This is a genomic window from Acinetobacter portensis, from assembly GCF_009372215.1.
Classification (GTDB): domain Bacteria; phylum Pseudomonadota; class Gammaproteobacteria; order Pseudomonadales; family Moraxellaceae; genus Acinetobacter; species Acinetobacter portensis.
The window spans coordinates 1-57,175 of record NZ_LWRV01000108.1 but is presented as its reverse complement, the minus strand read 5'-3'; the positions used below and the strand labels follow the sequence as shown (position 1 = coordinate 57,175).

58 protein-coding genes are annotated in these 57,175 nt (G+C 35.2%); 30 read left to right on the top strand and 28 right to left on the bottom strand.

The window, feature by feature from the left end; all coding sequences use genetic code 11:
- Positions 1 to 90 precede the first annotated feature (90 nt).
- Positions 91 to 765, top strand: coding sequence for a hypothetical protein (locus A6M14_RS13205; RefSeq protein ID WP_152875683.1), 675 nt, complete (start codon positions 91 to 93; stop codon positions 763 to 765).
- Positions 766 to 805: 40 nt separating this feature from the next.
- On the opposite strand, the gene argF is transcribed toward A6M14_RS13205, so the two are convergent.
- Together argF and A6M14_RS13195 are read right to left on the bottom strand one after the other, a co-directional pair.
- Positions 806 to 1,726: an ornithine carbamoyltransferase gene (gene argF, locus A6M14_RS13200; protein WP_152875681.1), complete on the bottom strand. Its 921-nt coding sequence runs from the start codon at positions 1,724 to 1,726 to the stop codon at positions 806 to 808.
- 110 nt (positions 1,727 to 1,836) lie between these two features.
- A complete protein-coding gene (locus A6M14_RS13195) occupies positions 1,837 to 2,487 on the bottom strand; it encodes a TetR/AcrR family transcriptional regulator (RefSeq protein WP_152875679.1) in 651 nt (216 codons plus the stop codon).
- Between the two features lie 217 nt (positions 2,488 to 2,704).
- Between A6M14_RS13195 and prpB the strand changes: the two genes are divergently transcribed.
- The 3 genes from prpB to A6M14_RS13180 all read left to right on the top strand — a co-directional run bounded on the left by prpB (position 2,705) and on the right by A6M14_RS13180 (position 5,254).
- Positions 2,705 to 3,589 carry a methylisocitrate lyase gene (prpB, locus tag A6M14_RS13190; RefSeq protein ID WP_152875678.1) on the top strand — a complete coding sequence of 295 codons (885 nt, stop codon included), beginning with the start codon at positions 2,705 to 2,707 and terminating at the stop codon, positions 3,587 to 3,589.
- Positions 3,590 to 3,593: 4 nt separating this feature from the next.
- Complete coding sequence (prpC, locus tag A6M14_RS13185; RefSeq protein ID WP_152875676.1) at positions 3,594 to 4,721, top strand: bifunctional 2-methylcitrate synthase/citrate synthase; 1,128 nt, start codon at positions 3,594 to 3,596, stop codon at positions 4,719 to 4,721.
- Positions 4,722 to 5,020: 299 nt separating this feature from the next.
- Positions 5,021 to 5,254 (top strand): hypothetical protein, encoded by a 234-nt coding sequence (locus tag A6M14_RS13180; RefSeq protein WP_152875674.1) that lies wholly within the window; start codon positions 5,021 to 5,023, stop codon positions 5,252 to 5,254.
- Positions 5,255 to 5,329: 75 nt separating this feature from the next.
- On the opposite strand, the gene A6M14_RS13175 is transcribed toward A6M14_RS13180, so the two are convergent.
- The 3 genes from A6M14_RS13175 to A6M14_RS13170 form a co-directional block, all read right to left on the bottom strand.
- Positions 5,330 to 5,518: a hypothetical protein gene (locus tag A6M14_RS13175; protein ID WP_152875672.1), complete on the bottom strand. Its 189-nt coding sequence runs from the start codon at positions 5,516 to 5,518 to the stop codon at positions 5,330 to 5,332.
- A 357-nt stretch (positions 5,519 to 5,875) separates the two neighbouring features.
- Entirely contained in the window at positions 5,876 to 6,031 is a 156-nt protein-coding gene (locus A6M14_RS14140; RefSeq protein WP_171500293.1) for a hypothetical protein, read from the bottom strand.
- Between the two features lie 244 nt (positions 6,032 to 6,275).
- Positions 6,276 to 7,181, bottom strand: coding sequence for a LysR family transcriptional regulator (locus tag A6M14_RS13170; RefSeq protein WP_152875670.1), 906 nt, complete (start codon positions 7,179 to 7,181; stop codon positions 6,276 to 6,278).
- A gap of 127 nt (positions 7,182 to 7,308) precedes the next feature.
- Between A6M14_RS13170 and A6M14_RS13165 the strand changes: the two genes are divergently transcribed.
- The 3 genes from A6M14_RS13165 to A6M14_RS13155 all read left to right on the top strand — a co-directional run bounded on the left by A6M14_RS13165 (position 7,309) and on the right by A6M14_RS13155 (position 9,943).
- A complete protein-coding gene (locus A6M14_RS13165; protein WP_152875668.1) occupies positions 7,309 to 7,719 on the top strand; it encodes a GlcG/HbpS family heme-binding protein in 411 nt (136 codons plus the stop codon).
- Position 7,720: 1 nt separating this feature from the next.
- The gene (locus tag A6M14_RS13160; protein ID WP_152875667.1) at positions 7,721 to 8,500 is read left to right on the top strand and encodes an SDR family oxidoreductase; all 780 of its coding nucleotides are present in this window, start codon (positions 7,721 to 7,723) and stop codon (positions 8,498 to 8,500) included.
- A gap of 285 nt (positions 8,501 to 8,785) precedes the next feature.
- Positions 8,786 to 9,943 (top strand): MFS transporter, encoded by a 1,158-nt coding sequence (locus A6M14_RS13155; protein ID WP_152875665.1) that lies wholly within the window; start codon positions 8,786 to 8,788, stop codon positions 9,941 to 9,943.
- A gap of 39 nt (positions 9,944 to 9,982) precedes the next feature.
- Here the strand turns inward: A6M14_RS13155 and A6M14_RS13150 are convergent, their stop codons facing one another.
- Positions 9,983 to 11,227: a GGDEF domain-containing protein gene (locus A6M14_RS13150; protein ID WP_206669625.1), complete on the bottom strand. Its 1,245-nt coding sequence runs from the start codon at positions 11,225 to 11,227 to the stop codon at positions 9,983 to 9,985.
- A 406-nt stretch (positions 11,228 to 11,633) separates the two neighbouring features.
- On the opposite strand from A6M14_RS13150, the gene A6M14_RS13145 reads away from it, so the two are divergent.
- Positions 11,634 to 12,122 carry a hypothetical protein gene (locus A6M14_RS13145; protein WP_152875661.1) on the top strand — a complete coding sequence of 163 codons (489 nt, stop codon included), beginning with the start codon at positions 11,634 to 11,636 and terminating at the stop codon, positions 12,120 to 12,122.
- A gap of 69 nt (positions 12,123 to 12,191) precedes the next feature.
- Here A6M14_RS13145 and accC read toward each other — a convergent pair whose 3' ends face one another.
- From accC to A6M14_RS13115, 6 genes are all read right to left on the bottom strand, one after another.
- Positions 12,192 to 13,550 carry an acetyl-CoA carboxylase biotin carboxylase subunit gene (gene accC, locus A6M14_RS13140; protein ID WP_152875659.1) on the bottom strand — a complete coding sequence of 453 codons (1,359 nt, stop codon included), beginning with the start codon at positions 13,548 to 13,550 and terminating at the stop codon, positions 12,192 to 12,194.
- Between the two features lie 17 nt (positions 13,551 to 13,567).
- Positions 13,568 to 13,987, bottom strand: a complete 420-nt coding sequence (gene accB, locus A6M14_RS13135) for an acetyl-CoA carboxylase biotin carboxyl carrier protein (protein ID WP_152875657.1) — start codon at positions 13,985 to 13,987, stop codon at positions 13,568 to 13,570.
- 17 nt (positions 13,988 to 14,004) lie between these two features.
- Positions 14,005 to 14,460 carry a type II 3-dehydroquinate dehydratase gene (gene aroQ, locus A6M14_RS13130; RefSeq protein WP_152875655.1) on the bottom strand — a complete coding sequence of 152 codons (456 nt, stop codon included), beginning with the start codon at positions 14,458 to 14,460 and terminating at the stop codon, positions 14,005 to 14,007.
- A gap of 809 nt (positions 14,461 to 15,269) precedes the next feature.
- On the bottom strand, positions 15,270 to 16,100 hold the full coding sequence (thiM, locus tag A6M14_RS13125) for a hydroxyethylthiazole kinase (RefSeq protein ID WP_152875654.1): 831 nt from the start codon (positions 16,098 to 16,100) through the stop codon (positions 15,270 to 15,272).
- Positions 16,101 to 16,142: 42 nt separating this feature from the next.
- Positions 16,143 to 17,306: a hypothetical protein gene (locus tag A6M14_RS13120; protein WP_171522173.1), complete on the bottom strand. Its 1,164-nt coding sequence runs from the start codon at positions 17,304 to 17,306 to the stop codon at positions 16,143 to 16,145.
- Between the two features lie 155 nt (positions 17,307 to 17,461).
- On the bottom strand, positions 17,462 to 17,719 hold the full coding sequence (locus A6M14_RS13115; protein WP_152875650.1) for a hypothetical protein: 258 nt from the start codon (positions 17,717 to 17,719) through the stop codon (positions 17,462 to 17,464).
- Positions 17,720 to 18,058: 339 nt separating this feature from the next.
- Here A6M14_RS13115 and pepN point away from each other — a divergent pair, with 339 nt between their 5' ends.
- Complete coding sequence (gene pepN, locus A6M14_RS13110) at positions 18,059 to 20,668, top strand: aminopeptidase N (protein ID WP_152875648.1); 2,610 nt, start codon at positions 18,059 to 18,061, stop codon at positions 20,666 to 20,668.
- 218 nt (positions 20,669 to 20,886) lie between these two features.
- A complete protein-coding gene (locus A6M14_RS13105) occupies positions 20,887 to 21,111 on the top strand; it encodes a hypothetical protein (protein ID WP_152875646.1) in 225 nt (74 codons plus the stop codon).
- A 65-nt stretch (positions 21,112 to 21,176) separates the two neighbouring features.
- Here A6M14_RS13105 and A6M14_RS13100 read toward each other — a convergent pair whose 3' ends face one another.
- Together A6M14_RS13100 and A6M14_RS13095 are read right to left on the bottom strand one after the other, a co-directional pair.
- Complete coding sequence (locus A6M14_RS13100) at positions 21,177 to 21,623, bottom strand: universal stress protein (protein WP_152875644.1); 447 nt, start codon at positions 21,621 to 21,623, stop codon at positions 21,177 to 21,179.
- 123 nt (positions 21,624 to 21,746) lie between these two features.
- The gene (locus A6M14_RS13095; protein ID WP_152875643.1) at positions 21,747 to 22,190 is read right to left on the bottom strand and encodes a universal stress protein; all 444 of its coding nucleotides are present in this window, start codon (positions 22,188 to 22,190) and stop codon (positions 21,747 to 21,749) included.
- Positions 22,191 to 22,476: 286 nt separating this feature from the next.
- Here A6M14_RS13095 and A6M14_RS13090 point away from each other — a divergent pair, with 286 nt between their 5' ends.
- The 3 genes from A6M14_RS13090 (at position 22,477) to A6M14_RS13080 (ending at position 24,440) form a co-directional block, all read left to right on the top strand.
- Positions 22,477 to 23,445 carry an alpha/beta hydrolase gene (locus A6M14_RS13090; RefSeq protein ID WP_152875685.1) on the top strand — a complete coding sequence of 323 codons (969 nt, stop codon included), beginning with the start codon at positions 22,477 to 22,479 and terminating at the stop codon, positions 23,443 to 23,445.
- A 93-nt stretch (positions 23,446 to 23,538) separates the two neighbouring features.
- Complete coding sequence (locus tag A6M14_RS13085) at positions 23,539 to 23,871, top strand: SMR family transporter (protein ID WP_378226900.1); 333 nt, start codon at positions 23,539 to 23,541, stop codon at positions 23,869 to 23,871.
- 11 nt (positions 23,872 to 23,882) lie between these two features.
- Entirely contained in the window at positions 23,883 to 24,440 is a 558-nt protein-coding gene (locus A6M14_RS13080) for a TetR/AcrR family transcriptional regulator (RefSeq protein WP_152875639.1), read from the top strand.
- 66 nt (positions 24,441 to 24,506) lie between these two features.
- Here A6M14_RS13080 and A6M14_RS13075 read toward each other — a convergent pair whose 3' ends face one another.
- The 4 genes from A6M14_RS13075 to aceR all read right to left on the bottom strand — a co-directional run bounded on the left by A6M14_RS13075 (position 24,507) and on the right by aceR (position 28,482).
- Positions 24,507 to 25,682: a benzoate/H(+) symporter BenE family transporter gene (locus tag A6M14_RS13075; protein WP_152875637.1), complete on the bottom strand. Its 1,176-nt coding sequence runs from the start codon at positions 25,680 to 25,682 to the stop codon at positions 24,507 to 24,509.
- 111 nt (positions 25,683 to 25,793) lie between these two features.
- Complete coding sequence (leuE, locus tag A6M14_RS13070) at positions 25,794 to 26,441, bottom strand: leucine efflux protein LeuE (protein WP_163124091.1); 648 nt, start codon at positions 26,439 to 26,441, stop codon at positions 25,794 to 25,796.
- Between the two features lie 72 nt (positions 26,442 to 26,513).
- On the bottom strand, positions 26,514 to 27,503 hold the full coding sequence (tal, locus tag A6M14_RS13065; protein ID WP_152875636.1) for a transaldolase: 990 nt from the start codon (positions 27,501 to 27,503) through the stop codon (positions 26,514 to 26,516).
- An 88-nt stretch (positions 27,504 to 27,591) separates the two neighbouring features.
- Positions 27,592 to 28,482: an HTH-type transcriptional regulator AceR gene (gene aceR, locus A6M14_RS13060; RefSeq protein WP_152875634.1), complete on the bottom strand. Its 891-nt coding sequence runs from the start codon at positions 28,480 to 28,482 to the stop codon at positions 27,592 to 27,594.
- 112 nt (positions 28,483 to 28,594) lie between these two features.
- On the opposite strand from aceR, the gene aceI reads away from it, so the two are divergent.
- Positions 28,595 to 29,026 (top strand): chlorhexidine efflux PACE transporter AceI, encoded by a 432-nt coding sequence (gene aceI / locus A6M14_RS13055; protein WP_152875633.1) that lies wholly within the window; start codon positions 28,595 to 28,597, stop codon positions 29,024 to 29,026.
- A 107-nt stretch (positions 29,027 to 29,133) separates the two neighbouring features.
- On the top strand, positions 29,134 to 29,856 hold the full coding sequence (locus A6M14_RS13050; protein WP_152875632.1) for a CPBP family intramembrane glutamic endopeptidase: 723 nt from the start codon (positions 29,134 to 29,136) through the stop codon (positions 29,854 to 29,856).
- A 70-nt stretch (positions 29,857 to 29,926) separates the two neighbouring features.
- Here A6M14_RS13050 and A6M14_RS13045 read toward each other — a convergent pair whose 3' ends face one another.
- On the bottom strand, positions 29,927 to 31,456 hold the full coding sequence (locus A6M14_RS13045) for an acetyl-CoA C-acetyltransferase (RefSeq protein ID WP_152875630.1): 1,530 nt from the start codon (positions 31,454 to 31,456) through the stop codon (positions 29,927 to 29,929).
- Positions 31,457 to 31,697: 241 nt separating this feature from the next.
- Here A6M14_RS13045 and A6M14_RS13040 point away from each other — a divergent pair, with 241 nt between their 5' ends.
- From A6M14_RS13040 to A6M14_RS13025, 4 genes are all read left to right on the top strand, one after another.
- Positions 31,698 to 33,089, top strand: a complete 1,392-nt coding sequence (locus A6M14_RS13040; protein ID WP_152875629.1) for a 3-oxoacyl-ACP reductase — start codon at positions 31,698 to 31,700, stop codon at positions 33,087 to 33,089.
- A 143-nt stretch (positions 33,090 to 33,232) separates the two neighbouring features.
- Positions 33,233 to 34,087, top strand: a complete 855-nt coding sequence (locus A6M14_RS13035; RefSeq protein WP_152875627.1) for a MaoC family dehydratase — start codon at positions 33,233 to 33,235, stop codon at positions 34,085 to 34,087.
- Between the two features lie 69 nt (positions 34,088 to 34,156).
- The gene (locus A6M14_RS13030; RefSeq protein WP_152875625.1) at positions 34,157 to 35,413 is read left to right on the top strand and encodes a serine hydrolase domain-containing protein; all 1,257 of its coding nucleotides are present in this window, start codon (positions 34,157 to 34,159) and stop codon (positions 35,411 to 35,413) included.
- A gap of 99 nt (positions 35,414 to 35,512) precedes the next feature.
- Positions 35,513 to 35,977 carry a copper resistance protein NlpE N-terminal domain-containing protein gene (locus tag A6M14_RS13025; protein WP_152875623.1) on the top strand — a complete coding sequence of 155 codons (465 nt, stop codon included), beginning with the start codon at positions 35,513 to 35,515 and terminating at the stop codon, positions 35,975 to 35,977.
- Positions 35,978 to 36,042: 65 nt separating this feature from the next.
- Here the strand turns inward: A6M14_RS13025 and A6M14_RS13020 are convergent, their stop codons facing one another.
- Positions 36,043 to 36,765, bottom strand: a complete 723-nt coding sequence (locus tag A6M14_RS13020; RefSeq protein WP_152875621.1) for a hypothetical protein — start codon at positions 36,763 to 36,765, stop codon at positions 36,043 to 36,045.
- A gap of 241 nt (positions 36,766 to 37,006) precedes the next feature.
- Between A6M14_RS13020 and dnaX the strand changes: the two genes are divergently transcribed.
- Positions 37,007 to 39,067 carry a DNA polymerase III subunit gamma/tau gene (gene dnaX, locus A6M14_RS13015; RefSeq protein ID WP_152875619.1) on the top strand — a complete coding sequence of 687 codons (2,061 nt, stop codon included), beginning with the start codon at positions 37,007 to 37,009 and terminating at the stop codon, positions 39,065 to 39,067.
- A gap of 76 nt (positions 39,068 to 39,143) precedes the next feature.
- Here dnaX and A6M14_RS13010 read toward each other — a convergent pair whose 3' ends face one another.
- Entirely contained in the window at positions 39,144 to 39,893 is a 750-nt protein-coding gene (locus A6M14_RS13010; RefSeq protein WP_152875618.1) for an OmpW/AlkL family protein, read from the bottom strand.
- Between the two features lie 587 nt (positions 39,894 to 40,480).
- On the opposite strand from A6M14_RS13010, the gene A6M14_RS13005 reads away from it, so the two are divergent.
- Genes A6M14_RS13005 through A6M14_RS12990 form a run of 4 tightly spaced genes read left to right on the top strand, consistent with a single transcriptional unit; the run spans position 40,481 to position 44,225 of the window.
- Positions 40,481 to 40,990: a low molecular weight protein-tyrosine-phosphatase gene (locus A6M14_RS13005; RefSeq protein ID WP_152875616.1), complete on the top strand. Its 510-nt coding sequence runs from the start codon at positions 40,481 to 40,483 to the stop codon at positions 40,988 to 40,990.
- Positions 40,991 to 41,001: 11 nt separating this feature from the next.
- Complete coding sequence (gene murB, locus A6M14_RS13000) at positions 41,002 to 42,054, top strand: UDP-N-acetylmuramate dehydrogenase (protein ID WP_152875614.1); 1,053 nt, start codon at positions 41,002 to 41,004, stop codon at positions 42,052 to 42,054.
- A gap of 3 nt (positions 42,055 to 42,057) precedes the next feature.
- Entirely contained in the window at positions 42,058 to 43,182 is a 1,125-nt protein-coding gene (locus A6M14_RS12995; protein WP_152875612.1) for a YdcF family protein, read from the top strand.
- Positions 43,182 to 44,225 carry an alpha/beta hydrolase gene (locus A6M14_RS12990; RefSeq protein WP_152875610.1) on the top strand — a complete coding sequence of 348 codons (1,044 nt, stop codon included), beginning with the start codon at positions 43,182 to 43,184 and terminating at the stop codon, positions 44,223 to 44,225. The genes A6M14_RS12995 and A6M14_RS12990 overlap by 1 nt, the downstream gene beginning before the upstream one ends.
- 78 nt (positions 44,226 to 44,303) lie before the next feature.
- Here the strand turns inward: A6M14_RS12990 and A6M14_RS12985 are convergent, their stop codons facing one another.
- The 3 genes from A6M14_RS12985 to A6M14_RS12975 form a co-directional block, all read right to left on the bottom strand.
- The gene (locus tag A6M14_RS12985) at positions 44,304 to 44,735 is read right to left on the bottom strand and encodes a VOC family protein (RefSeq protein ID WP_152875609.1); all 432 of its coding nucleotides are present in this window, start codon (positions 44,733 to 44,735) and stop codon (positions 44,304 to 44,306) included.
- Between the two features lie 134 nt (positions 44,736 to 44,869).
- Complete coding sequence (locus tag A6M14_RS12980; RefSeq protein ID WP_163124050.1) at positions 44,870 to 46,540, bottom strand: FMN-binding glutamate synthase family protein; 1,671 nt, start codon at positions 46,538 to 46,540, stop codon at positions 44,870 to 44,872.
- Positions 46,541 to 46,704: 164 nt separating this feature from the next.
- Complete coding sequence (locus A6M14_RS12975) at positions 46,705 to 47,865, bottom strand: ribosomal protein uL16 3-hydroxylase (protein WP_152875607.1); 1,161 nt, start codon at positions 47,863 to 47,865, stop codon at positions 46,705 to 46,707.
- Between the two features lie 278 nt (positions 47,866 to 48,143).
- On the opposite strand from A6M14_RS12975, the gene A6M14_RS12970 reads away from it, so the two are divergent.
- Positions 48,144 to 50,249, top strand: coding sequence for a TonB-dependent receptor family protein (locus A6M14_RS12970; protein WP_152875605.1), 2,106 nt, complete (start codon positions 48,144 to 48,146; stop codon positions 50,247 to 50,249).
- Positions 50,250 to 50,359: 110 nt separating this feature from the next.
- Here A6M14_RS12970 and A6M14_RS12965 read toward each other — a convergent pair whose 3' ends face one another.
- Positions 50,360 to 50,953 carry a Maf family protein gene (locus A6M14_RS12965; protein WP_152875603.1) on the bottom strand — a complete coding sequence of 198 codons (594 nt, stop codon included), beginning with the start codon at positions 50,951 to 50,953 and terminating at the stop codon, positions 50,360 to 50,362.
- Complete coding sequence (locus A6M14_RS12960) at positions 50,953 to 51,336, bottom strand: DUF2237 family protein (protein ID WP_152875602.1); 384 nt, start codon at positions 51,334 to 51,336, stop codon at positions 50,953 to 50,955. Before A6M14_RS12960 ends, A6M14_RS12965 begins: the two co-directional genes overlap by 1 nt.
- A gap of 140 nt (positions 51,337 to 51,476) precedes the next feature.
- Between A6M14_RS12960 and A6M14_RS12955 the strand changes: the two genes are divergently transcribed.
- The 4 genes from A6M14_RS12955 (at position 51,477) to A6M14_RS12940 (ending at position 55,186) form a co-directional block, all read left to right on the top strand.
- Positions 51,477 to 52,664 (top strand): phosphoglycerate kinase, encoded by a 1,188-nt coding sequence (locus tag A6M14_RS12955; RefSeq protein ID WP_152875600.1) that lies wholly within the window; start codon positions 51,477 to 51,479, stop codon positions 52,662 to 52,664.
- 132 nt (positions 52,665 to 52,796) lie between these two features.
- Positions 52,797 to 53,051, top strand: coding sequence for a hypothetical protein (locus A6M14_RS12950; protein ID WP_152875598.1), 255 nt, complete (start codon positions 52,797 to 52,799; stop codon positions 53,049 to 53,051).
- Between the two features lie 147 nt (positions 53,052 to 53,198).
- Entirely contained in the window at positions 53,199 to 54,236 is a 1,038-nt protein-coding gene (gene fba / locus A6M14_RS12945; protein WP_152875597.1) for a class II fructose-bisphosphate aldolase, read from the top strand.
- Positions 54,237 to 54,334: 98 nt separating this feature from the next.
- Entirely contained in the window at positions 54,335 to 55,186 is an 852-nt protein-coding gene (locus tag A6M14_RS12940) for a DMT family transporter (RefSeq protein ID WP_152875595.1), read from the top strand.
- Here A6M14_RS12940 and A6M14_RS12935 read toward each other — a convergent pair.
- Entirely contained in the window at positions 55,149 to 55,373 is a 225-nt protein-coding gene (locus A6M14_RS12935; protein ID WP_152875593.1) for a hypothetical protein, read from the bottom strand. The two genes, A6M14_RS12940 and A6M14_RS12935, sit on opposite strands and share 38 nt — an antisense overlap.
- Positions 55,374 to 55,471: 98 nt before the next feature.
- A complete protein-coding gene (nfsB, locus tag A6M14_RS12930; RefSeq protein ID WP_152875592.1) occupies positions 55,472 to 56,125 on the bottom strand; it encodes an oxygen-insensitive NAD(P)H nitroreductase in 654 nt (217 codons plus the stop codon).
- 870 nt (positions 56,126 to 56,995) lie between these two features.
- Between nfsB and A6M14_RS14185 the strand changes: the two genes are divergently transcribed.
- Positions 56,996 to 57,175, top strand: a 180-nt coding sequence (locus tag A6M14_RS14185) for a hypothetical protein (RefSeq protein WP_206669624.1), incomplete at its 3' end; no start/stop codon positions are given.

Here is a 57,175-nt window from a genome sequence, read left to right as displayed (position 1 = left end):
TAGGTTTGTGCAACAAAGCCCCAGCCATGTAGTGTATTTCCTATCTGCTTTGTTTATAATTGTGATTTATTTGCTTAATATGTATTAAATATGACATTTATCACAGCAATACAACTAAAAGATAGTGCTATTGTTGTTGCAGACAACAAATTTATTTCATTTGAAAAAGATAATCCAAAATCATTTAAAGAATATTTAGATAGTAAAATTTATAGTTGGAATAAAGGTATTCTTACAGGTGTGGGGGAGCATAGATTTTTAGATAAAGCTATAAAACTATTTGTACATAGTGCAGATTCTGATACAAGTAAGCTACCGAAATGTCTTAATATATCAAGACAAATTAGAGAACTAGAAATAGGGCAACATCCTCAAGTTTTAATCAGCCAATTACTTTATAGCGAACATGGGCGACTTTATAGCGTAAGCCCAAAGGATAAAACAGATCAATATGAAAGTGTGGCATTGAAGAATAATGAAATAGTTTTGTGGTTTTTTAATCCAGATGTAAGCCAAATTATGGATGATTTGAATGTTTTATATGCAACGCTAAAAACTAGAGATAGCTTTGACACAGATGAAGAATGGACGACCCATTATATTGAACAATTCAAAACTATTTATAAAAAACATAGTGTAATAGATCCATGTGTAAGTCCAAGTTTTAATATTTATTTTCAAACAGCAAACGATGAATTGGATTATTTTATTAGAAACACGAATAATCATATGGAAAACTATGTCAACATCAAAACTAACACTTAATAAAAAAGCCCCGAGTTCGGAGCTTTTTTAAATCAAAATATTAATCTTTCTTTAAATTTTCATTTAATAAAAATTCAACTAAAGATTTTTGAGCATGTAAGCGGTTTTCAGCTTCATCCCAGACGACAGCATTTTTATGCTCTAGCATATTTTCAGAAATTTCTTCACCACGGTGCGCAGGCAAGCAGTGCATGAATAAACAATCTGGGTGAGCCAAATCCATCAATTTTTCATTCACTTGGAAATCAGCAAATGCCTTTTCACGAATTTTTTGCTCTTCTTCTTGTCCCATGCTCGCCCAAACATCAGTGACGATTAGGTCTGCATTCACAGCAGCATCTTCCGCAGAATCTACAAGCTCTACACAATGCGCAAATTCAGCCAAAAATTTATCTTGAGGCTCATAACCCTTAGGCGCAGCAATTTTTAACTTAAAGCCCCACATGTGCGCAGCTTCAATATAAGAATTACACATGTTGTTGCCATCACCAATCCAAGCAACCGTTTTACCTTCAATCGAACCACGATGTTCAACATAAGTTTGAACGTCTGCAAGTAATTGGCAAGGGTGATGATCATCCGTTAAGGCATTAATGACTGGAACTTTTGAATAAGAAGCAAAACGTTCAACAATGTCATGACCAAAAGTACGAATCATTACAATATCAAGCATGCTTGAAATGACACGAGCAGAATCTTCAACAGGCTCACCACGACCCAATTGAGAATCACGTGAAGAAAGGAAAATTGCGCTACCGCCAAATTGGCTCATACCTGCTTCAAAAGATACACGTGTACGAGTACTCGATTTTTCAAAAATCATGCCCATGACTTTACCAACAAAAGGTTGGAAAACTTCATTGTTATGCTGCTTTCGCTTGAGCTCAATACCACGCTGGATAATTTGGTTAAGTTCTAGAGTAGATAAGTCGCGTAAAGTAAGAAAGTGACGTAGAGCCATGGTTACTCCACAATAATTGCTGAATAGAAACAACAATTAGTTGTTGGTTGGTTGATGAAAAAAGGAGAATCGAACACTCTATACCATAAGCATACAAAAATGCAAAAAAACTAGCGCTTTTGATGACCGTCTAAGAAGCGATCTACAGCATAATTCACGTAGTTGAGTACTTCCTGATCATTTTGATCGAGTGGAACGCCAATAATAATACGCCATTCTAAATTACGTAAAATTCCAAAATACAATTGCGCTGAATAAATTGGGTTTTCACAAAACAATAGACCATTTTCATGCGCTTGTTTTAAGCTGTCTGCAACCACTTGTTGAATTTTAAGTGGACCATTTTCATGAATATGCCGTGCAATATCTGGGTTACGCTGACCTTGTTCCATAATCAGTTTCATGAAGGATGCATTTTCTGGTTTTTGGATGTGCTCATAAAAGTTGAGTAATGTAGTAATTAAATTGGTGCGCAAATCCATGGAATTTTGATCGCAAGTTCGACTAATATCTTTAAAAAATTGGATACGTCGATAATCACAAATCGCTTTAAACAAACCATCTTTATTGCCAAAAAATTTATAAATAGATGCTTTTGAACCACCCGCATGATTCACAATGTCGTCTAAAGAAACGGCGTCGTAGCCACGACTTAAAAACAATTCAGTTGCGCTTTCAAGAAGTGCGACACAACGTTCATGACCACGTTTTGTTTGTGGAACATCATGAACAGATTGTTGAAACTGAAAAGTATTGAGCATTAGCATCATCATTTAGCGAGTCTAAATAGAATTATACCAAATATTATATAAAGCATGGCTTTTCATATGGGGTATATATCGACAATATATTTGCATGAATATTCATCTATCTTGTGACTAAAGTTTTAGAGTATTTATTCCATAGTGGGATAGATCAAAAATTATTTATAGATATACTCAAGACTCGATAAATAATATTGATACTGTGGAAAGGACAATGACACAACAAAAATCTGCAGGTTTAGCATTTAGACAAGCATTGGATGCAGAAAAACCATTACAAATTATGGGTACGGTAAATGCTTATGCTGCAATGATGGCAAAGCAAGTCGGATATAAAGCAATCTATTTATCGGGTGCGGGAGTTGCAAACTACTCTTACGGTCTACCAGATTTAGGCATGACTAGTTTAGACAATGTTTTAGAAGATGTTCGCCGTATTACAGAACGTGTAGATACACCATTATTGGTTGATATTGATACAGGATGGGGCGGTGCATTTAATATTGCACGTACTGTGAAGCAAATGATTGCTGCGGGTGCTGCTGCTGTTCATATTGAAGATCAAGTCGCACAAAAACGCTGTGGACATCGACCAAATAAAGAAATCGTGACGCAACAAGAAATGGTAGATCGGGTTAAAGCCGCGGTAGATGCCAAAACTGATTCAAATTTTGTGATTATGGCACGTACAGATGCTTTGCAAAAAGAAGGCTTAAATGCCGTGATTGACCGCGCTTGTGCCTGTGTAGAAGCGGGTGCAGATGCTATTTTTGCCGAAGCTATGACAGATATCACCATGTATAGAACGGTTTGTGATGCGGTGGGTGTTCCTGTATTGGCAAATATCACAGAATTTGGTGATACGCCGTATTACACGGTAGATGAACTTGCAGAACAAGGTTTACGCATGGTGCTGTACCCACTTTCTGCAACACGTGCAATGCAAAAAGCAGCTTTAGAAGTGATGCATGCAGTTCGTGACCAAGGAACACAGGTCAACGTATTAGACAAAATGCAACAACGAAAAGAACTCTATGAATTTTTAGATTATCACACCTTTGAAAATACCTTAGATAAACTGTTTAAACAGGAGAATTAAAAAAATGGCTGAAGGAAAAGTACTTACAGGCGCAGGGTTGCGTGGTCAAGTTGCAGGAAAAACGGCTTTATCTACCGTGGGTAAAAGCGGTGCGGGTTTAACCTACCGTGGTTACGATGTACAAGATCTTGCCGAAAACTGCCAATTTGAAGAAGTAGCCTATTTAATTTTCTTTGGTGAATTACCAAATAAAAAAGAACTAGAAGCTTATAAAGCAAAGTTAAAATCTTTACGTTCATTGCCACAAGCATTAAAAGAAGTTTTGGAGCGAATTCCTGCCAATTCACACCCAATGGATGTGATGCGCACAGGTGTTTCAATGCTAGGTAACTTGGAAACAGAAGCTTCTTTTGCAGATCAGCAAGATGTTGCAGATCGTATTTTAGCGACTTTGCCTGCCATTATTTGTTATTGGTATCGTTATAGCCACGATGGTGTTCGTGTAAATGAAAATACAGATGATGATTCAATTGGTGCACAATTTCTGCATTTATTACGTGGTGAAAAACCAAATGCATTACATGAACAAGTGATGAATGTTTCACTTATTCTGTATGCAGAACATGAATTTAATGCATCAACATTTACGGCACGTGTTTGTGCATCAACATTATCGGACATGCATTCATGTATTACAGGTGCAATTGGTTCGCTTCGTGGACCTTTACATGGTGGTGCGAACGAAGCTGCTATGGAAATGATTGAAAATTGGACATCTGCCGATGAAGCTGAACGTGAAATGTTAGGGAAGCTTGAACGTAAAGAAAAAATCATGGGCTTTGGTCATGCCATTTATAAAGACAATGATCCACGTAATGGCATCATTAAAATTTGGTCTGAAAAATTAGCCAAAGATGTAGGTGATACGGTTTTATATCCTGTTTCTGTGCGCTGTGAAGAAGTGATGTGGCGCGAGAAGAAATTATTCTGTAATGCAGATTTCTTCCATGCTTCTGCTTATCACTTTATGGATATCGCAACGAAACTGTTTACGCCAATATTTGTAATGTCGCGCGTAACAGGTTGGGCGGCTCATGTCATGGAACAACGTGCAGATAACCGTATTATTCGTCCAAGTGCAGATTATACAGGACCAGAACTTCGCAAAGTTCCACCTATTGATGCACGATAATGTACTGAATCATTAACATCATAAAAGCTCCATAGGGAGCTTTTATTTATTCGGGATTTATACATTAGTTTGATTGGATAATTTTCTTCAATAAAATAATCACTTAAAAATGCTATTGTGTTTTAAGAACTATCTTTAAGATTAATGGGTAGACTTAGCAAGGCACTTTAACTCATATAAAAAGTAAATAGATCTCTATTTGATTATTGATTAAGCTATTTTTAAAATTAAAGGTTTCTTCATGGGCTAAACAGTGGTAAAAATAAAAATAAAGTGTTCAGTGAAAGTAGGTACATCTTATGAAAACCACAGTGAAGTATGTTGTATTAAAAAGTATGGATTACCAATTGGGAACACCATTATTTCAAGAAGAAATAGATGCCGATGCTCAGTATTTCGATCAAATTCCTGCAGTAATATCCTTTCAAAATCATCAATTCAAAGTAAAGTCGAAAGAGCAAAAACGCGTCTATCTAGCGGAAGAGCAGGAAGACACGCAGACAATTATTGTTAGAGTGATTTCACAGGCTTAATTTTTGATTATTCAGATTTTATAAATTTAAAATAAAAAAGCTCGCAAATTGCGAGCTTTTTTACATGAATGATTATTAGATTGTAACTTCTTCTGTTTTGCTAATCAGCACTGCGGTCAATATGGGTACACCAAAACTAGGAAGCATTAATAAAATCCAAAACTCAACGACATTATGGTCGCTGAAAGCTTTAATAAAAACGGTACCCAATACAAGTACAAGCGCTAAACAACTTGCAAATAAAACAAAGAATTTTTTAAGCATAAAAATTATTCCATAAATATTTTAAGGATTTAAATACTATACACTTAATATAAATAAAATACAGGTCAGGGATGATTGAAAAAAACACATGATTTTAATAAGGGAATCGTTTCTTTATTCTTAATTGCTTCAAATAAGTCAGTTTATTTTAAGGTGGTGAATGAGTGATTAAAGTCATCTCATTTATAGCTGTATCATTTCAGGTAATGATAATTTAAGGCGATGATGTATGATACTTCTAGCCTTATTTAGCATTCATTTGAATAATTTATATGAGATAAAACACAAAATCTCGCTTTCGAGGCGAGATCACGGTTAGTTTAAAATATAAAGTGAACAACTGATTAAAAGAAGGCGTTACTTAGCTGGAGTAGCAACCTTGTCTGGTTGAGTGGGTTTGTCTGTTGTTGTGGTTGCTGGCATCTGACTTGGTTTTGAGTCTGTCTGCTTAACAGGTTGAGTGCTATTACTAAGCTTGGTTGCTTTATTTGCAAAATCATTAAAATTAGACATTTTGAGTATTTCTTCGTTAATTGCTGAATAGTTAATATGCGCCTTTAAAGCATTAACACTGTGGTAGTCCTAAGAGGAATCTGTGGTGATATGTAGGATCTAAATATTTATATCTTATTTATATTTCAAGATTTTTCTTTTCTATGCTTCATGAGTATGATTTAACTCAATATGTGAAAAATATTATAAATATAGTGATTATGACCAGTTACATGATCATCACATAAGTCCAAATAGGCTAAAATTAGTTAGATGATTTAGTTGTTAATTTTTCTTTTATGAGGGTAATTGCTTGCGTTACTTTTGCCGATTGCGAATTTCGTTGTGGCATTACAGCCCAAACATTCATCATACCTATATCCCAATCAGGCAAGATTGAAATAAGTTTACCATCAATAACCGCTTGTTCTGCTTCAAATGTACTTAATGCGCAAACACCAAAAGCTTGTTCACACATTTCACGTAATACACTAATATTATTGATAATATATTTTGGTTTTATTTCCAATGGGTAATAAGTCTGTGATTCTTTATGGGTAAAATATTTTAGTATTGGTAATTTCAAATTCGTTGACTCTAGAAGAAGAATATCAACGTTAGCCAAATCTTTTGGATGATTTATAGGTGGGTGATTCTTAATCCAAAAAGGCGAGGCATAAAGTTTTAAATGCATTTCTGAAATTTTACTTGCAATATAAGATGAGTCAGGCATTTCGCCAACGCGTATAGCTAAGTCTATTCTATTTTCAATTAAATCTATATGTTGATCGAGTACGAGTAGGGTGATGGTTAAATCAGGTAGTCTTTGAGCCCAATCTTTAAGGCTACTTATAAAATAACTTGCCAAACCAACAGGAGCTGAAATTCGAAGCTCTCCAGAAGGTTCTTTAATTTCAGAATCTAAAAATGCTTGGGCGTTTTCTGCAGCATCACAAAGTTGCTTACAGTAGGAATAATATTGCTTTCCAGCTTCGCTTAAAGATAATTTTCTTGTTGAACGATGAATTAACGTGACATTGTTGTCCTCTTCTAAATAACGAATTTGTTGACTTACGGCAGATGGCGACATATCTAATAATTTTGCAGCAGCGCTCATTGAGCCTAGTTCAATCACCTTTGTAAAAATTGCCATCCGTTTTAAATTTTTCATTTTTAACTACAGCTTCAAAATCTTTTATATTAAATCCTACTAGTTCCGAGTAATTCGATCAAATACTATTTAATCACTTTCAAGTACTTATTTATTTTTAATTTGATTTAAACAGGATGGGACGATATTGATTACGCTCTCTGAATCAAAACAGATTGTTGATTTTTCTTTAAAGCTTTGCGCGCAAAAACAATTGAACATTTGTGTCGCTATTTATGATCCCCATGCAAATTTAATTGCTTTTGAACGCATGGATAATTCGATGCTTGGCTCTATAGATTTAGCAATGCGCAAAGCTAAGACTGCCTGTTTATTTAAAGCTGCGACTCATGTTTTGAGAGAGCTTTCTCAACCTAATATGCCAATTTGGTCGATAGAATTGAGTAATGGCAAACTTACAACAATCGCAGGTGGTATCCCAATTTTTATACAGGATGAGCTATATGGTTCTATAGGGATATCAGGCGGAACAGCAGATGAAGATTATGAAATAGCAAAACGATGTGTGAATTTCTTTTTGAATAGTAAGGTTAAATAAAATGAATAAAATATTGGTTACAGGTGCAGGAACGGGTTTAGGAAAATTGATGGCTCTTGCTTTAGCAAACAAAGGTTATCAAGTTATTGCAACAGTTCACTCTTTGGAGCAGGTTGCATTATTAAAACAAACGGCTTTAGAAAATAAAGTTGAACTTACTGTTGAAAAGCTAGATATTTCGGATGTTTTAGATCGCGAGAAAGCTTTTGAATGGAATGTTGATGTATTAATCAACAATGCAGGTATTGCAGAAACAGGTCCATTGGCTGAAATTCCTATGGAATATTTTAGAAAAAATTTCGAGGTTAATGTATTTTCCACATTAGCTATTACTCAGGGCATTGTGCAGCAAATGGTACATCGAGGTATTGCAGGTAAAGTCATTTTTATATCATCTATAGCAGGTATTATCACCAAACCACTGACAGGTCCATATTGTGCGACTAAACATGCGTTAGAAGCGATGGCTGAAGTTATGTCTGAAGAGTTAAAAGATCATAATATTCAAGTTTCTTTGGTTAATCCTGGTCCATATGACACAGGTTTTAATGATGCACAAATGCAAGAAATGAAAAAATGGTATAACCCTCAAAAAAACTTTACTCGTTTAACAGAAGATAGCTTCAAGTTTCCACTGAAACAGTATCAGCCTGATGAGCTCATTGAACGTATTGTCCAAATTGTTTCAGGTGAGGTTCAGTTATTTAGAAATTTATTGCCAGAAAGTTTTGTTGATGTCGTAAAGGACTACCAATCTAGTTTATGGACTAAAAATTCGTAAGCTGATTTAAATATTATTAGAAAGCTCCCTGTGGGGAGTTTTTCTATTTAAAGTTAAGATAAAAGATAGGTATGTAACGAATAAGAAAATGGGGAAAACATGTTTATTCGTCCCTTAGACTATTTCAAAAATGATAACATTAGCGTCCTTATGAAATAGTCTAAAAGTGAAAAGCTCTTGTTAATTTATTTTTAGATTGTTGGATTGAAAACTAGGCAAATTCAATACAAGTTAAGCCAACTTGTTTGTTTTTAAGTTATTGAATTTGTATGGAACTAATATTATATGCAAGCTCTTGCAATTCATCATCGTCTAAGTGGTTTTTACTTCTTCTACTATGCAATAGTTGGTACATTCATGCCATTTTGGAGCCTTTATCTAGAAGAGCAGGGCTTTAATTTTCAAGAAATAGGTCTGTTGTCATCCATAGCGATTATCACGCGCTTTTTTGCACCTTTTATTTGGGGCTGGATAGCGGATAAATCTGGCAAAAGAATGTTGTTAGTACGTATAGCAACATGGATGGAAGCATGTGTATGGTTTTCAATTTTTATTATTCCAAATAACTTTCAATCTGTCGCATTGCTCATGCTTATTTTTAGTTTCTTTCAAAATGCAATTTTGGCACAGTTCGAAGGTGTAACTTTATTTTGGTTAGCAGAGAAACGTACAGAGTTGTACGGGAAGGTACGTAAATGGGGCTCTGTTGGTTTTATTGTTGGTGTATTTGGAATAGGCGCCTTATTGGAAATTATTCCAATTTCTATGTTGCCCATTTTATTATTATGTATAGCATTTTTAGCATTTATTTGGTCATTTACAATTAAAGAGCCAAATAAGGCACCCGCATCACAGAAAAAATTAGAACCTTTATTGCCAATACTCAAAAAACCAGTTGTGTATTCTTTCTTTATTATTGAATTTATTATGCTGTTTTCACATGCGCCGTTTTATAGTTTCTATAGCAATTATTTAAGCCATTCAGGCTTTCAAACATCATCAATCGGTTTTTTATGGTCTGTGGGAGTTGTTGCTGAAATTATCATGTTTGCTTATGCGCATGTATTTTTTAAACACTATTCTTGGCGATTTTTAGTGATACTTTGCTTATTATTTACAGGGCTACGTTGGGGGATTGTTGGGGTGTTTTCAACGAGTTTTGTGGCACAATTTTCAGCACAAATGATCCATGCCTTTAGTTTTGGTTTATTCCATATGATTGCAATGCGAGTAATTTTTCAAAATTTTTCTATGGGACAACAAGGCAGAGGACAGGCAATATATAGCACAATGTGGGGGCTTGGCGTTGCAATAGGTAGTCTTTTAGTAGGGCATTATTGGGTGCAACTCACAGGTTCGGTTATCTTTATAGTTGCAGGTTTATCTACAATTATAGGGCTATTTTTTGTAAAAGGTTTGCCAAATCACATTATAAAAACGTAGTCTGAATTTATAAATAAAATGTGATGAGTATTTAGAATATTAAGCTAAAACGACATTATTTCGCCCATTGTTTTTAGCTTGATAAAGTGCTGTATCGGCTGAATTAATAAGTTGTTGTAAATCTAAAATTGTGGGTAAGTGAGTGTGAGAAATACCCATGCTCACGGTAATATGAATAGGCTGTTGTTGGTGAATATTAATGCTTGTTTGCGCAAGATGTATTCGAATACGTTCAGCAATCATAAAAGCTTCAGCTTTGTCTACATTGGCTAAAAGAACGACAAATTCCTCGCCACCATGTCGACAAAATAAGTCTTCATTTCTTAAGTTTTCTTTTACAAGCTCTGCAAATTTTTTAAGAACGATATCTCCAGCATAATGACCATAGCCATCATTGAGATTTTTGAAGTGATCTATATCTAACATAAGAAAGCATGCTTGTTTATATTTTTTATTGCTTAATAGTCGTTCACTGAGTTTAATAAAACTTCGACGATTCATGGTTTCAGTTAAAGTGTCATGATTTGCGAGATAATAAACCTCTTTAAAAAGTAATTTACGATTTTGACTAATAATACATAGAATAATAGTCGCTAAACCAAGAATGGCTAAACCTATGCGAATAGATGTAATTTCTTTTAAAAATGAATTTGTTGTATCGTAAAAATATAAAAATGAAACACTGTGATATAAAGCTAAACAAACGAAACTATTAATAACTGCAATATTAAAAAGACTATAAACTGAAGCTGCCCATATTAATGTTGCTAATGGATACAGTAATGCACCAGGCCCATAATAAGTATGGGTTAATATCATGGATAGAATAACTGCGAAAAATGGGAATGTATCAAAAACATTTAATGATAATGAACGTTTATCTGTAAAAAAATTCTTAATTTCGATAAATTTCGGAAATGCTAATACCAACGGTAATACGATTACAGCATTTAGAAACTCGCCACTCCACCAATTTATAAAATCAACCATTAATTGTTTTGTTGACATAAATGTATGCGGTACATATGGAATTGTATTTATAGCAAATAGAGCACCTAAAAATGTGCCACAAATGAGTGCAAATATATATGGATAAACAATAACTGGGCCACCACTAAAGGATCTAAGTTTAGATTTTACATACAATAAAATGCTTAATGTAGTCAAGACAGCGATAAAATTTGTGATTGTTAATATGAATGTTAAAGCTAGTTCATTGCCTGTTAATAAGTCTGCTAGCATATATCCAGCAAATGCACCTAATAAGGCACTGCCATTGCGCATTTTAGGAAATCGAATAAGGAGCCCTAAAAATATGGGATTTGCAGGCCAAAAGAATGCAGAGTAAGCAAGTGGGCGTGTAAAAATACCAAGAAGTGCTGCAATAAAAATCGCAAATGTAAAAACAACAAACATGAATGAGAATTGCTGAATTTGTTTGTTGGTCAATTGGACTAATTTAGCTTGCAAATCAGATCTCTCTAGAAACTTATGTTAATTATTAAGTTAAATTTAAAGTATATGTTTATATTTTATATCAAAATTCTTTATATATATATTGATATGTATAAAATACTACAAACAAAATTATTTTTAAATTAGGGATAAAATTGTTTATATTTGTATTTGTAATATATCATTTTTTTTAAATATGATAACTTTATTGTAAATGGAATATCTCTGAAAAGTTATGAAAAGAATAGCATTGTTAATGTTGATTAATTTATATGGTTCTACTATTTATGCTGAAACGACAAAGTCATCTGAAGTGCAACAAAAAACAGGCGCTGCACAAGCGATAAGTGAAAATACAATCCGTATTCAAACAAGACCTGAAATCGTTGGACTTTGGGGAATGGGGATTCAAAATAAAAAAAATAAATGTACTGAATATTATAATTTTAAAAGTAATAGCAATGTTGTAATCAAAAGTGGAGAAGAGTGGTCAACAGGTGTTTATGACTATCAGCCTACTCCTGATCCGGATTCAGATTTATCTGCTTTAACACTTCAAGTTCAATATGATAATAATCAAGTTGATTGTTCAGGAACTCAGGAAGATCAGTCTGGTGAAGTTACACAGTATTTTGTGAAATGGAAAAATGATCGCACATTAAGTTTATGCAGTAGTGAAAATTCTGAACAGTGTTTTGCAACATTACAGCGAGTTTTACCTTAATTAAAAAACCATCCAAGATATAAAAAAACCGCTTACTAGAAGCGGTTTTTTTATTCAATTTAGAAGATATTAATCTTGATGACCTTCTAACTGTTTTAATAAATGCTTTTCTAGATAATGAATATCCATCGCTTTTTCGCAAAAGTTTTTATCTTGCAAGATAAGATCTTTATGCAACGGAATATTGGTTTTAATTCCCGTTAAAATCATTTCATCTAAAGCTTGTTTCATACGTGCAATAGAAGTTTCACGATCTTTACCATGTGCAATAAGTTTAGCAATCATTGAGTCATAGTAAGGAGGGATGCTATAACCTTGATAGATATGAGAATCTAGACGAATACCTGCACCGCCTGGTGTATAAAAATGCTCAATTTTCCCTGGAGATGGTAGGAAAGTTGTTGGATCTTCTGCATTAATACGGCATTCAATTGCATGACCTTTAATTTGAACATCCTTTTGTTGAATGTTTAAACCGAGACCGCCTGCAATTCGAAGTTGTTGCTCAATAATGTCGATACCTGTCACCATTTCAGTCACAGGATGTTCAACTTGAACACGTGTATTCATTTCAATAAAGAAGAATTCATCATCTTCAAACAAGAACTCAAATGTACCAGCGCCACGGTATTGCATAAGTTCACAAGCTTTTACGCAAGCTTCTAAAATATCTGCACGAGCTTTTTCAGGTAAGTTTGGAGCAGGAGCTTCTTCTAATACTTTTTGATGGCGACGTTGTAATGAACAGTCACGGTCATATAAATGAATTGCATGACCATTACCATCTGCAAGAACTTGCACTTCTACATGACGTGGCTTTTGTAAAAAACGTTCCATATAGACAGTATCATCACTGAACCACATTTCAGCATCACGTTGAGCGGCTTGAACAGATTCGAGTAATGTATCTACGCTTTCAACAATACGCATACCACGACCACCACCGCCAGAAGCAGCTTTCACGATCAATGGAAAGCCAATTTCTTTTGCTTCTGCCATTGCATTCGTTGGTGTTACCGCGTGAGCAGAACCAGGAACAGTAGGAACACCTGCTTTACGCATTGCCGTAATTGCCGAAACTTTATTCCCCATTAGGCGAATATGTTCAGGGCGAGGGCCAATGAAAGTAAAACCTGAATTCTCTACAATTTCTGCAAATTCAGCATTTTCAGATAAGAAACCATAACCAGGGTGAATGGCATCAGCACCTGTAATTTCAGCAGCAGTAATAATCGCAGGGATGTTTAAATAGCTTTCACTACTTGCACCTGGACCAATACATACTGCTTCATCACAGAAACGAAGATGCATGAGATCTTTATCGGCATCGGAATAAATACCAACGGTTTTAATTCCTAAAGTTTTGCAAGCGCGTGTAATGCGTAAAGCAATTTCACCACGGTTTGCAATTAAAACTTTTTGCAACATTGTGAATCCCCGAGGTCTTAAGCGCGGTAGCGGAATAATGGTTGACCGAATTGAATCACTTCGCCATTTTTAACTAAAATTTCTTCAATCACGCCACTTTGAGTTGCTTCAATTGGGTTCATGATTTTCATTGCTTCGATAATACCCAAAGTATCACCCGCAGAAACGGTTTGACCTACTTTGATAAATGTTGGCTCACCAGGGCTAGCTGCTGTATAGAAAACACCAACCATAGGCGATGTTTCAACAGCACCGCGAGGTGACTTTTTAACAGGAGCAGCTTCTACAGAAGATGTAGGCATTGCTGGAACTGCTGCCGCGACAACCGGATTTCGACGAGTTAAAGCGATAGATTGATCACCTTCTTTAACTTCGATCGCCTGTAAGTCAGACTCAATCATCAAATCGATGAGTTTCTTGATTTTACGGATATCCATGAGACAGTATTCCTAATTTAAGATTGTGTAGAAGATTGAATTTTTTCGATGGCAAAGTCGAGAGCAGAGGCATAGCCTTTTGCACCTAAGCCACAAATGACGCCAACAGCTTTATCTGATAAATATGAGTGATGTCTGAATGCTTCACGTGCATGTACATTAGATAAATGAACTTCAACAAAAGGTATTGCTACACCCAATAGTGCATCTCTGAGCGCTACCGAGGTGTGTGTAAGTGCTGCTGGATTAATAATTATAAATTGTGTACCGTCTTGTTTCGCTTGATGAATGCGATCCACAATTGCACCTTCCCAATTACTTTGGAAAGTGTCTAAAGAAATAGAGGCTTTTTGTGCTTGGTTTGCGAGCTGTAAGTTGATATCTTCAAGAGTAAGATAACCATAAACTTCAGGTTCGCGCTTTCCCAATAAATTTAAATTCGGTCCATGAATGACCAAAATGGTCGCACTCATTCAGCTTGCTCCAATTATAAGTTGCAAAGTTACTTTGCAAGATGTCTGCAAAGTTTGCTAATTATGGCATAAAATTCTACATTTTTTTTATAATTTCTTTTAAATGACGCAGAAGTGTCGTGCCAAAACATGGCTATATAATGTAAATTTTGCAGATAAATGGCAATGTTAAAAAATGACAAATTATCTATTTGTTACTAATTTTTACATTGTAGGACAATTGGCGAAAATGATGAATTGAAATTATGTAGCCTAAATGTATTCAAATGAAGCAGATTAAAATTCAATGTGATCGTGATTTTGTTTTATTGGATTGCCTAATAATTTTACCCAGATTTACTCGATATATTTAAGAAAAATAAGTCTATTTTTTATCTTTTAACATTTGAAATAAAATTTTAAAATTAAGATTTTATTACATTGTTTTTGTAAATATAATCATAAAAACAATGGTTTATGTGTTTTGTGTTGAGTGTTGGATTAAGTGATATAGCTGTGAATTAAGTGATAAATCAATGGTTCTGTTTCAATGTTGACATTTTATGAATATAAAATGGAGAACAACCAAAATAAGTCTGGGATATATCGATGTTCAAAATGCCATTTTTTGACTTCTTGATTTAAGAAAAAAGAACTGACGATTTATCTCAAATCTTGATTATTTTTAAGCTGAATTCGGATGATTTAATATTGATGGATTGGCAAAAGGTGCATATGTGTGGATTGAAAACTATTGAACTTATGATTGATCTCTCTGTTATATCTAATGATAAAGGCTGAACTTAAATATTCAGCCTTTATAAAATAAGTTATTGTATTATTTCAATATCTGCATAATCTTGAAGTTTTTTTGCATTCATTGTGTAAATTTCATCTATAAAAGCGACGTTAAAACCACCTACAGATTGTGTCTTCTCAAATGCTAGTTTACCTGCAACTGCAAAGTGAATATGCGCTGTAATAGCAGCAATACTCGGTTGCGTGATTGCTGAATAGGCTGCAATTAATGCACCTAAGGCACAACCTGTTGCAGTTACTTTAGGTTGTAAAAAAGAGCCGCCATTAATTTTCACTACAGCTTGAAGGTCTTTTGTAATAATAAAATCTGATTCACCTGAAATGGCAACACATTCTGTTTGAGTGAGTAAACTTTTTGCTTGCGTATAAACATCAGCACTATTTAAGGTGCTATCGACACCTTTAGATTGATTTTGATTACCTGCAAGCGTACTTATTTCAGATGCATTGCCTCGAATAATGCTTGGCTTATATTTAACTAATTCATCCACGGTTTCAGAACGCCAAGCTAAAATTGCGCTATAGCCAACAGGGTCAAGCACCCACGGTTTATTGTTTTCAAAACAGGTTTTTGCCGCAATTTTCATGGCTTCTGTTTGTTCAGATGTGGGCGTGCCTGTATTAATGCTAATTGCACCTGAAATTTTAGCAAAACTTTCAGCCTCAAAAGGGTTGTCAATCATGGCGGGAGATGCGCCTGCTGCCAAAAGAATATTGGCAACGTAATTTGCTGCAACGCTATTGGTAATACAGTGTACTAGTGGTTGTTGAGCTTGTAATTGAGTCCAAGCTTCAATGACTTGATCTAAAATTTGTGCTTTAAGTTGGGCAGAAGCATTCATAACTTATCTATAGCTCGCAATAATTTCTATAAAACTGGGTGCTTAATGAGTGAAATAATGGTCTTGATGTTTACAATTACGGCAATACAAAGAAACGTAATCTTCGGCATCATAATCGACAGTTAATTCATTTGAACCACAGTACATACAACGTTTTAACGAATAGAATTTCAAACGTGGCTCGATTTTTTTCCATGAGCGCCAGAAGGGTTGGAAAAAGATTTTTTCGTCGTAGCCTAAAAATCTATAAAACAGAATTTCACTCATTCTACTCAGTGGAATGTTATGAGGGCGGGGTAATGTAGATGTTTCCCATTTTTCTGTCAGGGCGCGTTCACGATACTGCTGTAAGGTTTTTTTCAATAAATTTGTATTAATGAAATTTTCATTTCGAGGTTGTAATGCTTTTTGTGTATGTAAGTATTCCAAAGCATTTTGAATTAAATAATAAATTTGCCCCACTGCAAGAGATTCCATTAAACGGAAGCAAAAAGCTTGGAAACTTAGATTTCCTGCAATTTGTACGCCCCAAGTTCTGCAATAGAATTGCATAAATTGTACAATTTCTTGGTAAAGTAAAAGGTGTAAAGTATCTTTCACTTCATCGGAAGATTTGAAGGGTACACCTAAAGCCAAATTTTGATAAAACCAATTTCTTAATTGTTGAGTAATACTGAAAAGGCTTGGTTCTGAATATCCATCTAAACGTATATTTATATAATATTGTTGGGCAGAATCACTGAACTCTTTAGCCACTAAAATATTATCTTTCACCAATTGTTTGACAAGGTGGCTTTGAAAAAAATAATTCGGACTGATTGGGCGGTATTTAAGTTGATCCCAATCTATAAACTCTTGATGTCCAGTGTGTTCATCGACTAACTCATCTAATAAACCAAGTAAAAATAACTTATTTAAAAAACTGAGATGGTTAAGGTCGTATTCAACAATATCTTTGCTTTTTTTCTTAATTTTTTGTTGTTCTTGTTGCATGGTTTCTTTCATGAGCTTTTTACGTTGCGATGTGCAGGTGTCGCAATGGCAATTGGTTTTAGCGTCTTGAAAAACTTTATGTGAACAACTGATACATTCGTGATAATAAATTTCTTTATCGAATTCTTCTGCTTCAATCCAATTCATAGATGCACGACACAAAGGACATTGTGAACTTTCATCAAGCTGTTTTTGGAGAATTTGAAGCATAATAATCCATCTAAATAATCGTCTTATTTGATTATACACAGAAGCGATGAAGGATAAATTTGATTTGCGGTATTTAAGATCTATTCATGGGATTAAGATTGAACGGTAGGCAATAAAAATACGGTATAAAACCGTATTTTTATCTGATTCATCTTAAATTACACAGGACATGGAAAGGTATCATCATCTTCACTGAGCTGTTTGGCTTTAAGTAAAGCTTGAACTTTTTTTGAAGGAATTTTTTTGCTACCCAAAGAATCAAAGCTATTTAAAATAGCACTTACCTCGAATTCTTTAAGCGGAATTCCTTCACAGGTCATAAACAGCGCAATGACTTTATGGTTAATATTTGCTGCATCTAATGCATGCAGAGTTTTAATATTTTCTATGCGTACGATATGATCTTTAATATACATTTTATACCCCAGATTTTTTGTTTTAAAGGTTTGAGATGATGTGCATTTGCACTTGATTTTAAATAAGCAAAAATCGTGCACAAAATGATCAATTTTTAAAAATTATTAAAATAATTGGTTTTTGATTTAGGTGTATTTGTATCTAATCTGTTTCAAGGGGCTGTTCAATTTTAGAAATTAGAATTATAAATCGAATAAATTCAATTGTTTTATATTGAAAAATTGCGTCAAAGTCCCATATATAAAGGCAGATGAATTGCAAAGACAGATCTTGGAAGTTGACGTATGATCGTAAATCTTGACAAGAAAGTCTGAGCTAAAACAACAGTAGGATACAACATGAATATTGCGGCAAACCCAATGGTACAGGCAGATCAGACTGTCTATTTAAAAGATTATCAAAAACCATCTTTTCTGGTCGACTCTATTCATTTAGATATTCAAGTTTTTGCCGATCATACCAATGTAAATACAAAATTGGTGATGCAACGCCAAACAGCAGGCGATTTAGTACTTTTAGGTCGTGATCTAGAGTTAAAATCTATTCTGCTTAACGGTAAGCAACTTACGAGTAGTGAGTATAAGCTCGATTCTGAACAGCTTGTGATTGAAAATGCACCAAATGATGCCATTATTGAAACTCAAGTAATTATCCATCCTGAAACAAATACCATGCTTGAAGGATTGTATTTGGCAGGTTCAGATTTATTTGTGACCCAAAATGAACCAGAAGGTTTCCGTAAAATTACTTTCTATCCAGATCGTCCGGATGTTCTTTCATTATTTACCACACGTGTAGAAGCCGATAAAAAATATCCTGTCTTACTTGCCAATGGTAACTTAATTGAAGCAGGTGAAGCGGGTGACGGTCGTCATTATACGATTTGGCAAGATCCAACCAAAAAACCTGCCTATTTATTTGCTTGCGTCATTGGTGACTTGGCGGTACTTAAAGATCGTTACGTGACATCTGAAGGTCGTGATGTTGCCTTGGAAATTTATGCAGAAGAAAAAGATATTCCAAAATGCCATATCGCAATGGAAGCTTTGAAGCATTCTATGCGTTGGGATGAAGAGCATTACGGTCTTCCATACGATTTAGATAACTACATGATTGTGGCAACAAGCGCATTCAACATGGGTGCAATGGAAAATAAAGGTTTAAACATCTTTAATACCTCATGTGTATTGGCTGATGAAGAATACACAACTGATGCAGCAATTATGCAGGTTCAAGCGGTGATTGCGCATGAGTATTTCCATAACTGGACAGGTAACCGTATTACTTGTCGTGATTGGTTCCAATTGTGCTTAAAAGAAGGCTTAACAGTTTTCCGTGATCAGTCGTTCTCAGAAGATTTACAATCTGCTGCGGTACAACGTATTGATGATGTGGCTGTTTTAAAAGGGCATCAGTTCCCTGAAGATTCAGGTCCATTGTCGCATCCGCCACGTCCAGATCACTTTGTGGAAATTAATAACTTCTATACAGCAACAGTTTATGAAAAAGGTGCGGAAATTAACCGCATGATGGCAACACTTTTAGGCAAAGAAAAATTCCGTAAAGGTACAGATGAATATTTCAAACGTCATGATGGTCAAGCCGTAACTGTTGAAGATTGGGTTGCTGCACTTACAGCAGGTTCGGGTGTCGATTTATCGAACTTCTTAACTTGGTATAACCAACCAGGTACGCCAAAATTAGAAGCAAAAGGTGAGTATGATGCGACTACGCAGACATATCGTTTAAGCCTAAAACAAAGCTTAAAAGCACATGCAAAATATCCAAATTTAAAATCAGTTCCAATTCCTGTTGCATTGGCTTTATTTGATGCGCAAACGGGTGAACAGCTTGTACTTGATTCTGAAGCACTATTTGAAAATGGTGTGAAAGATGGTGTGTATTTGTTTGAGCAAGATGAAGCGACGATAGAATTTAAAAATGTAATGACAAAACCAGTAGTGTCATTACTTCGTAATTTCTCTGCGCCTGTAAATCTTGAGTTTAACTATTCAGATGAAGATCTTGCGTTCTTATTGCAATATGAAACCAATGGTTTTAACCAATGGCAAGCAACCCAAACATTGTTAGAGCGTATTTTGTTGAATGGTCATGCATCTGATATTTATATTCAGGCAATGAAAAATACAGTGCCTGAAGTTATGCAAAAAGATCCTTTGCTCGCTTCACGTTTGTTTGATGTGCCAACAGAAGGTTATTTGGGTAGCCGTATTGATGCAAACTATAATCCTGTCGATATTCAAACGAAGCGTAATGATTTACTTGTGACTTTAGCGCAAGCTTTTGCTGACTTTAGCAAAGATGCATATTTAGCATTAGATCCAGATTCACAAAGTGAGTTTTCTCAAGCAATGGGTGTTCGTGCGCTTAAAAATATTCTTTTAGCCATGATTGCTCGTCAGGGTGATGAATCTGCATTTGAGCTTGCAGATGCGCAATATAAATCGACTAAAAATATGTCTGAGCGTTTAGGTGCTTTGCGTGTCTTGGTTTGGAATGATGCACCTCAAGCGGAAGCAGCATTAATCGATTTCTACTTACGTTTTAAAGATGAAGCTTTATCTATGGACCAATGGTTTATGGTGCAAGCGGCACATCCTAAAGCAAATGTGGAAACTATTGAGTATTTAACTTCACATCCTGATTACGATTTAGGAACACCAAACAGAATTCGTTCTGTAACAGGTGGCTTAAACGCTAATCCTGTGAACACTTGGAGCTTTGGTGTTCAGCATTTTATTAATTTAGCGAAGTACTTAGATGAGAAAAACCCAATTGTGGGTTCTCGTTTACTTCAAGCTTTATCGCGTTGGTATACGCTTGCTGAACCACAACGTTCACAAGTGAAAGCTGAACTTGAAGCATTGAAGCCGTTAGTTAAATCTAAAAACGTATCTGAAACTTTAAATAGCATGCTAAATGTTTAAATTAAAAGCCGTTTAAATTTGAACTCTTTACTATTTCGGTAGTAAAGAGTTTTTAATTGGATAAATCAATAAAGTTGTGTTATAATACCTGCACAGACAATAAAAACATTCTATTTCTCCTCTCATTTATCGTTTTAGCGATATTTCTAGATGTCTAATTCTTCTGTTATAAATGTTCCAAAGTGAACGCGTAAATCTAAATTAAATTGGTGTAAATATTGAGTAATAGTAATCAATTGGTTGCGAAAGCAATTAATGGTAGTGAAATTGTAGTATCCCTGGTACCTTCAAAAAAAATGCAAAATACGCGCGAAGGTTTTATTTGGGTAAATGTTGGATTAAATATTTTATTAGAATCTGGTCGTGAAATTGAATTAAATCAAGACCGTCGTAGTTTTTATACAGCTTTAAACCAAATGTACTATCTACCACATCGCGTATAGTTCGTTAATCTATAAAAAGCCCGTTTAGACGGGCTTTTTTGTGTTTTAAGATATTTATTTTTCACTTAAACTTTAATAATGAGTACAGGAATAGGCGATTGGGTTAGTACATTTTGTGCAACGCTGCCCAAAACCATTTTCTTAAAACCTGTATGTCCGTGAGATCCCATAATAATTAAGTCTGCGCTCACTTCATCCGCTATGCCAATAATACCTTCAGAGGCTGAAACGCCACGAATGACTTTAGTATTGACAGAAATTCCATCCCGAATAAAAAGACGTTCAATATCTGTTAAACGTAGCTGAGCATTTTTTTCAGCTTGCATGAAGTAGTCCGTAATTGCAGGTGCAATTTTATAAAAGTCGATGCCAACCAAAGGGTCAATTGCAATTACACTCATGACAGTAACTTCACTATTCAATTCTTTTGCTAAGGATAGCGCTTGCTCAACAGCAGCATAAGAAATAGGAGACTCGTCGACAGGGACTAAAATATGCTTATAAGTTGTCATCATTATTTCCTTAATTTCTAATCAATAAAAATTTAAATTTGGATAATTTTTCACGTAAAAATTCTTGTAGTTTTTTGATGTTTTGAAATTAAGCCCAAGATTAATTGGGCTTAATGGTTTGTTCTAATTTTTTACAATAAGAACAGGAAGCTCAGTTTTATTTAAAACATCTTGAGCAAAACTACCTAACATTAACTTCTTAAAACCTTTACGGCCATGTGATCCCATGACAATGAGATCTACATTTTCATCTTTCGCTGCATTTGAAACACCTTCAGCACTCACTTGTCCTTTAATGATTTTTAATTCAGCTTCAACACCTTCAGCAGTTGCAAACTCACTTGCTTCTTTGAGTGCTGCTTCCGCATTTTGGTAAGCTTGTACAAAATAATCTTTCATAACCGCTGAAGAATAATAGAAGTCTGCATCTGTAAAGGGGTCTTCCGCAACAAGACTAATTAAACTCAGTTTGCCATTGAATGCCTTCGCAATTTGAGCAGCTTTTTTAACGGCTGAAAAAGAAATTTGTGAACCATCTACGGGAACTAAAATATGATTGTATGACATAAAAATGCTCCTGAAAGTTATCGTTATTTACCTTACTAATTCATTGATAACACATTGCTAGATTGGGTTCAAATGTTATGGAGATATAGTTGAAAATGCATTGAATTTTAAGGAATTATTGTTAACTGCTTGACAGAATAATTATATGGAAATAGTCGGGATTATGGTTCTGAAAAAGAAGGAGAATTTACATATTTATATAGGTGAAAGTTTGAATATAAATTACACTCAAAGAAATTTATATATATGAATTAAGGGTGTAGCGGTGCAATTAAAATTTGCTGTCATGAGTTTGGTTTTATCTTTAGCAATAAGTGGTTGTCAAAGTACGCAAAATAATAGCAAGATTATTGCGGGTGCATTCAATGCATCAACCAATATTCAAAAGAAGCTTATAGATCGGCATGCCCCTGAAAATATTATTGTTACTCCTAATATTGAATATATGACAAACCCAAATTTACATTTTGATTTGTATCAGCCTGAAAATATTAAGCAATTGAGTAAACGACCAGTCGTTGTTTGGATTCACGGTGGTGGTTGGATTTCAGGTTCAAAAGAACATGCACGAGGCTATTTTAAACGTTTAGCGGAGCAAGGTTATAACGTGATTTCGGTTGAATATCAATTTGCACCAACAGAAATCTATCCTCAACAATTGCAACAAATAGATAATGCTCTAGATTTTATTACGAAAAATGCGAATAAATATCAAATTGATGCAAATCAAATTTACTTAGCAGGTGATTCTGCAGGCGCAAATATGGTAAGTCATTATGCAGCACTTATGGCGAATCCAAATTTTGCAGATGCATCATCGTTACATCCAAAAATTTCAATACATCAGTTAAAGGGTTTGATTCTTCATTGTGGTATTTATGATTTGGAAAGCTTCGTAAATAAAGGTTCAGATGAAATTAAATTACTTGAATGGGGCATTAATAATTTGGTTCAAGCATATACGGGTGGTAAAAAGGATGATGCTCAATTTTTAGCAAGTATTTCGCCAAATCAACATTTAACCGCAAATTATCCACCTGTATTTATTAGTGGTGGCAATAAAGACTTTTTAACTGAAAGTCAGTCTGTACCATTTGTTCAGGCTTTAAAAGATAAGAATATTCAGGTTACCGAAGTTTTTTATCCAGACTCCAAGGAACTGCTTGTACATGAATATCAGTTCATGATGAGTAAAAAAGCAAGCCAAGAAACATTTGTTAAAACTATAGATTTTTTGAAACAAACTTCACATTAAAAATTACATTCTAAGCTTGCATATTTTTTTGCAAATGCATAACATACCGTTCGGTTGGTATCTTTTATATTGAGGTTTTATATGAGTCCTGTAATGTTTGCTTATGGCTTGCTGGCTTTAGCAATTGTGACTGAGGTTACGGGTTCGACATTTCTAGTTAAGTCAGAAGGTTTTACTAAGCTTTGGCCATCTTTAGCTGTTATTGTTCTATTTAGTATTGCTTTTTATTTGCTATCTCAAGTGATTAAAGTGATTCCATTAGGTATTGCTTATGCAATTTGGGCAGGTGTTGGTATTATTCTTACCGCAGTTGTAGGCTACTTTATTTTTAAACAAAGTTTAGATTTTGCTGCTCTTATCGGTATTGGTTTAATTGTTTCAGGTGTTGTGGTTATTAATATGTTTTCAACATCGGCAGGGCATTAATAGGTAAATGAATGGAAAATCCACATCAACGTAAAAAAGAACCTGAAGTTGTTCGTAAGAAAATTTTAGATACGGCAATTGAGCTTGCATCTCAAAAAGGTGTAATGGGCGTTTCAATTCAAGGTATTGCAGATTTGGTTGGAATCACCAAAGGTGGGGTTTTTCATCATTTTCCAAATAAGCAAAAACTGCTCGATGCGATGCTTGTTGTGTTATTCCAAAAGCTTGATGATGTTTTTGATGTGCATATTAAGAGTGATCCTGTGCAATATGGACAATTTACTCGTGCATATATTTCCATCACGTTAAGTAAAGAAGTTGAAGGCATGGGAAGTTTGTGGGATGCAATATCTATGACCATGCTCACAGATCATACCTTTAATGAACATTGGATTGATTGGTTGGATTCAAGAGTGCAAAGACATCATCATACAGATGGCGATTTAGACTTATCAATTTTACGCTATGCAGCAGATGGACTTTGGTTGACAACATTTACAGATGTGGAAAAGCCAGAAGAGGCAGTGAAACTGAAAGCTGAACTCATTCAGCGTACTTATCCAAAATAGCCTAAGCAATCTTAAGTGATTAAAAAGCAAACCTAGATTTGCTTTTTTTTATACTGATATTTTGATTTAAGATTTTTTCGCTTTAAATTTGAAAATCAGTGATACAGCAAAACCAAACAATAATCCCCAAAATGCAGAACCAATGCCAAAGAATTGAACACCTGAAGCGCTAAATAAGAAAGTGAGCAACGCTGCTTCACGTTCATCTACATTTTGAAATGCGATTGCAATGTTATGTCCAATAGTGCCGAATAGCGCAATACCTGCAAGTGCTGTAATAAATACCAAAGGAAATGCCATTAAAAAACTGGTTAAAGTGGCTGCAAAAATCCCCATGAGAATGTAGAAAAATCCACAGCTCATACCTGCGATATAACGTCTTTTTACATTTGGATGTGCTTGATCATCTAAACTAATGGCAGCGCTAATTGCTGCAATATTTACACTAAAACAGCCAAAAGGCGCAAGTACAGTTTGTGCAAGACCTGTCACACCAATTAATGGATTCACATTAGGTTGATAGCCATAACTACGAATCATTGCCAAACCTGGTAAATATTGTGATGCCATGTTTATGACAAATAGGGGTAAAGCCAATCCTAAAAAGGCAGAAACGGAAAATTCAGGATTAATCCAAACAGGTTTTGCAAATGCCAATTGAATATGTGGAGTGGCGAATGTCATAAACATTGGGCATAAAATCACGCCTGCAATAACGGTAATGACAATGCTATAGCGTGGCCAAAGTCGTTTTGAAATCACGTAAGCTGCAAGTAATGAAAGAATAAATCCCCATTCTGTTTGCATGGTGGCGAAAATACCAATCCCAAATTTAAGAAGTACGCCTGCAAGCATGGCACTGGTTAAACTTTGCGGAATATATTCCAATGCTTTTTTAAATACACCAAAAAAGCCAAGAACTGCGGTAATGAGACCACAAATTAGAAAGGCACCAATGGCTTGATTAAGTGTGTAACCGCTGCCTGTGGCAATAATTAGTGCTAAACCTGCTGTAGACCAAGAGGTCGCAACAGGATATTTATACTTCCACGAAAGGAATAAACCACTGACCCCAATGCCAAGTCCTAAAGCCCAAAACCAAGAGGTAATTTGTTCAGAACTAGCACCCAAAAGTTGTGCTGCTTGAATGACGAGTACAGATGAAACGCTAATACCGACTAAGAAAGTAATAAAACCTGCAAATACGGCAGGAACGGAGAAATCTTCGAGTAGCTTTTGCATGAGTCCTTTGCAATCTTTATTTATAGTGGTTGAAATGTGCTCTAATCATACGCTTTTCATACTATTGATCAAAGAATAGTTTTGCTCATCTTTATTAAAAATGCGTATATGTTAAAGGGTTGAAGTGGCAAGTTTTAGTCCAAATCCACAGAATAAAATTCCAACACTTGCAACGCAAATTGCCGTAAGTTTATAACGATTTGAAAAATAAGATGCTAATTTTGCACCTGAAAAAATTAAAATAGTTAAATAACTCATACTAATAATTTGTAAGATAATCGCAAGTGCGGTAAATGTAATTGCAGGGTATGAATACGCAGGGTCAACAAACTGCACAAAGAATGATAAATAAAATAAAATCGCTTTAGGATTGAGAATGCTAATGGTCAGCGCAGTACTAAAGGGTTTGACTTGTTCTAATGATTGTTTTTCTTCTATTTTTTCAGGACGATGTACAGCTTTCCATGTGTGATATGACGCAATTAAAAGTTTTATCCCTAAATAACTTAAATAGGTTGCACCAACCACTTTTAGTAAAATAAATAACCAAGGAAAAGCATGTAATAAAGATGCCGCACCTAAAGCCGTTAAAATAATTAAAATGAGGTCGCCTGTATAAACACCAAAAGCACCTTTATAACCCGCTTTAATACCAAATCTAGAGGCAACAGACATCACAAAGAGTGAGTTTGGCCCAGGAAGTACCACAATTAAAATTGTACCAATAATATAGGTTGTTAAATCTGTGATACCAAACACGAAACCGTACTCAAATAAAAAGCCGATGCGATTATAGCAACATCGGCTTTAAAAAATGTTTTAAAAAGGTGATTAAGCTAGTATTTCAGCATCAACACCAAAAGATTGGCGCAACAAAGTACTAAGTTGTTCACGTGCTTTAATAAAGCCATCAATACCGCCTTGCAATAATTGCGATGACATCAAATCATTTTCTAAGGCATGTTTAAAGCTTTCTTTATTTAAAACAACAAGGTCATGCTCGCAATGTGCGTGTGCATGATTTGCTGTTAATTGAGCTTCTACAACACGTGTATCTTTTTCAAGTTCAGCAAGTAAATTTGGCGCAACTGTGAGTAAATCACATCCTGCAAGTCCTAAAACTTGATCGATACTACGGAAGCTTGCACCCATAATTTCAGTTTTAATATTGTGTTGTTTGTAGAAGTGATAAATCTGTTTTACAGACAATACACCAGGATCTTTATCAATTGGGTAAGTATCTACATTTTCAGCTTTCTTGTACCAATCTAGAATACGACCAACAAATGGGGAGATTAGCGTGACTTTGGCATCTGCACATGCTTGCGCTTGGTGTAAACCAAATAAAAGCGTTAAATTACAATGAATACCTTCTGCTTCTAAGGCTCTCGCTGCTTGAATACCTTCCCATGTCGATGCAATTTTAATTAAAATTCGATCTTGATTTACGCCGTATTTTTTATATAAAGCCAAAAGGTCTTTCGCTTTGGCAATCGTCGCTTCTGTGTCATAAGATAGGGCAGCATCGACTTCGGTAGATACACGACCTTCAATAAGCTTTAGAATTTCTACGCCAAATTTAACCGTTAAAATGTCGATGGTACGTTCTATTAAAAAATCACCTTCATAATTTTCATTTTTGGCTTGGGCAAATGCGCTTTCAATCAGTTCCAAGTTTTCAGATTGATTTGCAGCAGCGGTAATTAATGATGGATTGGTTGTTGCATCCAAAGGACGGAATTTTTCAATTGCCGATAAATCGCTACTGTCTGCAACAATGGTGGTTAAATTTTTTAATTGGTTTAAGGCTGTAAGTGTCATTTCTACATATTCTTTAAAGTTGTTTACCCATCATTTATTTATAACACAAACTTTATTATGGCAAAGTATATTCCATAATTTAGATGAATTAATTCGTGTTTTTTCTATCATTTCTAATGTGATTAATCAAAAAACGAGCAGCTGCGCCCAATTGATTTTCTCTACTCCACACTAAATCGACAAAATACTCAAATTTAGGTGTGAAATCGGAAAAGTTTAAAATTTTCAATTTACGCTTAAGCTCAGGGTTTTCATTAAACATTTCAAGTGGTAAAACACCCCAAGCTAAATTTTGTAAGATAATAGAACATGCGGAATGATGGTTGTCTGTACGCCAATAAGATTTTGAATATAACAATTCAGGCTTAATGGTTCTGTCTCGGCTGGCAACCACAATTTGTCTGCTTTGTAGTATTTGTTCGAAACTCACATGATCAAATTTGGCAAGTTCAAAGTTTTTAGATGAAACAGGAACTAAAACTTCACGTTTTAATTCCACAAATTGCTCATGACCTTCTAATTGTTCGCGTTCAAACATTAAAGCCAATTGTGCATTGCCATTGATTAACATTTTTGTGGCATCTTCTTGTGGAGCCGTGAATATATTAATTTGTAATTGTGGGAATTCTGATTCAAGTAAAGAAATATAGTCTGTCCAGTTGGTATGTAGAAGCTCAGAAACAACCACAATATTAAGTGAAGATTCAAGTCCATTACTCAGTGCAAAAGCGTGCTGTTTCCATTGTTTCATCTCAACTAAAAGCTGGTCTGTTTTTTCATATAGAACCAAGGCTTCTTCGGTAGGAACAGGTTCGCGCCCAACTCTTTGAAAGAGTTGTAAATTCAAATCTATTTCTAAATTGGCAATCGACATGCTTACTGCCGATGGAACTTTTCCTAGCTTTCTTGCCGCTGCGGAAAATGAACCTGTTTCTATGACAGTTTTGAAAATAAGCAGTTGATCTTGATTGATGTTCATAATTTGATTGTTGTTTATCTTTCAAAGTATTTGATAGATTCTAACTCGATTGATCAATAAAGTGGAAATATAATTCACTCATCTTAAATAAAGAATGTTAGAGAGAATTAAAATGTTGATTTCCAAAAGAAGGATTATTCATGCATTAAGCTATGAAATAATCCTATTGGTGATCATTGCTATAGCTTTAAGTTTTATTTTCCATATGCCATTAGAAGTTACAGGTTCCTTGGGTATTGCAATGGCGGTAACTTCTGTGATTTGGAATATGATTTTTAATCATTTTTTTGAAAAATTTGAAGCCAAGCGGAAGTTAAAAAGAACAGTTGGAGTTCGTATTCTGCATGCGATTGGTTTTGAAGGTGGTTTAATGCTCGCCACTATTCCAATGGTTGCTTATGCAATGAATATGACAATATGGCAAGCTATTTTGCTCGATTTTAGTTTGACCACTTGTATTTTGGTTTATACCTTTATATTCCAATGGTTTTACGATATTATTGAAGAACGTTTAGGGGCAAAACCTAAACACTTACAAGTTTAAAAAAAGCACCGAAAGGTGCTTTTTTTTTACATTTTGGTCATATAAATTTTATATTTTGTATTCAAAATATAGTCATAAAATTAATTGAATAATGAAGATTTTTTAAAATGATATTTTCTCAAAAAGTACGCGCGGAAAATTTTCCGAATAAAATTAGATGGCAGTATAGGGATACTTTTGCATTATTACTTGTACCTTTAATTTTTATAAATGCATGGTTAGCAGGATTAATTTTTACAGATCAAATAAATATTGCTATCGCTGATAGTTTTTTTAGAGGGATTTTATTTTTAATTTTATGTTTTATTTATAAAAACATGTTGGTCGATCATTGGTTATATTTTAATAAGGCAAAATGGAAATCTTGGGGATTAGTCATTGTTGGTGCTGTCTTATTACAAGTCGTGATTAGTTTAACTAGATCAATTTTACCTGTTTCATCCATAGGTGAAAGTGCCGAAAGTGGTGTAGATCCACAATCTCTTGCATTTTTAACACTGTTGTTTATTTCTTTAGGGCCACTATTCATGGCACTAATTGAAGACATTGTATTTAGATATACTTTGCTTCATAAATTATTTATTCCAAATACATTTTTTAGAATTGTGGTTGTACTTTTAAACTCAATTTTATTTGGGTTGATTCATTATAATAATTTTGGTGGTGATATTGTTGCGACTACAAGCTTTATGGTTGCGGGATTATTCTTAAACCTTATTTATATTTGGACGCGAAATATTTGGCATGTGTTACTTATTCATTTTGTAAATAATGCTGTTTTATCTTTGGGTGGTGTCATTTTATTAAAAGTTGTGACCATACTGACTTAAAGTAAATAGAACTTAAAGATTCATATAAAAAAGCACCTCAAAAAGGTGCTTTTTTATTTTAAGTGTTCAATTATTTTTCAATAATTGCGGTAACACCCTGACCACCAGCAGCACAAATCGAAACTAAAACACGACCTGAACCTTTTTGGTTAATCAGTTTTGCAGCAGTTGCGATAATACGACCACCTGTTGCAGCAAATGGATGACCTGCCGCAAGTGAAGAACCTTTTACATTCAATTTAGTACGATCAATTGAACCGAGTGGTGCATCTAAACCTAAACGCTCTTTACAGAATTTAGGATCTTCCCAAGCTTTTAATGTAGAAAGTACTTGAGATGCAAATGCTTCGTGAATTTCGTAATAATCGAAGTCTTGAAGTTTCAGACCAGCACGATCAAGCATACGTGGAACTGCATAAGCAGGTGCCATCAATAAGCCTTCTTTTTTATTTACAAAATCTACTGCAGCAGTTTCAGTAAATGTTAAGTAAGCAAGAACTTCATGACCATTTGCTTTAGCCCATTCTTCAGATGCTAAAAGTATGCAAGATGCGCCATCTGTAAGTGGAGTAGAGTTACCAGCAGTCATTGTGCGTGCATCGCCTTTACCAAAAGCAGGGCGAAGTTTTGCAAGTTTTTCTACAGTAGAATCTGCACGTAAGTTATTGTCACGTTCTAAACCTAAGAATGGCGTGATCAAATCATCAAAAAAGCCTTCTTCATAAGCAGCAGCCATTTTTTGATGTGAAGATGCAGCAAGTTCATCTTGTGCTTCACGTGAAATACCCCATTCAAGCGCAGTCAATGCCTGATGATCGCCCATTGAAAGACCTGTGCGTGGCTCACCATTTTTAGGTGCATCCATCAAATCTTTAACATTGATTTTTGCTAACGCTTTAAAACGATCTTTTGCAGTTTTTGCAATGTTAAGTTCAAGTAATGCTTTACGTAAGCCATCACCTAAAGCAATAGGGGCATCTGATGTTGTATCTACACCACCTGCAACACCCACTTCAATTTGACCAAGCGCAATTTTATTTGCAACTAAAAAGGCAGCTTGTAAACCTGTACCACACGCTTGTTGTAAATCGAAAGCAGGTGTTTCTGGTGCAAGTGTTGTATTTAAAACACATTCACGCGTCATGTTAAAGTCACGGCTATGCTTAAGAACAGCACCCGCAACCACTTCACCTAATCGTTGACCTTGAAGATTAAAGCGTTCGATCAGACCATTTAACGCAGCAGTAAACATGTCTGAGTTTGACGCTGAGAAATATGCACCGTTTGAACGAGCGAAAGGAATACGATTGCCGCCAATAATAGCAACGCGACGAACTGTGTTTTGACTCATGGATTGACCTTGTTGAACTTTAGGTTGGGTTTTTGGTTTAACTGTTTTTGTTGATGTTGCTTTTGTAGAAGCATTAGTACTTGCTCTACGTGTAGAAGTAGTACGTGTCGTTGTTGTTTTAGTCGTTGTGTTTGCTGCTTTAGCAGTTGTGCCAGTACTTTTAGCGCGAGTTGTACTTTTTGATGTATTTGACACAGGCTTTACTGCAATATTTTCGACTGCTGGATTATCTTGAGTTGTCTTGCTCATAAGGCTTTTCCAAGCATATTGATCATCAATTTATAGTGTACATTATCATAATAGAGAAAAAGCTCAATTGACTAAAATGACGCTGGGGTATGCATTCAGGTCAAGACATCTAAACTTTAACTCAAGTATTATTCAAGAGAAACTGATGTATCTGTTGAAATATAAGTATTTGACATCATATTGACGTTAAAGGATGACGTTCAGATCCATCAAAAATTAATTTGCATGAGAGATAATAAACATGAGTGACCAATATCAAGCATTCGCAAAATCTACCATTGGTAAACTTGTCATTAAAAACCTAGGTTTACCATCGCCAACTTCTTTAGATCGTTTTGTATCGGCTACTCCTGTGGTTCAGGGTGCAGTTTTATTGGGTGCGGCATCTTCAAGTAGTTTGTCAGGTTCGATTGCTCAAGTATTGGCAAATGTTCATGCAAATGCTTATGCAGGCAATAATGCAGAATTGCAACAAGCTGCGGCTAAAGTTGGTTTAAATCTAAATGCATTTAATGACGGTGATAAAGAGTCTAAATTTAAAGTCGTTATTTTTGATGCTTCAGGTATCGAAAATTCAGAACAACTTCATGAGTTATATGCATTTTTCAACCCAATTTCACGTCAAGTTCAAGCTTCTGGTCGTGTTGTGATTGTGGGTATTAACCCTGAATCTGCAAAAACTGTAAAACAAGCAATTGCTCAACGTGCGCTTGAAGGTTTTGTAAAGTCTGTTGCTAAAGAGTTTAAAAAAGGCATTGCAGCAAACTTGGTTTATGTCGATCCAACTACAAAAGATAATTTAGAGTCTGCGTTACGTTTTACGATTTCACCGCGTTCTGCTTATGTTTCAGGTCAAGTGATTCGTGTGTCTAAAGCCAAAGCTGTAGATGTAGATTGGGCGAAACCACTTGCAGGTAAAACGGCGGTTGTAACAGGTGCAAGTCGTGGTATTGGTGAAGCAATTGCACATGTACTTTCACGTGATGGTGCACATGTTATTTGCTTAGATGTACCACAACAACAAGCAGATTTAGACCGTGTTGCAGGTGAAATTGGTGGTTCTACATTAGCCATTGATATTACCGCTGCTGATGCAGGCGAAAAAATTAAAGCGGCTGCAGCTGCACAAGGTGGTTTAGACATTATTGTGCATAATGCAGGTATTACACGTGATAAAACTTTGGCGAATATGAAGCCTGAGCTTTGGGATTTAGTAATTAACATTAACTTGTCTGCAATTGAGCGTGTTAACGATTACTTATTGTCAAACGATGGTATTAATGCCAATGGTCGTATTGTTTGCGTATCTTCAATTTCAGGTATTGCAGGTAATTTGGGTCAAACCAACTATGCGGCATCTAAAGCAGGTGTGATTGGTGTTGTGAAATTTACTGCGCCAATTTTGAAAAATGGCGTAACCATTAATGCTGTTGCACCTGGTTTTATTGAAACTCAAATGACTGCTGCAATTCCTTTTGCGATTCGTGAAGCAGGTCGTCGTATGAACTCAATGAGCCAAGGTGGTTTACCTGTAGACGTAGCTGAAACTATTGCGATGTTCGCATCTACTGCATCTTCAGGCTTAAATGGTAATGTTGTACGTGTATGTGGTCAAAGCTTATTAGGGGCTTGATAGAATCATGTGAAAGTTCCCTCTCTTTTAAGGAGAGGGCTAGGGAGAGGTAACTGATTTATGATGACCCTCATCCCAGCCTTCTCCCAGAGGGAGAAGGAGCTTTTTTATAATATGTAATAATAGAATTTCAAAGGCTCATTATGAATATACGCCATTTTAATCAACTTCCGAAGCCTTATTTGGCTTATCCAAAAGTCATTCAAGGCTTAATTTTTAAAAAGCCAAAAGGTGAAAAAGTACTACCGCAAGTTGAATATGTGGTGGATTCATTTAAAGTCGATGCAAAACATCTTAAAGCTTATAATGAAGTGACAGGCTTTAAAAATAACGGTTATATTCCTGCAATTTACTTGGCTGTTTTATCGCAAAGCTTACAAATGCATATGATGACGCAAGAAGCGTTTCCCTTTGCTATTTTAGGTTTGGTACATATTCGCAATCAAGTGAAACAATTCCGTAAAGTAGGAGTGAATGAACAACTTTCTTTGTCATGTAAATTTGGTGAGTTAAAACCACATGATAAAGGCGTTCAATTTGACTTTATTACCACAGCAAAAGTAGGTAACGATGTTGTGGTTGAATCTTTAACCACATATTTAGCACGTCAGAAAACCACAACAAGAACTTCAACTAAAGAAGTTGAAGCGAAAAAGCCTGAGTATCAAGTAGTAAGCGAATGGGATATATCTGAAAATACAGGTCGTCGTTATGCTTTAACGTCGGGCGATTTTAATTTAATTCATATTCATGCAATTACTGCAAAAGCCTTTGGTTTTAAACAAGCAATTGCCCATGGTATGTGGAGTAAAGCAAAAGCTTTGTCTAATTTAAGTTTGCCAGATGCTTATGAAGCAGATGTTCAGTTTAAATTACCAATGTACTTGCCATCTAGAGTTGAGTTTTTAACTGCACAAGATGGAAAAGAAACAAGTTTCTTAATTCAAAATGCAAAAAATAAGAAACCACATGTGGCGGGAAGTTTAAAAGCACTTTAAGATAAAAAACCTAAATCAAGTGATTTAGGTTTTTTTTGTAAGGCTCAATTTATGCAAAGGATTGTGTAGATGGAACGTATTCCACAATATTTATTCGCAAATCAAAAAAATTATAAGGGTTATGTTGATCCACGATTTAAAGATTTAGCGAAACAGTTCAGTCAAATGCAAGATGCACGGACAGGATTTGGTGGTGCGGCACTCGTGATTTATTTTCAATCTGAAAAAGTGGTCGACATTTTTACGGGGAAAAAATCACTCAGTGAAAATTGGCAATCGGATACATTGTCTGTCTGTTATTCAACAGGAAAAGGTGTACTTGCAACATTAGCGCATATTTTAGTGAGTGAAGGTTTTCTCGATTACGATACGCCTGTTGCACATTATTGGCCTGAATTTGTACAAAATGGTAAAAGTAAAATTACATTAAGGCATATGTTGTGTCACCAAAGTGGTTTATTTGATATTAGGTCAAATATTCATGATGCTTTAGAAATGGCGGATTGGTCACATATGCTTAGAGTGATTGAACAATCAACACCAAGGTTTAATGCAGGAGCTGATGCTGCATATCAACCATTTACATTTGGTTGGCAAGTGGGTGGTTTATTGGAAAAAGCCACCAATAAATCACTTACGGAATTAATGGAAAAATATTTGGTAAAACCGCTTCAATTAGATGGTGCATTTTATGGTGTTCCTGCTGACGAAATAAAGCGAGTTGCTAGACCATTAACGACAACTAAAGAAGAGATGAAGCCATTTAATCCGAATGCAAAGAAAATAAAGCGTAAAAAAACGCATTTAGATCGCTTGTTGGAATTTAGCGGACATAATCCATTAGATTTTCAAGATGCCATGATTCCCAAAGGTATGAGTAAGTTAAGCATGTTTGATGATCGTGCATTACAAGCTGTTATTCCTGCTGCAAATGGTGTATTTACTGCAAATAGTTTGGCAAAAGTATATGCGATGCTTGCCAATGAGGGTGAGTGGAATAATAAACAATTTATCAAACCAGAAATATTCCAAAATTTATCGACAATTCAATATATAAAACGTGATCGTGTGATGCCCATTGCTATGCATTGGCGTTTGGGATATCACCGTTTATTAACCTTGGGTAAAAAAGCACCGCAAGGTTTTGGTCATATTGGTTTTAATGGTTCAGGTGCTTGGTGTGATCCTCAAAGGAAATTAAGTTTTGCTTATACGCATAATTTTCAAACAGGTTCTATCACTGGAGATTATCGTTTATGGGGGCTGACACAAGAAGCTTTGCGCTGCGCAGATGCAGAATTGCAAGGCTATAAAGGTTGGTTTTAATTAAAACTTAATGTAAAGCTTATGTATCGACATGGGTTTTTATGCGATTCATGTTATATTATATCAATCAATTGATTGATCCTGTTTGTTCTTATTGAAATGAAAAATCGCATTCTTATTCCATTATTTGCATCGTCTGTTTTATTGGGTTGTCAGGAATTGAATCGGACAAAAAATGAAAGTGCAGATTCTAAAAATATTAAAAATACGATTGAAGAAAAGCAAGTTCAGCCTTTATGGGTGGGAAATTATCAGGGAACTACGCCGTGTATGGGGTGTTCTTCTAGATGTGAAGATTGTCCAGGAATGGCGGTAGATTTAGAACTTAAAGATGATATGAGTTATGTACTTCAGCGTGAAAGTTTAAGTGGTCATAATGAAGTTGAAACCTTAAAAGGTAAGATCTTATTTAAAGATGTAGCACAAACAAAATTAGAACTATTGAATGTTAAAACACGGAATCAATTGTTTGTAGATGTAGAAAATCAGTTATTAGAGATTCGTGTTGATAAAACAGCAGAACCGTATCAAGCACAAACTGATTTTTTATTGGATCTAGTTTAGATCTATGCATAAAAATATAAAAGATCACAGAAGTGATCTTTTATATTAACGGTCACCTAATATATTCATTGAACATTTTCGTTACTATCTTTTTTAAGATTTTCCTCATTCTGTTTATCTATAAGTCTTTTTATTAAATCATCAGTTTGAGTCTTAAATTGATTTGCGCATTCGGTAATAATTATTTCTCTTTCATCAGCAATAAGTTGATAATCGTTCGCTTGCCATTGTTCTAAAGGATAGGCTTTGCTTTGGTAAATACAGTTTTTTAAATAGTTCTTAGAATATTCCGCACCAAAAAAAAGAGCATATCTATTTTCTATAGTTTTATCACTTTTATCATAAATTAAAGACCAATATGGTCGTGTGGGTTTGATGTAGTATGATTTTATGTCTAAATCTTTAATGTTTTTATGTTTATTTACGACCTCGTCTGAGTATGCTTTTGTAAGAGGTCCTATATCAAATAATGGATTTTTTAACTTATCTCTACTTATCACATCCTCAATTTTACTTCCTTTAAGTTGGTCTTTGGATGTACCTTGAAAAGAGCCACCAGCAAGTAGTATGAGCACTGTTCTAGCTGCTGTTGTTTTAACTGTGTCGGAGTATTTGACGATTTTTAGTTCAGTTGAGTTTCCGTAAATTTCTTCAGATTTATTAACGGTAGACCGATTAACCTCTTGTGATTGATAAGTAGGTAAAGAAGCAACGGCTTTATAAGAATTCGCAAAAGAAGCTGAATTGATTGCTAGAAGTAGAGTCGTTAAAAGTAGTTTCTGTTTCATATTAGGGATGGTTGTTATAAAATTTTGCTAAATATACTGAAATTTAAAATAAAATTCAAAACTACATAAGTCTTAATTTGGCTGATGATTTAATTGAAATTCCAAGGAAACAAATACACATTAGATTGATTGAAATTAATAAAGTCAAAAAAAATTGTGGCAGAAGTGAGCCCTAATCAATAGTTTTCATTCACTCTTTATTAAAAAAACAGTATCCTTAGACCTATAAAAAGGAGCATACATGTATCAAGTACTCGCACGAAAATACCGTCCTCGTAATTTCAATGAATTAGTCGGGCAAAACCATGTGTCACGTGCACTAACAAGCGCATTGGAACGTGGTCGTTTGCATCATGCTTATTTATTTACGGGTACGCGTGGTGTTGGTAAAACAACAATCGCACGTATTTTAGCTAAGTGCTTGAACTGTGAAACAGGTGTGACATCTACGCCGTGTGAAGTATGCCCAACATGTCAGTCGGTGAATGAAGGTCGTTTTATCGATTTAATTGAAATTGATGCGGCATCACGTACAAAAGTAGAAGATACACGTGAATTATTAGATAATGTACCGTATGCACCAACTCAAGGTCGTTTTAAAGTTTACTTGATTGATGAAGTACATATGCTTTCAACGCATTCTTTTAATGCTTTATTAAAAACATTAGAAGAACCACCTGAGCATGTGAAATTTCTTTTCGCAACAACTGATCCTCAAAAGTTGCCAATTACCGTAATTTCACGTTGTCTGCAATTTACGTTGCGTCCTTTAGCTGTAGATGAAATTACGACACATTTAACAGATATTTTAGGCAAAGAAGATATTCAAGCAGAACAAGATGCACTTTGGCAAATTGCCGAATCTGCTCAAGGTTCTTTGCGTGATGCATTATCTTTAACAGATCAAGCCATTGCTTATGGTCAAGGTGCAATTCAGCATCAAGACGTAAAAGAAATGCTGGGTTTAATTGATCGTACAATTATTTATGATCTAATTCTTGCAATTCATCAAAATCAAAAGCAACGTGTAAGTGATTTACTTATTCAATTTAGACAACAAGCTTTAGATGTATCGTTAGTACTTGATCAATTCATTTCGACTTTGCATGAACTTGCTTTATTGCAATATTTACCAGATTTAAGCCTTAAATATAGTGCTGAAATCAACCAAAAAATCATGCAATTATCGCAATTGGTTTCTGCACAAGATTTGCAGTTGTACTATCAAATTGCCTGTAAAGGTCGTGCAGATTTACAACTTGCGGTAACGCAAGAGCAAGGTTTTGAAATGTGCGTATTACGTTTACTCGCATTTAGACCATTACAGCCAAATGAAGTGGTTGTAACGCAACAACACGCGTCACCTCAACAAAATACTATAGGCGTTCAAGCACCTTTAAAGTCACAACAAGAAACGGTACATCAAGCGATACCTCCTCAACAAGTAACTCAGCCTTTAGCCGTTCAGCAAGATGTAGCTGAGTATGTTGCAGAAAAAATCATTGAGAATTCTGTTCAAATTGAAGCTCTACACACTGCGGAAACTAAAGATGAGCACCAAATAGAAGATCAAGTAGCAAATCTTCCACAAACGGAACAAATTGTATTTGATCCATCTACGGGTGATGCGTTATTTGGATTAGATGAATCTGAAGCTGAAGAATCTGCTGTACAAGTAGATGAGCCATCAAGTGATGACTTTTTAGAAGATGATTTTAGTCTTAGTAATTTTGATGATCATCCTGTTCAACAAGTTGTGAATACTGTAAATGAAATAGATCAGCATTCTGAAATGACGGTGGAAACATTAGAGCCATCTATAGCGCAAGTTGAAATTACAGAAGTAGTTGAAGAGTCTGAGTCTGTAGAAAAAACATCTTTAATGCCACAAGATATTCTACGTTTACAAGATCAAAGCTTGGACGGTGAATGGACTGTAGAAAAGTGGGAATTTTGGTTTAGAAATAGTGGTCTTTCACCTGCAGTTCAAGAGCTTGCTCAATATGGTGTGATGCAAGGTCATATTAATGGTGAATCTATATTTCATATTCCTGAACAGTATCAACACTTGTTGACTCAAATGCAGGGTAATTTAGAAAATGCATTGAAAGAGCAATGGTCAAATACGCTGTTTAAGGTTCAATATGGTGAAGTGAGTGGAATGACACCATTTACAATGCAACATGCTCGTAAAGATCGAGCTTTTCAGCGCACTGTAGAATTGTTGAATGAAGAACCTATTATTAAAGATTTAATGAAATCTTTTGATGGTGAATTGCAGAATATTCAAATTAAGTCTTAATGTTTTTTATAAAATTTGAAGCATAAAAAAACAGGCTAAATAGCCTGTTTTTTTACATTTATAATCTAGTTAAAGATTAGAAACGGTAACCAAGACCAACGTAAGTTATGATTGGATTGATTTCAATTTCACTTTTACCTGTAACGAGTTTGCTGCCAGTAGAAGAATTAATTGTTAGTGTTGCATCAGTAGAAAGATGAGCATATGAAACAGATGCTGTAGCAAACCATTCTTTATTGATATTGTAATCAACACCAGCAACAACTACAGGCGCAATAGCATCATCTACAGAGACATTACCAATTGTTGCACCCATTGGCATAGCAATGTTTGGATCAGTTTTAATATCGCTGAAATGTGCATACATCAAACCACCACCAAGGTAAGGGCGGATTTTGCTGTTAACTGTGCCAAATTGGTATTTTGCTAAGACAGTAGGCGTGTATGCACGAGTAGTAGCAATGTTGTCATAGCCACCTAATTCAACACCAAGATTACCGATTAAGTTTACTCGTCCAACACCAGATAGTTTCATTTTAGGTGGTGCACCCAAAACCATTTCTAATGATACATTGTCATTTACAAAGTAATCAAAAGCTAAACCAGCAGTATCTGCATCTTTTACTTTAAAGCCTGCATTATCTGTCATATTCCAATTGTTACCAAGCTGATTGTTAACACCTTGTTCAGAGCTTTGAGGCATTACATGTAACCAACCTGCAGAAACACCAAATGTTTTGCCATCTGAAGTTTCAGCATGAGTTGCAGTTACAGCAGTTAAACCTAAAAGTGCGATTGGAAGAATCGTTTTAATTGAAGTCTTCATATATATTCCCTTAATAGAAGTAGAAGATGATTTTGAATCTAATGCGCAGTGTATGTATTTAATTTTGAATTTGAATGTTAAGTTAATAAAAATTACATAATAATGAGTATTTTAAGAAAACAAGCCTGATGAAAAATCTTATAAAAACAGATGTATATCATTTATTATAAATTCATATATTGATATAAGTTATTGTTATTATGCTGTTTTGTTTTAGAGTAATTATTCGATTAAATTTTGCGCAGTTGTGTTATGTATTTGTAATTTATAAATAAGAATAAGAATCTATTAAGTATTTTTAATAAGTCGTCTAAGTAAAATAAGTAACGTTAATTTCAATTTTTTGCGTGTAACTTTCATTCCAAAATATAATATTTCTATGTGGTCGCTTAAAATTACTTTCGTTATTAAAGTAGTTTATTTCAAAATAAGTTTTTATAAAAATATACTGTTTAGAATAAAATCATCATTATTTTATTATGAAAAATAATACCAAAATCAACATTATTCTCTATATTCTATATAGGATTAAGCCTCTAAATCACTTAACATAAGACGATTGAAATAAATGTTTCGTTGAGGTTGTTATGTCGTCCAAAACGCCATATAAGGTGTTATGTGTCTGTTTGGGAAATATCTGTCGCTCTCCTACGGCAGAGGTAGTTCTTAGATACTTTTGCGAACAACAACATTTAAATATCAGGGTCGATTCTGCGGGTACAAGTAATTATCATCCGAATAAAGCTCCCGATGAACGAAGTCAGAAACATGCATTAAAACGTGGTTATGATTTATCATCTTTAAGAGCAAGACAATTAAATGTGCAAGATTTTATCGAATTCGATTTGATTCTGGCGATGGATAATGAAAACTTTGACAATATTCAAACGCTTCAGCATCAAGCTGAATTAAAATTTGGTAAAAATAAACTTCGTGCAAAAATCGCATTAATGAGCGAGCATGATGAAATCTATAAGCAGCAAGCATTACCAGATCCATATTATGGCGGTGCAAATGGCTTCGAGCGAGTGCTTGATCAATGTGAATCGAGCAGCAGAGCTTGGGTAAATATTTTTAAAAATGAATTAGCTGTATAAGGTTTCAAGACATGAATATTCAAACACAAATTCAACTTAAACCTTTTAATACATTAAGTTTGGATGTCATTACATCGCACTACATGAAAGTTCAGTCGCAAAATGAGCTTATTGAAGCTTTGGCATTTGCAGAAGAAAATCAACTGAACGTGATGGTTCTATCGGGCGGTAGTAATATGTTATTGCCCAAAGAAATAAATGCACTTGTTATTCATATGGATATTCAAGGTTTTGAAGATATTACAGAAGATGCAGAATCTAAAACGATACGTGTCGGTGCAGGTCAAGTTTGGCATGATTTTGTTTTATGGACGACATCGCAAAACTTATATGGTTTACAAAATCTAGCGCTGATTCCTGGTTTGGTGGGTGCATCCCCAGTACAAAATATTGGTGCATATGGCGTAGAAGCAGGTGAATTTATAAATTCTGTGCAGGTTTATGATCGCTATTCAAAAGAATTTCGTTCGATTTTAGGTGCAGATTGTCATTTTTCATATCGTCATAGTATTTTTAAAGATGACCCAAACAAATATATAATTGTGAGTGTGGAATTTAAGCTTTTAAAACAGCCTCAATTAAAATTAAATTATGGTGATCTTAAAAATGCAGTAGCTGAAGACCAAACTGCGTTAAATTTACAAAACCAAGTCATTCAAATTCGTAAAGCGAAATTGCCAGATCCGAAAGAATTTCCAAATGTCGGAAGCTTTTTTAAAAATCCTGTTGTAGATTATTCTATTTATCTTCAATTGGCTGAAAAATTTCCAAACTTACCGCATTATCCGCAACCAAATAACCAAGTTAAAATTGCGGCAGGTTGGTTGATTGATCAATCGGGTTGGAAAGGTAAAAAGCTAGGTGTTGTAGGTATGTTCCAAAAACAAGCTTTGGTTTTGGTGAATTATGCAAATGCGAACTTAGAAGATGTTCAAAATACCTATAAAGCTGTACAACATGATGTTTATGCTAAATTTGGTGTATCTTTAGAGCCTGAGCCTGTTCTATATAACGAATTAGGCTTAATTCGAACACACCATGTCATTACAGAACATACAGGATAGTATATGGCTAGAAAGCATTTAATGGTCAAATTGGTACAAATAGCATCGTTGTTATTTGTATTTTTAGGTTGTCTAATGCTTTTTGTTTATTCACCTTATTATTCAAAGTTGGTGGTTAAAGCTTTGAATACATTTGTGCCTGTAGAGGTAAATGAATTGGCTGCTGAAAGTCAGAAAATGGCATCTTTAAGTGAAAATGATACTTTAGAGCCGGGTTCAGATTTGTGGATTGCACGCCAAGCATATTTAAAAGTCATGGAAAAAGAGCTTAATAAAAGTCAAATGACAGATTTAAGCACCATTCAAACACGTTATAAACTTTTGCAGAACTCAATTATTGAAGAACAACAAAAAGAGCAAAATAATGAACCCATTAAGCCATCTATTCCTTTGCTAGAGGTTTCTGCAAGCTCTGAAGTTCAAACGGAATCTACGCAAGCTGTACGTGAATTATTAGAGTTAAACAATGCTGATAATAAAGAAAGGATGGATAAATATATTCATTTTCTTTTAACGCATGAAATTGTCGAACCCATAATAGAACCTGTGAATACAGAAACTTTGCAAGATGTTCAACATATTCAGGATCAAAATACCGTTCAAAGTAGCGTAGAGAAGTCAAAACCTTATGCTATTGTGGTTTTAGGTGGTGGTTTAACTTTTGATAAAGATGCTAAAACCATTGTTGTGAATGATTACACAAGACTAAGATTAGAAAAAACCTTAGAAATAGAAAAGCAATATCAACTCCCAATTGTTCTTAGCGGTGTAGAAGCACCTTATATGCAAGCATGGCTGAAAGATCGTGGAATTGATGCAAAATTATTAGAAGATAGAAGTATGAATACTTGTGAAAATACTCGTTTTAGTTCACTACTTTTACAAAAAAAAGGTGGTGCTCCAACCGTTATTTTAGTGACGGATGAATACCATATGCCACGAACACGACGCTTATTTGCCTTAAATGGGATTGAAACGATTCCTGTGGAAGCACCGATGCCCACTCAACTAACACAATGGCGCCCTAGTGTTAAAAATTATGATCATAGTCGTAGAGCAAATTATGAAATGCTTGCATCTATTCGAGATGTTTTCTTGGGATCAAGTGATTGCAGGGAAGTTCCATAATGCCTGAAATTCCATTTTCAAATCCGAATGAACTAAAATTATTAGATTTACCTGTACCTAGTCGAGAGACAACGCCTCATCAACTAAATGCTTTAAATTTAAATCGCCAATTTTCACCAAATGCAGAACTTCAAGCATATCGAAAATTATATGGTTTTGACCTTTTAGATTGTGAACATTGGCAAGGTTATGTGGAAATTCCATTGTTTAAATTGCATGTTCAGGTTTTTCAACCCAATTTAAAATCATCGCGCTATAGTGAAATTCAAGGTACGGTATTTCTTTTACATGGCTATTTAGAACATAGCGGTATTTATCAACCCATTATTAAAGAGTTGATAGATCAGGGTTTTAGTGTAATTACATTCGACTTACCAGGTCATGGTTTAAGCGATGGTTCACCAGCGAACATTAAAGATTTTGACCATTATCAAGATGTTTTACATGCCGTTTATCAATATGTGAAAACAGCAGATCAATTACCAAAACCTTGGCTTGGTATTGGGCAAAGTACGGGTGCAGCTATACTCATGCATCATGTGTTAGATTTTGCTCAGCGTCGTGTAAATCCATATGTAGACCGAGTTTTATTATTGTCACCATTGGTTCGACCTGCAAAATCTGCTTGGTGGCATAATTCAGTAGGTTTAGGCATTATTCGTCGTATTAAAAAGCAAGTGCCACGTCATTTCCGTAGAAATAATCATAATCCTGAGTTTTTACGATTTATTCGACTAAAAGATCCATTGCAGCCAAAAATGATGGGGATGGATTGGATTCTAGCCATGTCTAAATGGATGCAAGAAATGGAGCAACGACCATCTTGTCGTATTCCTGTTTGGCTAGCGCAAGGTGCGCAAGATCAAACGGTCGATTGGAAATATAATATAGAGTTTATTCGTAATAAATTTCGATTACAGACTTTACTGATGTTGGAAGAGGGTTCACATCAACTCATTAATGAACGTGCAGATATTCGTGCTGCATTAACGGGTTTAATTCCTGCATTTTTACATGCAAAGCAAAGTAAAGTTTATTATTAATTTACTTCACTATGAAACTAGATTAAACATTAAAAAGCTCAAGTTGATGACTTGAGCTTTTTATTTTGCATAAATTATTTATTCAATAATCAGCATATCTTGATCATCAAATTTCCAATCTGCTGAATAGGCAATTTCCCAATAATAACCATCTAAATCTTTGAAATATCCACTATAACCACCCCAAAAAACTTTTTGAGCAGGTTTTACAATGGTTCCGCCATGAGTTTGAACCAATTGTAGAATATCATCGACTTCTTTTTCAGACTTTGTATTGCAGGCAAAAGTGATACCACTAAATCCTTGACTGATAAGCGGTGGATTTTCAGCATTAATATCTTTAGCTAATTGTTCTAATGGATAAAGTTCAAGTTTTGATCCTTGATTATCAAAGAATACAATTGCTGGGCTTGCTTGAGTTTCGTATGTTTTAAAGCCTATATTTTTATAAAATGCTAAAGATAATTCAATGTTTTTTACACCTAAGCAAATTAAATTAATTCTGTTCATTATTTTAAAACTCTAATAGATGGAATATTGATGAGTTTATGTTAGATGAAAAATTCATCAAAATAATAGAGTGTTTACCAAATTCAACACAATAAAAAAGAGGCCGAAGCCTCTTTAATTTGCAATACTCAATTTTAAAATTTATTCACGTCTGCAACTTTCCACATACGGTAATAGAAATTATCCGTTTCTGATTGATCGCAATTTAGAAGTTCACCTTCTTTAAGCCAGAAGTGTAACTGCCCATAGTTGTTAATTTCACGATCATTTACACGCTGTGCTAAATGATGCGGTTTAATGTCTGATGGGTGCTCTAAGCCAGCAGATGCAAGTAATTCAGCTAAAGCGCGCATGGTGTTCTTATGGAAGCTGTAAACACGGTCAGCTTTGGTTGGAACATGAATTGCTTTTTGACGTTCTTTATCTTGCGTTGCAACGCCTACAGGGCATTGGTTGGTATGGCAGCTTTGCGCTTGAATACAACCAACTGCAAACATAAAGCCACGAGCTGAGTTTACCCAGTCTGCACCAATTGCAAGAGTACTTGCGATATCAAAGGCACTAATGAGTTTGCCGCTTGCACCAATTTTCACTTGTTTTCTCAAACCCGCACCAATTAATGTGTTGTGAACTAAGCGTAAACCTTCACGCAAAGGGACACCCATATTGTCAATTAATTCGATAGGTGCAGCACCAGTACCACCTTCAGAACCATCTACCACAATAAAGTCAGGGACAATTTTCGTTTCAAGCATGGCTTTAACAATTGCCATAAATTGCCAAGGTTGACCAATACAGAGCTTAAAGCCGACAGGTTTACCATTCGACAATTCACGTAATTGCTGAATAAAATGCATCAACTCAATTGGGTTTGAAAATGCAGAGTGATTTGATGGTGAAATACAATCTTCTTCACGGCTGATTCCACGAATTTGTGCAATTTCTTCTGAAATCTTATCTTTAGGTAAAATACCACCATGACCAGGTTTTGCACCTTGAGAGAGTTTAATCTCGATCATTTTAACTTGTGGTAGTTGTGCCTGTTTTGCAAACATTTCAGGAGAAAATTGACCATCAATGGTACGGCAACCAAAGTAACCACTGCCAAGTTCCCAAACAATATCGCCATTATTTTCTAGATGATAAGGACTAATACTGCCTTCACCTGTGTCGTGGTAGAAATTACCAAGTTTAGCGCCTTTGTTTAAAGCACGAATGGCATTGGCACTTAAACTACCAAAACTCATTGCTGAAATATTCATGATTGATGAGCTATACGGTTGTGTACATTGCTCATTACCAATAGAAATTCGGAATGTTGATGGATCGGCAGGTTTACATGGCGACATTGAATGCATAATAAAGCGATAATCTTGCTGATATACATTGATGATCGAGCCAAAAGGTTTATCTGCATTTTCATTTTTTGAACGTTGATAAACCAAGCTACGTTGCATACGTGAAAATGGTAATGCATCTTGATCAGATTCGATGAAATATTGACGAATTTCAGGGCGAAAATCTTCAAATAAATAACGAAAATGTCCCATAATTGGGTAGTTTTTTAGAATTGCATGACGCTTTTGTAGAATGTCATATACACCTAAAAGACTGAGTGCGATGGTACTCAGCCAAATGGTATTTAATACAGTATCTGAGAAGAAATAGTGTAAATAATGAACTTCAGAGAATACTCTTAACCACGTAATTGAGACAGCAATAATAATGCTGACAAACCAAACCGAGTGTCTTGAGAAAAAAGTATTTAAAAACTTATGTCTTATGCTTTGAGATAGGCTGGACACTTTTTAATCCGAAAAATTAAATATGTGCTAACACTGCAACTTTTCGACATAATTTTCAAGTGCTCATTTGTCACTTTGTAGATAAGCTTAATAAGATATGTAGTTGAAATATCAATAAATAAATCGAGTCTAGTCAAGGTTGTTAGCTAGACTCGATTGTAGCTTTATTCAGCAGGTACAAGCATAAGAATGGAATCATTCAGTAATTGAGCGATATCTTCTAAAATGTCTGCATCATATAAATCTTGGTTCAAATTGACAATTTGTCCATCTGCCAATTGTTTTAAATGCTCTGTGAATGCTTCAGAAACACAAACTCCTTCGCCATTTGCCCAGAATAAAACATCATCATCTTGTTCTGTATAAAGTAGGCGAGAAGAGGGTTCTAAACAAAGTTTGTAGCCTTCTTTTAATGCTTCTTCTAAATCGCCTGCGCCAATTTCTTCAGCTTCAGGAATATTTTCAGGATATTTAGGTTCAGACATTAAAGTCATAATTGCATCTTCAAGTACATTTGAGTTTTGAAGTTGCTCCATAATTTTATCTTTAAGATATTCTAATTCGTTACTGCTCACCTCACCAATAGAACCGACTTGGTCACGAATAATATCTATTAATGGATTGCGTAGAAGTTCATTTTCAGAAAATTTATCGCCCACACGATCCATCATATCGCTGACATTTGGCATACGGAAACCAAAAGAGAAGGTTAAACAGTCATCTTCAGCAACGCCATAATGTGACAAACCCGGTGGTACATACAGTAAATCGCCTGGTGCTAAAACTTCATCAAAGTGAATATCCATTTCAGCTAATAATTTAAGCGGTTGTCCTGCAACAAAATCAGTTTCAGCATCACACATTTGCCCCAACTGCCAACGACGATGTCCATAACCTTGCACTAGAAACACATCGTAAAAATCGAAGTGCTTACCTACAGAACCGCCTTTAGGTGCATAAGACACCATGATGTCATCACGGCGCCATTGTGGAATAAATGGAAATTTCTTCCAAAGTTCTGCAAGGTCAAAAGAATAATGATCTACCGCTTGAACCAACAAAGTCCAAAGCTTAGGCATCTTTTGAAAATCTGCTTTTAATAGTGGAGATGATTTTACCGACCATTGATTTGGATCGCGGTCTTTTTGCTTAATTAAACGAGCTGTGACATTTTCGTCTAATGCAAGCTCCATAACATCTTTTGGCTCTAAAAGACTTGCAATTTCAGGCATTGCATTACGAACAAGGAGCGGTTTTTTTTGCCAATATTCGGCAAGAAATTGTTCAGCGGTAATTCCACCTAAAATATCAAGAGTTTGGGACATAAAGATAACTACATAAAATTTTCTATATTGTCCCTTGAGTTCTATATAAGCGCAAGTTCAATGCATTGAAGATATGATTTTTATTCTTTCAAAATTGTTATGTTCATCTACGTTAAAAATAGGGTAATAAATAATAGGAGATAAATTTAGCGGGTTCTACATTGTTCAGTTTGTGTAAATAATTCTCATTTACTAATATATTTATATATCATACATTCTTTTATTAAAAATGCATTATTTCTCACAGATTCAAATGTATTCATCCATTAGGGAATATCATGAAACCACGACAATTTAGACTTTCAATATTAACAATTTGTTTATTATCAACATCAATTTATGCAGCAGACAACAATACCAATATACTTGCACCAATTACACTTCAAGCGACGGGCAATTGGCTTGAAGATGCCAATGCAAATAAAGTTCTTAATCATGCAGGCGCACGTACGATCTTAAATAAACAAGAATTAGATGCGAAGGGTACAACGTCGGTTAAAGAAGCTTTACGTCAAATTCCGGGTGTGCAAGCACCTGAAAATGCAGGAACAGCGGGAAGTGATGCATCATTGAGTATCGGTGTTCGTGGTTTAACCTCCAGATTTTCACCACGTTCACAAATTATGGTCGATGGTGTTCCTTTGGCATTTGCACCTTATGGTCAGTCCCAATTATCACTAGCGCCAACAACCTTAGGTAATATTGAATCTATAGATGTAGTACGTGGTGCAGGTTCTGTACGCTTTGGGCCGCAAAATGTAGGCGGTATTATGAACTTTAATACTCGCGCTATTCCTAAAGATTTTGCAGGTACTGTTGATATGACGACAGAAATTGCAAAAAACGGTAACGTGAAATTTAATCCAAACTTATTTATAGGCGGAACAACAGAACAAGGCTTAGGTTTGGCTTTACTTTACTCGGGTGCAAATGGCGAAGGTTTTCGTGATAGCAACGACAAATCTAAAATTAATGATATTCGCTTAAAGGCAGCGTATGACTTTAATGATTATGAAAAAATCGAAGCAAATATACATCGTTATGATGCCGATGTAGATATGCCAGGTGGTTTAATGCCATCGCAATATGCTCAAAACCCATATCAATCTTTGCGTAATGATGATTATATGAAAGGACATCGAACAGATGGTTCTATTAAATATAGTTATAAAAAAGATGACAATGCTTTTGAAGTTTTAGCTTATCACACAGATACTTTCCGAGATGCAGGCATGGAAAGAAGTGGATCTGAACTTTATCAAACTGCTCCGCGTAATTATAAAGTTACCGCAATTGAGCCTCGCTATTCACATGCTTATCAACTTGGTCAATCTCAAAATGAAGTATCTGTAGGTTATCGTTATTTACATGAAACCAGTGAAGAGGCGGTAGATCGTGCAAATTACGATTCTATTTCAGGACCTGCGGAAAGTTTTGGTTGGACTAAAGCTGACGGTAAAACAGATGCACATGCATTTTATGTAGATAACCGTACAGATATTGGTGCATGGTCATTTACCCCAGGTGTACGTTTTGAAAAAATCAAAACCACTGAGAATATGTACAAACTGAATAAAGATTATTCGGTTATGAATGGCGTTCATGCAGCTAAGTCATATGATTCTGTATTGCCAAGTTTTTCTGTGATGTATAAAGCAAATGATCAATGGAATGTATTTGCCAATTACGGAAAATCTTTTGCACCGTTTCAATATAGCCAAATGGTAAATAATGATAAAAATGGTGCCTTTCTCACTATGAATGGTTTACAGCCTGAAAAAGCCGATAACTATGAAATTGGAACGCATTATTTAGATGATTATTTATCTTTAGAATTCACGTTTTTCTACATTGATTTTGCAGATGAATTAAAACGAAATGATGCGACACAAACCTATTCAAATTTAGGTGCAACCAAGCATAAAGGTGCAGAATTAGGTTTTAAATATAATTTTGCTGGTCTCAATGATGCTTTAGAAAATGTATCGATGTATGCAAATGCGACATATACAAAAGCAACAGCATCTGCAGGAGAAAATGCAGGAAAAGATTTAGACTTTTATTCGAACTGGATGGGTAATTTAGGTCTCGATTATAAGATTAATCATTGGACATTAAATACCAATATGTATTTCCAATCGGGTCAAACTGCTTCAGGTAAAAATGATGATACAGGACGCTATGGAAATATTTCAGGTTATGGTGTAGCAGGTATCCGTGCAGCCTATGATTTTTCAGATACAAGCTTAAAAGGTTTGAAAGTTGGTGTAGGCGTTAAGAATTTATTTGACCGTGAATTTTATACGCGTTCAGCAGATCAGACTGGTGGTATGTACGTAGGTCCATCACGAACGTATTATTTGCAAACATCATATGATTTTTAATTTTGTAATTTGAATTATATGTTTGATTTTTGATAGAAAATTTAGGGTTTAAAACACAAGCTTTATTCGGAAGCTCTAATGTTTTAAACCCTATTATAATGAATACATCATTAGGGAACTTGAATATTTAATTCACGTAATATTCCACATAGTTTAATCATTGGCATGCCCATGAGCGTCGTTTGGTCTTGACCAATCATTTCTTCAAACAGGCTAATTCCCAAGCTTTCACACTTAAAACTACCTGCACAATGTAAAGGTTGTTCTACTTCTACATAGCGTTCAATTTCAGCAAGCCCAAGTTTACGAAATTTCACTTTGTAGTGTTCAACTAAGGTTCTTTCGAAGCCTGAAGATTTCTGTTGTACGCTTAAAGCTGTACTGAAATATACAATTTTGTCAGAGTTTGCTTGAAGTTGTTTAATGGCTTTTTCATTACTTAAAGGTTTTCCAATAAAAATATCAGGAGCACCTTCACGCCAAGCCACTTGGTCTGAACCAATCACAATTGCATCTGGATATTGATCTGAAATGAATTTTGCTTTTTCAAAAGCAAGGCGCATTGCTAAATCATCGGCATGGTTTTCACCACGTGGAGATTCATCAATATCGGGAACAATAGATTGATATTCTATGCGTAAACGATCCATTAATTCTTTACGAGTTTGGCTACTTGAAGCCAAAATAAGTTGCATATTGTTCATTACACTGCGTAGTCCATAAGAACATCAAGCGGAACATAAGCTAATGCCGCTTGGTGACATGCTTGAATTTTAATGGGGGGTGCGCAACCATCTTGGTAGGCATCTACCCAACGGGTCACACAAATACACCAAAAGTCGCCTGGTTTTAAACCTGGAAAGCCTGCCTCAGGAAAAGGGGTAATTAAATCGTTACCAACTTTTTGAGAATAATTGAGAAATTCAGATGTCATTTGCGCACAAACAGTATGTTGACCTAAGTCTGTTGTGGCTGTGTGACAAAAGCCATTGCGGAAATATCCAGTAATTGGATCGAAGCAACAACTTGAAAGTGGCTCGCCAAGAACATTTAAACGATTGATATTTGGGTCTGGATGAATAGACATAAGTGCATTTTAGTAGTGACCTTGTCCTATCATAATCAAAAGTTTGGCTTTCTACATCTTTTATGCAAAAGAAGCTAAGCATTTTTTTGCATAATCATTTAAAATCTTGGCGAATTTAATATCTATACAGTGAGCTATACATGAACTTTCAGCGTATGACTGACCTCGACTTAGCAGGCAAGCGTGTTTTAATCCGTGAAGATTTAAACGTACCTGTTAAAAATGGTGTGATTACAAGTGATGCACGTTTACGCGCAGCATTACCAACAATTAAAGCTGCCGTAGCGAAAGGCGCAGCAGTAATGGTTTATTCTCACCTTGGTCGTCCTGTTGAAGGTGAGCCAAAAGCTGAACAATCTCTTGCACCAGTTGCTGCTTACTTAACAGAAGCTCTAGGGCAAGACGTTAAACTTTTCACAGATTACCTAGATGGTGTAGAAGTAGAAGCAGGACAAGTTGTTCTTTTAGAAAACTGTCGTTTCAATGTGGGTGAAAAGAAAAACAACCCTGAACTTGCACAAAAATATGCAGCGCTTTGTGATGTGTTTGTGATGGATGCATTTGGTACAGCGCATCGTGCAGAAGCATCTACTGAAGGTGTTGCACGTTTTGCTAAAGTTGCAGCAGCAGGACCTTTACTTGCTACAGAATTAGATGCTTTAGGTCGTGCGCTTAAAACTCCTGAAAAGCCAATGGTTGCCATTGTTGCAGGTTCTAAAGTTTCAACTAAGTTAGATGTACTCACTTCACTTTCAGATATTTGTGATCAAATTATCGTAGGTGGTGGTATTGCAAATACATTCTTAGCAGCTGCGGGCTTCAATGTTGGTAAATCACTTTGCGAAAATGATTTAATCGACACAGCAAAAGCAATTGCTGCAAAAGTTTCTGTACCACTTCCTACAGACGTTGTTGTTGCAGATGCATCTGAAATTGATTTTGCAGATTTCTTAGGTTCATTGGCTGTGGCTAAAGCAGTTGTGAAAAAAGTTGAAGATGTAGCAGACAACGACATGATTCTTGATGTTGGTCCTGAAACAGCAAAAGCATTTGCAGAAATTATCAAAAACTCAAAAACAATCCTTTGGAATGGTCCTGTAGGTGTATTTGAGGTTGATCAATTTGGCGAAGGTACAAAAGCACTTTCATTGGCAATTGCAGAATCTAATGGTTTCTCTATTGCAGGTGGTGGCGATACTTTAGCAGCAATTGATAAATACGAAGTGGCTGATAAAATTGGTTATATCTCTACAGGTGGCGGTGCATTCCTTGAATTTGTTGAAGGTAAAACACTTCCTGCTGTAGCTGCACTTTTAGAACGCGCTTAATCGTTCATTCAAAGTGAAAAAAAGGTTGGCTTCGGTCAGCCTTTTTTTGTTTAGATAATCGTCATAAAAATGCAACATCACTGTCATATTATGCCTTTAATGAATTCAATCATTCGATATAAGGTATGTGTGATGAAACAACAATTAGCATTGGCTGCATTATTAACAACATCTTTAACTTTAGCAGCATGTTCAAAACAAGAACAGGCACCTGCATCAGAAGCCGATGCATCTGCAGTAGTTACAGAGTCTGCCCAAGCTACACCAGAACAACAAGCCGCAATTGATGCAATTGATAAACCTGTGTTAGATGAGAAAAATACAGATGTTCCTGCTGAAATTGCAAATGCACCTGCAGATGCTGCAACAGCGCATGAAGAAAAATAAGCCATAAAACTCGCTCAATAGGGCGAGTTATGGTTATTTTTGTAAAAGTCCTCACGATATGAGGACTTTTTTTTTAAAAGATACGAATTGTTGCTGAATTGAAACAAATCCCAATGTAGAATATGGGACATTACCTGGGAGGATATTATGGCTCTTATTTCATTGCGCCAGCTCTTGGATCACGCCGGCGAACATGCTTACGGCGTACCAGCATTTAACGTAAACAACTTAGAACAAATGCGTGCAATTATGTTAGCTGCTGATGCAACTAATTCACCTGTTATCGTACAAGCATCTGCCGGTGCTCGTAAGTATGCAGGCGCACCATTTTTACGTCACCTAATTTTGGCTGCAATTGAAGAATGGCCGCATATTCCAGTGGTTATGCACCAAGATCATGGTACAGACCCTGATGTATGTCAGCGTTCTATCCAATTGGGCTTTTCATCTGTAATGATGGATGGTTCTTTGGGTGCAGATGGTAAAACACCAACAAGTTACGAATACAACGTAGATGTAACTCGTCGTACAGTTCAAATGGCGCATGCTTGTGGTGTGTCGGTTGAAGGTGAAATTGGTTGCTTAGGTAGCCTTGAAACTGGTATGGCTGGTGAAGAAGATGGCGTAGGCGCAGAAGGCGTTCTAGATCATTCTCAACTTCTTACTTCTGTTGAAGAAGCACGTAGCTTCGTTGCAGATACAAATGTAGATGCATTGGCGATTGCTGTAGGTACTTCACATGGTGCTTACAAGTTCACTCGTCCACCTACAGGCGATATCTTAGCGATTGACCGTATTAAAGAAATTCATGCTGCGTTACCAAATACGCATCTTGTAATGCACGGTTCAAGCTCTGTTCCTCAAGAATGGTTAGCTGTAATCAATGAATTTGGCGGTAATATCGGTGAAACTTACGGTGTTCCTGTTGAGCAATTGGTTGACGCAATCAAACACGGTGTTCGTAAAATCAACATCGATACAGACTTACGTTTAGCGTCTACAGGTGCTATGCGCCGTATGATGGCTGAAAAACCAAGCGAATTTGACCCACGTAAATTCTTCTCTGCAACTGTTGATGCAATGAAACAAATTTGTATCGATCGTTATGAAGCATTTGGTACTGCGGGCAATGCTGACAAAATTCGTCCAATTTCTTTAGAGAAAATGGTTGAACGCTATAAATAATTGCGAAAGTAAGTGTTTATAAAAATAAAAGCCCACAAATTGTGGGCTTTTATTTAACAAAAAGAATTCTATAAGCAAAAACATAAGTAGATGAAAATATGGAATTAATACTTGCAGCTGCATTGTGTAGCGTCTTTGTCTCAATTTTTCTAAAAGTTATGAAAAATAGGGGATTTGACTCTATTCAAATGATCACTTGGAATTATGCGATTGCGAGTGTTTTGTGCTTTTTATGGTTTAAGCCAGATTTACAACATATTTCTTTGGTGAAAACGCCGTGGTTACTTATTATCGCTTTGGGTATTCTTTTACCGAGTGTTTTCTTATTTTTGTCTAAATCCTTACAAACAGCAGGTATTCTAAAAACAGAAATTGCTCAGCGATTATCTGTTGTTTTATCGCTTTTAGCTGCGTATTTTATTTTTAATGAACAATTCAATAATTTAAAAATTGCGGGAATAGTCTTAGGAATATTCGCAGTATTACTCATTTTACTCTCAAATAAATCTAAAGGCAGTGGTAGTAATCAAAGCATTGTGTATTTGGCTTTGGTTTGGGTGGGTTATGCCTTAATAGATGTATTGCTAAAATACACAACAGGTTTGGGTTTGCAGTTTTCTGTGGCTTTAAATTTGATGTTTATTTGTGCGTTTGTCTTATCTTTAAGTTATATTTTTATTAAATTTAAAAGTATTGGTCAATTTAAAAATATAGGTGCTGGCGCACTACTGGGTTTTATGAATTTTGCCAATATTGCATTGTATGTAAAAGCACACATGTTGTTAAAAGATAGTCCTGCTGTGGTTTTTGCAGGAATGAATATTCTTGTTGTCGTGTTTGGTGTTTTAAGCGGTTTAATCTTCTTTAAAGAGAGATTAAAAACCGCTTCAGGTATTGGTTTAGTTCTAGCTATTACAAGTGTTGCTTGCTTGGCTTATTCAATGATTTAAAAATACTACAGACTAAATCATAAGGATGTTTCAGTAAGTCATCTGGTTCTGCTGTACCCATAAGTAAGCCATTTTTATGGCAATGAGGGCAGTTGGGATAATGCAGCTCAGAATCTTTGTAATGTTGATAATACTGATGCTGACATGCAGAACATTCAAATTTTAAAGGCATAAGTGCAAGAGCCATATTTATTCTCCAGTTTTTTATTTTGTATAAAAAATAAGCAACAGCTATGCCAAAAAATAGGGACATGAAGTCCCTATTTTTTATTTTTTAGATTCTATTTAAAGATGAGTGAAAATTTCTTCAGCACTTAAACGTGATTTTGGCAACTTTGCATTAAAGTCATTTTCGCTATGGAAACCTAAAGTCATAATGACAGAAGGAACTAAACCTTTTTCTGCTAAGCCTAGTTCTTCGGAAATGATTGCTTCATCGAAACCGCCAATTGGCGTTGCATCTAGGTTTTCAATACCTGCTGTAAGTAGCATCTGCCCAAGCGCAATAAATGTTTGGTTTTCTGCCCAACGTTGAATATCACCTTTTTCATTACGGTAATAGTCTACATATCCTGTACGAGCATCTTTCTGGGCTTGTTTCGCGGTTTCATCTTTAAAGCGACCGCTTAAATCATCACGATTAAGTAGGTTTGCTAGGTGTTCTTTTGTAATGTCTGCTTTTGTACAGAATAAAATAGTATGTGAAGAATCTAGTACTTTGGGTGCGTTATAGGCGTATTTACCAATGAGTGCTTTGGCAATACGCTGTTTTGCAGCTATGTTGTCTGCAATAAAATAGTGCCAAGGCTGAATATTGATTGAAGATGGTGCAAAACGTAAAATTTCTAATAAACGTTCAAATTGTTCTTGAGAGATTTTTTTGCTTGAATCGTATGCTTTTGTTGCATATCGAGTTTTTGAAACGTTTAACAAATCCATGGAGTTGAATCCTCTTGTGTAATATTTCATATTTTACGCAATATCATTTTGGAAGTAATAGTAGAAGAATTACTGTTGTATATATTTCTATGTCTATATGTCACAGAGCTGAAATTTAAAATATTAGAATTATAAAAACAAGAAAAATGTACTTTAGTTGAGATTAAGTTATGGGGATCTTAATTGTATGACCTCAGAATATTAATTTAATTATTAAGTAATTCTTAAAAATAAGAGGTGTTTAAAGTTGCATTTATCATTGTTATTTTGAATTGATTTTTAGTTTTTAATCGCCTATAAGGATTAAAAAAGAGAGCAATTAAAGTTTAGATTTGAGTCTGAGTGAGGAGCTTTTTATTCGTTGGTTTTGCCTATGTGAAAAAACTGATTTAAATTTGAACTGTAATATTATTGTGAGAAAAATACATTAAATACAACTCTTAAATTAGATTAAAAGGTTAATTTTAGATATTACGTATATATATGGTCAGGGAAAATATGAGTTTTTTTTGTACCAGTGAAAGAGCTCAAGAATGATTTGTATTTTTATATTAGAAAATTATGATTTTTCTAATACTGTATTTCTCACTAAAAATTTAACTAGGAATTAATTTTTTTTTTAAATATACTGCCTTCGAATTTTTAAAAGCGGAGACCCTCTGTGGGAAGTTGTCAAAGTTGTAGGTGTTTTAATAACACAGATTTATCCATCTAAACGCAACAGACTCCACAAAGGATGCTGTCTTGCAATGAGATGGCTTAAGTCCAATAAAAGCTTATACTTTAATGAAAATAATCATTTTATCATTTTGATAACGTGATTGTTTATCTCACTTGGTCATATTCCGCCTCAGTGATGGGGAGTATCGTGTGCCTTATATTTTCTTTACAGCATCATTTTATGTATCGCTTCTGTTTTTAGCCGTATTTGGGCAAAAAACGTGGGCGGCACCTTTGTTAATTATGATATGTGCTGAATTAGCAGGAGACTTTCACTTGGGATATGCTAGGCAGCTAACCGATAAAAGTTCTCTGCTATTTGATTTGGCG

Bases quoted from the DNA above. Each gene is read 5' to 3' on its own strand.
- A6M14_RS13050 (WP_152875632.1), top strand. From the start codon at position 29,134: ATGATATTTTCTCAAAAAGTACGCGCGGAAAATTTTCCGAATAAAATT.
- A6M14_RS12965 (WP_152875603.1), bottom strand. From the start codon at position 50,953: ATGAACAATATGCAACTTATTTTGGCTTCAAGTAGCCAAACTCGTAAA.
- aceR (WP_152875634.1), bottom strand. From the start codon at position 28,482: ATGAACATCAATCAAGATCAACTGCTTATTTTCAAAACTGTCATAGAA.
- A6M14_RS12960 (WP_152875602.1), bottom strand. From the start codon at position 51,336: ATGTCTATTCATCCAGACCCAAATATCAATCGTTTAAATGTTCTTGGC.
- fba (WP_152875597.1), top strand. From the start codon at position 53,199: ATGGCTCTTATTTCATTGCGCCAGCTCTTGGATCACGCCGGCGAACAT.
- A6M14_RS13030 (WP_152875625.1), top strand. From the start codon at position 34,157: ATGGAACGTATTCCACAATATTTATTCGCAAATCAAAAAAATTATAAG.
- A6M14_RS13205 (WP_152875683.1), top strand. From the start codon at position 91: ATGACATTTATCACAGCAATACAACTAAAAGATAGTGCTATTGTTGTT.
- accB (WP_152875657.1), bottom strand. From the start codon at position 13,987: ATGGATATCCGTAAAATCAAGAAACTCATCGATTTGATGATTGAGTCT.
- A6M14_RS14140 (WP_171500293.1), bottom strand. From the start codon at position 6,031: ATGTCTAATTTTAATGATTTTGCAAATAAAGCAACCAAGCTTAGTAAT.
- A6M14_RS13035 (WP_152875627.1), top strand. From the start codon at position 33,233: ATGAATATACGCCATTTTAATCAACTTCCGAAGCCTTATTTGGCTTAT.
- A6M14_RS13005 (WP_152875616.1), top strand. From the start codon at position 40,481: ATGTCGTCCAAAACGCCATATAAGGTGTTATGTGTCTGTTTGGGAAAT.
- A6M14_RS13100 (WP_152875644.1), bottom strand. From the start codon at position 21,623: ATGACAACTTATAAGCATATTTTAGTCCCTGTCGACGAGTCTCCTATT.
- A6M14_RS13025 (WP_152875623.1), top strand. From the start codon at position 35,513: ATGAAAAATCGCATTCTTATTCCATTATTTGCATCGTCTGTTTTATTG.
- tal (WP_152875636.1), bottom strand. From the start codon at position 27,503: ATGACACTTACAGCCTTAAACCAATTAAAAAATTTAACCACCATTGTT.
- prpC (WP_152875676.1), top strand. From the start codon at position 3,594: ATGGCTGAAGGAAAAGTACTTACAGGCGCAGGGTTGCGTGGTCAAGTT.
- A6M14_RS12990 (WP_152875610.1), top strand. From the start codon at position 43,182: ATGCCTGAAATTCCATTTTCAAATCCGAATGAACTAAAATTATTAGAT.
- A6M14_RS12985 (WP_152875609.1), bottom strand. From the start codon at position 44,735: ATGAACAGAATTAATTTAATTTGCTTAGGTGTAAAAAACATTGAATTA.
- A6M14_RS13145 (WP_152875661.1), top strand. From the start codon at position 11,634: ATGAAAAGAATAGCATTGTTAATGTTGATTAATTTATATGGTTCTACT.
- A6M14_RS13150 (WP_206669625.1), bottom strand. From the start codon at position 11,227: ATGCGCAATGGCAGTGCCTTATTAGGTGCATTTGCTGGATATATGCTA.
- murB (WP_152875614.1), top strand. From the start codon at position 41,002: ATGAATATTCAAACACAAATTCAACTTAAACCTTTTAATACATTAAGT.
- A6M14_RS13155 (WP_152875665.1), top strand. From the start codon at position 8,786: ATGCAAGCTCTTGCAATTCATCATCGTCTAAGTGGTTTTTACTTCTTC.
- prpB (WP_152875678.1), top strand. From the start codon at position 2,705: ATGACACAACAAAAATCTGCAGGTTTAGCATTTAGACAAGCATTGGAT.
- A6M14_RS12970 (WP_152875605.1), top strand. From the start codon at position 48,144: ATGAAACCACGACAATTTAGACTTTCAATATTAACAATTTGTTTATTA.
- aceI (WP_152875633.1), top strand. From the start codon at position 28,595: ATGTTGATTTCCAAAAGAAGGATTATTCATGCATTAAGCTATGAAATA.
- A6M14_RS13180 (WP_152875674.1), top strand. From the start codon at position 5,021: ATGAAAACCACAGTGAAGTATGTTGTATTAAAAAGTATGGATTACCAA.
- pepN (WP_152875648.1), top strand. From the start codon at position 18,059: ATGAATATTGCGGCAAACCCAATGGTACAGGCAGATCAGACTGTCTAT.
- A6M14_RS13095 (WP_152875643.1), bottom strand. From the start codon at position 22,190: ATGTCATACAATCATATTTTAGTTCCCGTAGATGGTTCACAAATTTCT.
- A6M14_RS13045 (WP_152875630.1), bottom strand. From the start codon at position 31,456: ATGAGCAAGACAACTCAAGATAATCCAGCAGTCGAAAATATTGCAGTA.
- A6M14_RS12955 (WP_152875600.1), top strand. From the start codon at position 51,477: ATGAACTTTCAGCGTATGACTGACCTCGACTTAGCAGGCAAGCGTGTT.
- A6M14_RS13080 (WP_152875639.1), top strand. From the start codon at position 23,883: ATGGAAAATCCACATCAACGTAAAAAAGAACCTGAAGTTGTTCGTAAG.
- nfsB (WP_152875592.1), bottom strand. From the start codon at position 56,125: ATGGATTTGTTAAACGTTTCAAAAACTCGATATGCAACAAAAGCATAC.
- A6M14_RS13020 (WP_152875621.1), bottom strand. From the start codon at position 36,765: ATGAAACAGAAACTACTTTTAACGACTCTACTTCTAGCAATCAATTCA.
- A6M14_RS13160 (WP_152875667.1), top strand. From the start codon at position 7,721: ATGAATAAAATATTGGTTACAGGTGCAGGAACGGGTTTAGGAAAATTG.
- A6M14_RS12935 (WP_152875593.1), bottom strand. From the start codon at position 55,373: ATGGCTCTTGCACTTATGCCTTTAAAATTTGAATGTTCTGCATGTCAG.
- A6M14_RS12940 (WP_152875595.1), top strand. From the start codon at position 54,335: ATGGAATTAATACTTGCAGCTGCATTGTGTAGCGTCTTTGTCTCAATT.
- accC (WP_152875659.1), bottom strand. From the start codon at position 13,550: ATGTTGCAAAAAGTTTTAATTGCAAACCGTGGTGAAATTGCTTTACGC.
- A6M14_RS13075 (WP_152875637.1), bottom strand. From the start codon at position 25,682: ATGCAAAAGCTACTCGAAGATTTCTCCGTTCCTGCCGTATTTGCAGGT.
- A6M14_RS13175 (WP_152875672.1), bottom strand. From the start codon at position 5,518: ATGCTTAAAAAATTCTTTGTTTTATTTGCAAGTTGTTTAGCGCTTGTA.
- A6M14_RS12995 (WP_152875612.1), top strand. From the start codon at position 42,058: ATGGCTAGAAAGCATTTAATGGTCAAATTGGTACAAATAGCATCGTTG.
- dnaX (WP_152875619.1), top strand. From the start codon at position 37,007: ATGTATCAAGTACTCGCACGAAAATACCGTCCTCGTAATTTCAATGAA.
- A6M14_RS13040 (WP_152875629.1), top strand. From the start codon at position 31,698: ATGAGTGACCAATATCAAGCATTCGCAAAATCTACCATTGGTAAACTT.
- aroQ (WP_152875655.1), bottom strand. From the start codon at position 14,460: ATGAGTGCGACCATTTTGGTCATTCATGGACCGAATTTAAATTTATTG.
- thiM (WP_152875654.1), bottom strand. From the start codon at position 16,100: ATGAATGCTTCTGCCCAACTTAAAGCACAAATTTTAGATCAAGTCATT.
- argF (WP_152875681.1), bottom strand. From the start codon at position 1,726: ATGGCTCTACGTCACTTTCTTACTTTACGCGACTTATCTACTCTAGAA.
- A6M14_RS13085 (WP_378226900.1), top strand. From the start codon at position 23,539: ATGTTTGCTTATGGCTTGCTGGCTTTAGCAATTGTGACTGAGGTTACG.
- A6M14_RS13195 (WP_152875679.1), bottom strand. From the start codon at position 2,487: ATGCTCAATACTTTTCAGTTTCAACAATCTGTTCATGATGTTCCACAA.
- A6M14_RS13115 (WP_152875650.1), bottom strand. From the start codon at position 17,719: ATGTATATTAAAGATCATATCGTACGCATAGAAAATATTAAAACTCTG.
- A6M14_RS13090 (WP_152875685.1), top strand. From the start codon at position 22,477: ATGAGTTTGGTTTTATCTTTAGCAATAAGTGGTTGTCAAAGTACGCAA.
- A6M14_RS13170 (WP_152875670.1), bottom strand. From the start codon at position 7,181: ATGAAAAATTTAAAACGGATGGCAATTTTTACAAAGGTGATTGAACTA.
- A6M14_RS12950 (WP_152875598.1), top strand. From the start codon at position 52,797: ATGAAACAACAATTAGCATTGGCTGCATTATTAACAACATCTTTAACT.
- A6M14_RS13010 (WP_152875618.1), bottom strand. From the start codon at position 39,893: ATGAAGACTTCAATTAAAACGATTCTTCCAATCGCACTTTTAGGTTTA.
- A6M14_RS12975 (WP_152875607.1), bottom strand. From the start codon at position 47,865: ATGTCCCAAACTCTTGATATTTTAGGTGGAATTACCGCTGAACAATTT.